The 55,984-nt window shown below is 60.2% G+C and carries 56 protein-coding genes and 1 pseudogene (1 of these 57 only partly in view); 22 read left to right on the top strand and 35 right to left on the bottom strand.

What is annotated here, in order from left to right; all coding sequences use genetic code 11:
* The coding region (locus Q7W83_RS27390) for an AlgP family protein (RefSeq protein WP_150631427.1) at positions 1-1,151 on the bottom strand (1,151 nt) is incomplete at its 3' end.
* A gap of 192 nt (positions 1,152-1,343) precedes the next feature.
* Here Q7W83_RS27390 and Q7W83_RS27395 point away from each other — a divergent pair.
* Positions 1,344-2,009 carry an FKBP-type peptidyl-prolyl cis-trans isomerase gene (locus Q7W83_RS27395; protein WP_150631426.1) on the top strand — a complete coding sequence of 222 codons (666 nt, stop codon included), beginning with the start codon at positions 1,344-1,346 and terminating at the stop codon, positions 2,007-2,009.
* A gap of 60 nt (positions 2,010-2,069) precedes the next feature.
* Here the strand turns inward: Q7W83_RS27395 and rsd are convergent, their stop codons facing one another.
* The 8 genes and pseudogenes from rsd to Q7W83_RS27435 form a co-directional block, all read right to left on the bottom strand.
* A complete protein-coding gene (rsd, locus tag Q7W83_RS27400; RefSeq protein ID WP_150631439.1) occupies positions 2,070-2,528 on the bottom strand; it encodes a sigma D regulator in 459 nt (152 codons plus the stop codon).
* Between the two features lie 178 nt (positions 2,529-2,706).
* Positions 2,707-3,258 (bottom strand): disulfide bond formation protein B, encoded by a 552-nt coding sequence (locus tag Q7W83_RS27405; RefSeq protein ID WP_150631425.1) that lies wholly within the window; start codon positions 3,256-3,258, stop codon positions 2,707-2,709.
* Positions 3,259-3,487: 229 nt separating this feature from the next.
* Positions 3,488-4,726 carry a heme biosynthesis protein HemY gene (locus tag Q7W83_RS27410; RefSeq protein ID WP_150631424.1) on the bottom strand — a complete coding sequence of 413 codons (1,239 nt, stop codon included), beginning with the start codon at positions 4,724-4,726 and terminating at the stop codon, positions 3,488-3,490.
* Positions 4,723-5,877: a uroporphyrinogen-III C-methyltransferase gene (locus Q7W83_RS27415; protein ID WP_150631423.1), complete on the bottom strand. Its 1,155-nt coding sequence runs from the start codon at positions 5,875-5,877 to the stop codon at positions 4,723-4,725. Before Q7W83_RS27415 ends, Q7W83_RS27410 begins: the two co-directional genes overlap by 4 nt.
* A 16-nt stretch (positions 5,878-5,893) precedes the next feature.
* On the bottom strand, positions 5,894-6,661 hold the full coding sequence (locus Q7W83_RS27420; protein WP_473658119.1) for a uroporphyrinogen-III synthase: 768 nt from the start codon (positions 6,659-6,661) through the stop codon (positions 5,894-5,896).
* On the bottom strand, positions 6,658-7,599 hold the full coding sequence (gene hemC, locus Q7W83_RS27425; RefSeq protein ID WP_150631421.1) for a hydroxymethylbilane synthase: 942 nt from the start codon (positions 7,597-7,599) through the stop codon (positions 6,658-6,660). The genes Q7W83_RS27420 and hemC overlap by 4 nt, the downstream gene beginning before the upstream one ends.
* A gap of 138 nt (positions 7,600-7,737) precedes the next feature.
* Complete coding sequence (locus tag Q7W83_RS27430; protein WP_473658121.1) at positions 7,738-8,484, bottom strand: LytR/AlgR family response regulator transcription factor; 747 nt, start codon at positions 8,482-8,484, stop codon at positions 7,738-7,740.
* Positions 8,481-8,690, bottom strand: a pseudogene (locus Q7W83_RS27435) (sensor histidine kinase); the annotation flags it as partial. The pseudogene Q7W83_RS27435 and the gene Q7W83_RS27430, both read right to left, overlap by 4 nt.
* Before the next feature lie 242 nt (positions 8,691-8,932).
* On the opposite strand from Q7W83_RS27435, the gene argH reads away from it, so the two are divergent.
* Positions 8,933-10,327 (top strand): argininosuccinate lyase, encoded by a 1,395-nt coding sequence (gene argH / locus Q7W83_RS27440; RefSeq protein ID WP_150631419.1) that lies wholly within the window; start codon positions 8,933-8,935, stop codon positions 10,325-10,327.
* Between the two features lie 120 nt (positions 10,328-10,447).
* Here argH and Q7W83_RS27445 read toward each other — a convergent pair whose 3' ends face one another.
* On the bottom strand, positions 10,448-11,107 hold the full coding sequence (locus Q7W83_RS27445) for a glutathione S-transferase family protein (protein WP_150631418.1): 660 nt from the start codon (positions 11,105-11,107) through the stop codon (positions 10,448-10,450).
* 125 nt (positions 11,108-11,232) lie between these two features.
* On the opposite strand from Q7W83_RS27445, the gene Q7W83_RS27450 reads away from it, so the two are divergent.
* From Q7W83_RS27450 to Q7W83_RS27460, 3 genes are all read left to right on the top strand, one after another.
* A complete protein-coding gene (locus Q7W83_RS27450) occupies positions 11,233-11,517 on the top strand; it encodes a hypothetical protein (RefSeq protein WP_008024357.1) in 285 nt (94 codons plus the stop codon).
* A 226-nt stretch (positions 11,518-11,743) separates the two neighbouring features.
* A complete protein-coding gene (locus tag Q7W83_RS27455) occupies positions 11,744-11,989 on the top strand; it encodes a TIGR02647 family protein (RefSeq protein WP_135847736.1) in 246 nt (81 codons plus the stop codon).
* A gap of 193 nt (positions 11,990-12,182) precedes the next feature.
* Positions 12,183-15,029, top strand: coding sequence for a class I adenylate cyclase (locus Q7W83_RS27460; RefSeq protein ID WP_150638116.1), 2,847 nt, complete (start codon positions 12,183-12,185; stop codon positions 15,027-15,029).
* A gap of 6 nt (positions 15,030-15,035) precedes the next feature.
* Here the strand turns inward: Q7W83_RS27460 and rnk are convergent, their stop codons facing one another.
* The 3 genes from rnk to cyaY all read right to left on the bottom strand — a co-directional run bounded on the left by rnk (position 15,036) and on the right by cyaY (position 16,232).
* Positions 15,036-15,446: a nucleoside diphosphate kinase regulator gene (gene rnk, locus Q7W83_RS27465; RefSeq protein WP_150631415.1), complete on the bottom strand. Its 411-nt coding sequence runs from the start codon at positions 15,444-15,446 to the stop codon at positions 15,036-15,038.
* A gap of 221 nt (positions 15,447-15,667) precedes the next feature.
* Complete coding sequence (locus Q7W83_RS27470; protein ID WP_150631414.1) at positions 15,668-15,895, bottom strand: DUF1289 domain-containing protein; 228 nt, start codon at positions 15,893-15,895, stop codon at positions 15,668-15,670.
* Between the two features lie 4 nt (positions 15,896-15,899).
* Positions 15,900-16,232 carry an iron donor protein CyaY gene (gene cyaY / locus Q7W83_RS27475; protein ID WP_150631413.1) on the bottom strand — a complete coding sequence of 111 codons (333 nt, stop codon included), beginning with the start codon at positions 16,230-16,232 and terminating at the stop codon, positions 15,900-15,902.
* 329 nt (positions 16,233-16,561) lie between these two features.
* Between cyaY and lptM the strand changes: the two genes are divergently transcribed.
* The 6 genes from lptM to Q7W83_RS27505 are packed head-to-tail and all read left to right on the top strand — an operon-like array spanning position 16,562 to position 21,172.
* On the top strand, positions 16,562-16,735 hold the full coding sequence (gene lptM / locus Q7W83_RS27480; RefSeq protein ID WP_150631411.1) for an LPS translocon maturation chaperone LptM: 174 nt from the start codon (positions 16,562-16,564) through the stop codon (positions 16,733-16,735).
* 9 nt (positions 16,736-16,744) lie between these two features.
* Complete coding sequence (gene lysA / locus Q7W83_RS27485; RefSeq protein WP_150631410.1) at positions 16,745-17,992, top strand: diaminopimelate decarboxylase; 1,248 nt, start codon at positions 16,745-16,747, stop codon at positions 17,990-17,992.
* A gap of 4 nt (positions 17,993-17,996) precedes the next feature.
* Positions 17,997-18,827: a diaminopimelate epimerase gene (gene dapF / locus Q7W83_RS27490; RefSeq protein WP_473658126.1), complete on the top strand. Its 831-nt coding sequence runs from the start codon at positions 17,997-17,999 to the stop codon at positions 18,825-18,827.
* 13 nt (positions 18,828-18,840) lie between these two features.
* Positions 18,841-19,566, top strand: coding sequence for a DUF484 family protein (locus Q7W83_RS27495; protein ID WP_150631409.1), 726 nt, complete (start codon positions 18,841-18,843; stop codon positions 19,564-19,566).
* 2 nt (positions 19,567-19,568) lie between these two features.
* On the top strand, positions 19,569-20,468 hold the full coding sequence (gene xerC, locus Q7W83_RS27500; RefSeq protein WP_473658129.1) for a tyrosine recombinase XerC: 900 nt from the start codon (positions 19,569-19,571) through the stop codon (positions 20,466-20,468).
* Positions 20,465-21,172 carry an HAD family hydrolase gene (locus Q7W83_RS27505; RefSeq protein WP_473658131.1) on the top strand — a complete coding sequence of 236 codons (708 nt, stop codon included), beginning with the start codon at positions 20,465-20,467 and terminating at the stop codon, positions 21,170-21,172. Before xerC ends, Q7W83_RS27505 begins: the two co-directional genes overlap by 4 nt.
* Before the next feature lie 187 nt (positions 21,173-21,359).
* Here Q7W83_RS27505 and sutA read toward each other — a convergent pair whose 3' ends face one another.
* The 4 genes from sutA to glnK all read right to left on the bottom strand — a co-directional run bounded on the left by sutA (position 21,360) and on the right by glnK (position 24,135).
* Positions 21,360-21,683: a transcriptional regulator SutA gene (gene sutA / locus Q7W83_RS27510; protein WP_046045079.1), complete on the bottom strand. Its 324-nt coding sequence runs from the start codon at positions 21,681-21,683 to the stop codon at positions 21,360-21,362.
* A gap of 101 nt (positions 21,684-21,784) precedes the next feature.
* Positions 21,785-22,210, bottom strand: coding sequence for a secondary thiamine-phosphate synthase enzyme YjbQ (locus Q7W83_RS27515; protein WP_150631406.1), 426 nt, complete (start codon positions 22,208-22,210; stop codon positions 21,785-21,787).
* Positions 22,211-22,423: 213 nt separating this feature from the next.
* The gene (locus tag Q7W83_RS27520; RefSeq protein ID WP_150631405.1) at positions 22,424-23,761 is read right to left on the bottom strand and encodes an ammonium transporter; all 1,338 of its coding nucleotides are present in this window, start codon (positions 23,759-23,761) and stop codon (positions 22,424-22,426) included.
* A gap of 35 nt (positions 23,762-23,796) precedes the next feature.
* Positions 23,797-24,135, bottom strand: a complete 339-nt coding sequence (gene glnK, locus Q7W83_RS27525) for a P-II family nitrogen regulator (RefSeq protein ID WP_002555808.1) — start codon at positions 24,133-24,135, stop codon at positions 23,797-23,799.
* A gap of 418 nt (positions 24,136-24,553) precedes the next feature.
* Here glnK and Q7W83_RS27530 point away from each other — a divergent pair, with 418 nt between their 5' ends.
* Together Q7W83_RS27530 and Q7W83_RS27535 are read left to right on the top strand one after the other, a co-directional pair.
* A complete protein-coding gene (locus tag Q7W83_RS27530) occupies positions 24,554-24,814 on the top strand; it encodes an accessory factor UbiK family protein (RefSeq protein ID WP_150631404.1) in 261 nt (86 codons plus the stop codon).
* Positions 24,815-25,254: 440 nt separating this feature from the next.
* Positions 25,255-25,776, top strand: coding sequence for a BRO-N domain-containing protein (locus Q7W83_RS27535; protein ID WP_473658395.1), 522 nt, complete (start codon positions 25,255-25,257; stop codon positions 25,774-25,776).
* Positions 25,777-25,828: 52 nt separating this feature from the next.
* Here Q7W83_RS27535 and Q7W83_RS27540 read toward each other — a convergent pair whose 3' ends face one another.
* Both Q7W83_RS27540 and Q7W83_RS27545 read right to left on the bottom strand, forming a co-directional pair.
* Positions 25,829-26,134, bottom strand: a complete 306-nt coding sequence (locus tag Q7W83_RS27540) for a HigA family addiction module antitoxin (protein WP_030129123.1) — start codon at positions 26,132-26,134, stop codon at positions 25,829-25,831.
* A gap of 8 nt (positions 26,135-26,142) precedes the next feature.
* Positions 26,143-26,421: a type II toxin-antitoxin system RelE/ParE family toxin gene (locus tag Q7W83_RS27545; RefSeq protein ID WP_150631401.1), complete on the bottom strand. Its 279-nt coding sequence runs from the start codon at positions 26,419-26,421 to the stop codon at positions 26,143-26,145.
* A gap of 770 nt (positions 26,422-27,191) precedes the next feature.
* Between Q7W83_RS27545 and Q7W83_RS27550 the strand changes: the two genes are divergently transcribed.
* Positions 27,192-28,685 carry a YifB family Mg chelatase-like AAA ATPase gene (locus Q7W83_RS27550; RefSeq protein WP_150638126.1) on the top strand — a complete coding sequence of 498 codons (1,494 nt, stop codon included), beginning with the start codon at positions 27,192-27,194 and terminating at the stop codon, positions 28,683-28,685.
* A gap of 5 nt (positions 28,686-28,690) precedes the next feature.
* Here the strand turns inward: Q7W83_RS27550 and Q7W83_RS27555 are convergent, their stop codons facing one another.
* The 3 genes from Q7W83_RS27555 to Q7W83_RS27565 all read right to left on the bottom strand — a co-directional run bounded on the left by Q7W83_RS27555 (position 28,691) and on the right by Q7W83_RS27565 (position 33,241).
* Entirely contained in the window at positions 28,691-29,905 is a 1,215-nt protein-coding gene (locus Q7W83_RS27555; protein WP_473658137.1) for an aldose 1-epimerase family protein, read from the bottom strand.
* A gap of 257 nt (positions 29,906-30,162) precedes the next feature.
* Positions 30,163-32,139 (bottom strand): methyl-accepting chemotaxis protein, encoded by a 1,977-nt coding sequence (locus Q7W83_RS27560; protein ID WP_150631367.1) that lies wholly within the window; start codon positions 32,137-32,139, stop codon positions 30,163-30,165.
* A 181-nt stretch (positions 32,140-32,320) separates the two neighbouring features.
* Positions 32,321-33,241, bottom strand: a complete 921-nt coding sequence (locus Q7W83_RS27565; protein ID WP_150631366.1) for a LysR substrate-binding domain-containing protein — start codon at positions 33,239-33,241, stop codon at positions 32,321-32,323.
* 158 nt (positions 33,242-33,399) lie between these two features.
* On the opposite strand from Q7W83_RS27565, the gene Q7W83_RS27570 reads away from it, so the two are divergent.
* Complete coding sequence (locus tag Q7W83_RS27570; RefSeq protein ID WP_473658140.1) at positions 33,400-34,794, top strand: NorM family multidrug efflux MATE transporter; 1,395 nt, start codon at positions 33,400-33,402, stop codon at positions 34,792-34,794.
* A gap of 108 nt (positions 34,795-34,902) precedes the next feature.
* On the opposite strand, the gene Q7W83_RS27575 is transcribed toward Q7W83_RS27570, so the two are convergent.
* Positions 34,903-36,576 carry a putative bifunctional diguanylate cyclase/phosphodiesterase gene (locus Q7W83_RS27575; protein ID WP_150631363.1) on the bottom strand — a complete coding sequence of 558 codons (1,674 nt, stop codon included), beginning with the start codon at positions 36,574-36,576 and terminating at the stop codon, positions 34,903-34,905.
* Positions 36,577-36,840: 264 nt separating this feature from the next.
* Here Q7W83_RS27575 and rep point away from each other — a divergent pair, with 264 nt between their 5' ends.
* Both rep and Q7W83_RS27585 read left to right on the top strand, forming a co-directional pair.
* On the top strand, positions 36,841-38,850 hold the full coding sequence (rep, locus tag Q7W83_RS27580; RefSeq protein WP_150631362.1) for a DNA helicase Rep: 2,010 nt from the start codon (positions 36,841-36,843) through the stop codon (positions 38,848-38,850).
* A gap of 70 nt (positions 38,851-38,920) precedes the next feature.
* Positions 38,921-39,493: a xanthine phosphoribosyltransferase gene (locus Q7W83_RS27585; protein ID WP_150631361.1), complete on the top strand. Its 573-nt coding sequence runs from the start codon at positions 38,921-38,923 to the stop codon at positions 39,491-39,493.
* A gap of 129 nt (positions 39,494-39,622) precedes the next feature.
* Here Q7W83_RS27585 and Q7W83_RS27590 read toward each other — a convergent pair whose 3' ends face one another.
* From Q7W83_RS27590 to dadA, 6 genes are all read right to left on the bottom strand, one after another.
* Positions 39,623-41,545, bottom strand: a complete 1,923-nt coding sequence (locus tag Q7W83_RS27590) for an acetyl-CoA hydrolase/transferase C-terminal domain-containing protein (protein ID WP_150653920.1) — start codon at positions 41,543-41,545, stop codon at positions 39,623-39,625.
* Between the two features lie 139 nt (positions 41,546-41,684).
* Positions 41,685-42,095, bottom strand: a complete 411-nt coding sequence (locus Q7W83_RS27595) for a c-type cytochrome (RefSeq protein ID WP_150631432.1) — start codon at positions 42,093-42,095, stop codon at positions 41,685-41,687.
* Between the two features lie 182 nt (positions 42,096-42,277).
* Positions 42,278-42,826 carry a cupin domain-containing protein gene (locus Q7W83_RS27600; RefSeq protein WP_150631359.1) on the bottom strand — a complete coding sequence of 183 codons (549 nt, stop codon included), beginning with the start codon at positions 42,824-42,826 and terminating at the stop codon, positions 42,278-42,280.
* A gap of 128 nt (positions 42,827-42,954) precedes the next feature.
* Entirely contained in the window at positions 42,955-44,028 is a 1,074-nt protein-coding gene (alr, locus tag Q7W83_RS27605; RefSeq protein WP_473658144.1) for an alanine racemase, read from the bottom strand.
* A gap of 97 nt (positions 44,029-44,125) precedes the next feature.
* Entirely contained in the window at positions 44,126-44,479 is a 354-nt protein-coding gene (locus Q7W83_RS27610; RefSeq protein ID WP_150638138.1) for a RidA family protein, read from the bottom strand.
* The gene (gene dadA, locus Q7W83_RS27615) at positions 44,451-45,755 is read right to left on the bottom strand and encodes a D-amino acid dehydrogenase (RefSeq protein WP_150631356.1); all 1,305 of its coding nucleotides are present in this window, start codon (positions 45,753-45,755) and stop codon (positions 44,451-44,453) included. The genes Q7W83_RS27610 and dadA overlap by 29 nt, the downstream gene beginning before the upstream one ends.
* Before the next feature lie 156 nt (positions 45,756-45,911).
* On the opposite strand from dadA, the gene Q7W83_RS27620 reads away from it, so the two are divergent.
* Positions 45,912-46,400, top strand: coding sequence for an Lrp/AsnC ligand binding domain-containing protein (locus tag Q7W83_RS27620; protein WP_003177284.1), 489 nt, complete (start codon positions 45,912-45,914; stop codon positions 46,398-46,400).
* Between the two features lie 138 nt (positions 46,401-46,538).
* Here the strand turns inward: Q7W83_RS27620 and Q7W83_RS27625 are convergent, their stop codons facing one another.
* Positions 46,539-46,892, bottom strand: coding sequence for a YkgJ family cysteine cluster protein (locus tag Q7W83_RS27625; RefSeq protein ID WP_007947437.1), 354 nt, complete (start codon positions 46,890-46,892; stop codon positions 46,539-46,541).
* Positions 46,893-47,039: 147 nt separating this feature from the next.
* On the opposite strand from Q7W83_RS27625, the gene Q7W83_RS27630 reads away from it, so the two are divergent.
* A complete protein-coding gene (locus Q7W83_RS27630) occupies positions 47,040-48,332 on the top strand; it encodes an NAD(P)/FAD-dependent oxidoreductase (RefSeq protein ID WP_150631355.1) in 1,293 nt (430 codons plus the stop codon).
* A 129-nt stretch (positions 48,333-48,461) separates the two neighbouring features.
* On the opposite strand, the gene Q7W83_RS27635 is transcribed toward Q7W83_RS27630, so the two are convergent.
* Entirely contained in the window at positions 48,462-48,707 is a 246-nt protein-coding gene (locus tag Q7W83_RS27635; protein ID WP_150631354.1) for a DUF1127 domain-containing protein, read from the bottom strand.
* Between the two features lie 179 nt (positions 48,708-48,886).
* On the opposite strand from Q7W83_RS27635, the gene Q7W83_RS27640 reads away from it, so the two are divergent.
* On the top strand, positions 48,887-50,320 hold the full coding sequence (locus tag Q7W83_RS27640; RefSeq protein WP_150631353.1) for an aminotransferase-like domain-containing protein: 1,434 nt from the start codon (positions 48,887-48,889) through the stop codon (positions 50,318-50,320).
* A gap of 60 nt (positions 50,321-50,380) precedes the next feature.
* Entirely contained in the window at positions 50,381-51,949 is a 1,569-nt protein-coding gene (locus Q7W83_RS27645; RefSeq protein ID WP_150653918.1) for a phospholipase D family protein, read from the top strand.
* A gap of 109 nt (positions 51,950-52,058) precedes the next feature.
* Here Q7W83_RS27645 and Q7W83_RS27650 read toward each other — a convergent pair whose 3' ends face one another.
* Together Q7W83_RS27650 and Q7W83_RS27655 are read right to left on the bottom strand one after the other, a co-directional pair.
* Positions 52,059-53,204, bottom strand: coding sequence for an MFS transporter (locus Q7W83_RS27650; RefSeq protein WP_150653917.1), 1,146 nt, complete (start codon positions 53,202-53,204; stop codon positions 52,059-52,061).
* Positions 53,205-53,389: 185 nt separating this feature from the next.
* Entirely contained in the window at positions 53,390-54,883 is a 1,494-nt protein-coding gene (locus tag Q7W83_RS27655) for an aldehyde dehydrogenase (protein ID WP_150631349.1), read from the bottom strand.
* Between the two features lie 237 nt (positions 54,884-55,120).
* Here Q7W83_RS27655 and Q7W83_RS27660 point away from each other — a divergent pair, with 237 nt between their 5' ends.
* A complete protein-coding gene (locus Q7W83_RS27660) occupies positions 55,121-55,483 on the top strand; it encodes a cupin domain-containing protein (RefSeq protein WP_150631348.1) in 363 nt (120 codons plus the stop codon).
* Positions 55,484-55,658: 175 nt separating this feature from the next.
* Here Q7W83_RS27660 and rpmG read toward each other — a convergent pair whose 3' ends face one another.
* Together rpmG and rpmB are read right to left on the bottom strand one after the other, a co-directional pair.
* Complete coding sequence (gene rpmG / locus Q7W83_RS27665) at positions 55,659-55,814, bottom strand: 50S ribosomal protein L33 (RefSeq protein WP_007894709.1); 156 nt, start codon at positions 55,812-55,814, stop codon at positions 55,659-55,661.
* Between the two features lie 11 nt (positions 55,815-55,825).
* On the bottom strand, positions 55,826-55,984 hold the 3' portion of the coding sequence (gene rpmB, locus Q7W83_RS27670; protein ID WP_007894701.1) for a 50S ribosomal protein L28. The gene runs 75 nt beyond the window's last position; the window shows 159 of its 234 coding nt (coding positions 76-234); the start codon falls outside the window, past its right edge; its stop codon occupies positions 55,826-55,828.

Genomic DNA, 55,984 nt, shown 5'->3' on the forward strand with positions numbered 1-55,984 from the left:
TAGGACGCGCTGGTTGGGGTGGTGCTCGACGGTGCTACTGGCGTTGGCGCAGTGGTGGCTGTCGAGGTGGAGGCTGCTGGTGCAGGAGCGGCCGAAGCGGATGGCGTCGGCGCTGGCGTCGCTGGCTTGGCAGCAGGAGCCGGGGTTGGCTTGGCAACGGCGGCCGGTTTTTTCACGGCTGGTTTTGCAGCCGGCTTGGCAGCGGCTGGTTTTGCGGCTGTCGCCGGTTTGGTGACTGGCTTGGCAGCAGCAGTTTTTGCAGCTGGTTTTGCGGCCGATTTAGCAGCGGGTTTCGCGGCAGGCTTGGCAGCGGTTTTTGCCGCGACTGGTTTTGCGGCAGGCTTGGCAGCAGGTTTCGCAGCGGCGGTTTTAGCGGCTGGTTTGGCCGCTGCAGTTTTCGCCGCAGCAGGTTTGGCAGCAGCGGATTTTGCAGCCGGTTTAGCCGCCGCGGTTTTCGCCGCAGCAGGTTTGGCAGCGGCGGTTTTTGCAGCCGGTTTAGCCGCCACAGTTTTCGCCGCAGCAGGTTTCGCAGCTGCGGTTCTTGCAGCCGGTTTAGCGGCTGCAGTTTTGGCAGCGGCTGTTTTCGCAGCCGGTTTCGCAGCACTGGCCGCAACCGGTTTTTTCGCAGCAGGTTTAGCTGCAGGTTTCGCCGCGGCTTTCACAGGTGCCTTGGCGGCAGGCTTGGCCGGTGCTTTTGCAGCAGCCGGTTTGGCAGCGACTTTCTTGGCAGGGGCTGCAGCAGACTTGGCCGAACGCAGGGACAACGCCTTGCCGACAGCCTCTTGTACGCGACCGACGCCCTGGGCCAGTTTCAGGCTTTCTTGAGCATCGCGCTTGAGTTGCAGAATGTAGGCCCGAGTGTCGGACTGACGATCCTTGAGGGCATCGAGTACGTCTTCGAGTTGCTGCACGCCGTCCTTCGCCTTGGCTTGTGCCTTGGCTTTGCCGGCTGCCGCAGCGTCCTGCAATTTGGTGCGGGATTTGTGCAATTTTTCCTGCGCTTTTCCGCGCTGTTTTTCCAGTTTGGCGAGCAGTTTTTCAGCATCAGCCAAGGCTTGGGAACAAGCGGTTTCCAAATGCTCAAGCAGGCTGCCCGAGAGTTGTTGGAGTAAGTGCAACGGGGTATTTACAGGCTTCTTGGTGGCCGACATGGTTTACCTCCTGGCTGACGTGGGTGCGGCTCATACTAGACCTCTGCAGGGACCGCCGCTAGGGCATGTTGACAGTATCGAAAGCGCTGCGTTGCAATGGATTGAAAATCTCCTGCGCTTGCGCAAAACAAGTTCACTGTCGAACGCATTCACACTGGCATAATCTGCCGCATCTCAGGTCGGAGAGTGCCCATGTCGCGCTACTTTTTTTTATCGCTGTGCGTGTTTTTTTCCATCGCCCAAGCCGCCGAAAAAACCAAGGAAAACGAAGCTCACGATCTCGCTTACAGCCTCGGCGCGAGTCTCGGCGAACGCTTGCGTCTGGAGGTTCCCGACCTGCAACTGCAGGCGCTTGTCGAAGGCTTGCAGCAAGCCTATCAAGGCAAACCCCTGGCCCTGAAAGATGAGCAGATCGAACAGATTCTTACCGAGCACGAAGCGCAGGCAGCCTTGCAGCCCACTCTGCCGCAGAGCGAAGCCGCCCTCGAAAAAGAGCACCGGTTTCTCGCCGAAGAAAAAACCCGACCCGGCGTTCGTGAATTGGCCGACGGAATACTGCTGACGGAGCTGACACCCGGCACCGGCGCGAAAGCCGGCCCGAATGGCAAAGTCCAGGTGCTGTACATCGGACGCCTTCCCGACGGCACGGTATTCGATCAGAACACTCAGCCGCAGTGGTTCAGTCTCGACAGCGTGATCAGCGGATGGCGCAGCGCGCTGCAAAACATGCCGGTCGGTGCGAAATGGCGACTGGTGATTCCTTCGGCCCAGGCCTATGGCGCCGACGGGGCCGGCGACTTGATCGAGCCGTTCACGCCGCTGGTATTCGAAGTCGAATTGCGCGGCGCCACAAGCTGAATGACACAAACGAAAAACGGCGCGCATAGCGCACCGTTTTGAGGTGTGACTGGAAAGGGATCAGGCCTGAACCGAATCCTCTTCCTTATGAGCGGTGTGCAGCACTTCGATCAGGCAATCTTCCAGTTCGAAGCGCTCGTGCAACAGGCCACCCAGCTCCTTGAATTTCTCTGCAACGCACTTGCCTGCATCACACAGGTCGTTGAACGCGAGCAGCTTTTCGGTGATGACGTCGATGCGCGGGTAGATCGTCTCGGCGAGCTCCAAACCACGCTTGTCGTTGAAAGCCTTGGCTTCCCCCGTCAGCTGTTCGTAGATCTCGAAGTGCCCGGCAGATACATAATCGACCAGCACGCCGCAGAATTCCTGCAATGGTTTGCGGTTTTCACCCAGAGCCTCAGGCTTGGCGCCGAGATCATCATAGGCCCGAACCAGTTCGTGACGCTCCTGCAACCAGCGATCGATCAGCAGATGCACTCCACCCCAGCGTTCCTGAGCATTCTGACAACTTTCGAGCATGGTGATCTCTCTTCCCTTGTGGGTCATGCTGCCCTACACCTGTCGCACACTTGAAGATCAAGAATCGGCCAGGCAGAGCGTCATTCGAGCAACATAATTCCAATGACACGTGCGGGCCAGATTATGCCCGCGCGACTGTGGCTTCAAGGTACGCAGGAGATAAAGTTCATACAAGTGTTTAATCGCCCGCCAGCACCCGGTGCGACGACGTGCCGCTGAGCGGTCGCTGACAGGCTATCCAGACAACGCGCAGCACCTGATAAACACTCAGGGTCGTCATGGCGATGAAGAAGAGCAGACTCCACTCGGGGATGCTCAGGTCGAACAGCGTCCAGGAAATCTGTGCGCATTCGGCCGCACCTTTGAACATCTGCTGCACCACATAAACCAAGGGAGTGCTTGCGGACGGATCCGCCAGATTGAGCGAACACGCTGACAGCTGTTGCACCGGATCGCCTTGCAACAACACCTGACGCCACGCTGTCACCGTACCTGCCAGACTGCACAGCAGACCGAGCAGCCAATACAGGAACGAACCGAAGCGGCCGGGACCATGAACCGAAGCCATCAGGCAGACGCCCGTGAGCATCGCAAGGCAAATCCGCTGTAAACGGCACAGCCCGCAGGGCTTGAGACCGACTGCATATTCCAGATAGTAGGAAACGCCCAAAGCCAGGGTGCCGGCAATGAAAACCATGAAGAACAAGGAGCGTGAGCGGGCCAACGACATGGCTTTTCCGTACCAGTAGAGACAAGTGGTTACGGTAGAGGAAAGCGCGCCAGCCTTTCAAGGTAAGCCAGCACGGACACTTCAACAGAGGTGTAGGGAATTCCCGACAGAAGCGAGAGGATCAGGTGTAGTCCTCTGTAGGACTATGCCGTCGAGGCAGTACGAGAGTAAGAAAACGTCGTTGCAACACCTACTTTGTGGCGAGGGCGTTTGCTCCCTCGCCACACAATCAAGCGTGAACCGGCACCGGCAACGGCGCTGCCAGCAAGCGTTCGTCCAGCAGGCCAAGACCTTCCTGAAACAGTTGATTGCTGCGCTCGGTGTCGCCCAATTGCGCCAACAGTCGAGCCAGCTCGGCACAGGCTTCCGGGTTGCGCTGCACACGCAGGCTGCTTTCCAGATAGTCCCGAGCCTTGCCCCACAAACTGCTTTGCAGGCACAGGCGACCGAGGGTCAGCAGCAGGCTCGGGTCAGCCGGATGATCCTTGAGCCAGCCCTCGGCGGTCTGCAATTGACGAGCAGAATCACTGCCGCGAACCAGCCCGTAAAGGCGTGCCAGATGGCTGTCGTAGTTGCGCTTGAGCGCCGTTCGCAGGACCTCTTCGGCCTCAACCTGCGCACCCAGTTGACGAAGTTGCTCGGCATAGGCCAATACCAGCTGCGGTTCCTGGCGCTGAGCCGACGTCAGTTGTTGCCAGGCGCGGTTGAGCGATTGCAAACCCACCGTTCCATCTTCTTCCTGACGCGCTGCCAGGGACAGGTTTTCACCCCACGCCCGGCGCTCGAGTTCGGCCAGCTCGGCCGCTGGCAAGACCTTGTCCTTGCGCAGCTCCGGCAACAGGCGAATCACCGCTGACCAGTCACCGCGCTGTTGATGCAAGCGCTGCAACTGGCGCAAGGTCTGTACGTTATGAGGATGACGCTCATGCATCGCCTGCAACGTCGCCAGGGCGCCGTCGGTGTCGCCACGGTCGGTCTGCAATTGGGCGTGACTCAGGGCAATCGCCAACTCGGCCTGAGGCTGTCGCTCCAGCGCGCGCTCCAGCAGGTTGTCACTTTCCTCGTAATGACCTTGTTCGTTCGCCGCGCGGGCAGCGCCGAGGTAGTAAAGCAGCGGCTGGCGCTCGGCTTCGGCGGCGCGATGCAGATGACGCTGCGCGCTGGCCCAGCGACCTTCAGCCAGGTCCAACTGACCGTGTTCGATTGCCACTTGCACCCGACGACTGCGATTGCGCCGTGACCAGGGATTGACCACGCCGCTGGAGGTCATCACCAATTCGATCAACGCCTTGATACCCCAGAACACCAGCCATAGCACCGCCACCAGCGCCAGGGTGGCCCACAGGCTCGATTCGAAACGGAAGCTCTTGTAGGCGATCAGCACGTAGCCGGAATGCTCGGCAATCGCCAGCCCCAGCGCGGCAGCAACGGCGATGGCCAGAAACACGATCACATAGAGGCGTTTCATGGCGTGGCCTCCTGCGCGGTGCTTGCGGCAGGTTTGGCCATGGGTTTGATCGAGTCCTCGGCGTTGACATTACGTCGCTCGAGATAGCCCTGAACTGCGCTCAGCGTGCCGGTCAGATCCGGCGTGACCACGGTGACTGGCTGCTTGCTCAACTCACCCACCTGCTCGAGCATCACTTTGCTCTGCGGGTTGTCCGGGTTGAAATTACCCTTGAGCACGTCCCGCGCCTCGGCCAACGCCTGGGTGTAAACCGCAGCCTGACCATTGAGCGCAGCCCACTGCGCCTGCTCCAGCGCCAGGCTCAGGGCCAGGCGCACTTGGCTCAGGCTCTGCCCTGCCAGCAGCGGACGGACATTTTTATCGGCATTGAAATCGATGCGGATGTAACGCGAGATCTGATCCCACCACTGCGCCCAACGACTGGCGCCGTCTCCATCGGCGGTCAGGCCCAACAGCGAATCGCCCCGGTCCTTGTACTCGGGAGCCAACTCGGTGAGATTGACCACCTGATCGCGCAATGCACCCAGTCGCAGGAACAGACCGGTGCGATCCGGCTGTTCGGTACTGCGCAAGGCGACCAGGGTTTTCGCCACTTGCTCGCGAGCGGCAAAGGAACCCGGATCGTTCTGTTCACGAAGAATTTCGTCGGCGCCCTGCACCAGCGCCTGGGCGCTGCTGATGTCCTGCAACGCCGAAAGACGCAGGCTAGCCAGGCGCAGCAGGTGCTCGGCCTCGGCCAGACGCCAATCCTTGCGGCTGGCACCGAGGACAGTTTCCAGGCGTTGGTTCAAGCGCTGCTGATCGCCTTGCAGTTGAATCACCAGACGGCTGCGAGCGTCCAGCTCTTCGGCGGCAGGCATTTGCTCAAGCCGCGCACTCAGGCGCTGTTCGTTGAGCTTCAGGCTTTGCGCCTGATCGTTCAACGCCTGCACCTGACTCAACTGCTGCTGCGTATTGGCTTGCAGGTGACGCACCTGCCAGACGCCCCAACCGCCCACCGCCACACCGGCGGCGCCCAGCAGCAACGCGACGATCGCCAGCCCATTGCCTCGGCGCTGCACTGCAGCGGGTGGTGCACTTTCAACCGGTGCTTCAGCCGGCGCATCAAGCACTGGCTTCACGTCATCTTTAGGCAAGGCTGTTTCGTTCACGTATCCATCCTTTGCATCAGAGAACGGGTTCGGGATGCTCCCGTAACGCCGTCAGCAAAGCCGCGGCACTGGCGCCACGACAATCCACAACTGTTTGGGCCCCGGCGGCTCGTGCCAGCTCAGCGACCCTGGGGCTTGGTACAAACAACGGCAACCGCGCCAATTGCGGCCAGGCATCGCCGGCCAATTGATACAAGTGCTCAAAACCCTGTCCACTGCTGACCACCAGCCCGTTCAAGCGTTCCACCTTGATCCGCTCTGGCAATGCTGCCGGCGGATACTGTGGGAGCTCGCGGCGATACAACTCCAGATACTCGACACTAGCACCAAGCTCGCGCAAACGCTCAGCGAGCAACTCGCGCCCGCCCTCTCCCCGCATGATCAATACCCGTGGATCGGGCCGTGCGACCGCCTCGCGCAACGACGCAAGCCCCAGCAAGGCTTCGCTGTCATCACCCTCGCCGGGGAAACTCACGTCCAACCCGTGTTCATCAAGGATCTGTGCCGTCGCTGCGCCCACGCTGAACCACTTCAGGCTCGGTGGTTGCGACCAGTACTGGTCGACCAGTTCCACCGCGATTCTGGCGGCAGGCTTGCTGACCACGATCACCGCGCAATAACACTCCAGATCCTGAATCACCTGGCGCATTGTGGCAGAGACAGGAATCGGTTCAATTTCCAAAAGCGGCAAACGGCTGCTGAAAATCCCCGCTTCGGCCAACACAGCGCTCAGCGCCGCCGACTCATCCGCCGGACGCGTCAGCAGCAGGCGCCAGCTCGTCACTCGTGACCTGCCTCACCGTAGACCGCTTTCAGAATGTCGTTGGCACCCTGGCTCAGAAGGTCTTCGGCCACTTGCACACCCAGCGCCTCGGCATCGCCGCGCGGCGCACGGGCTTCGGCGCTCAGCAGCAGGCCGCCGCTCGGATCACCCACCAGACCACGCAACCAGATCTGCTCGCCTTCCAGCACGGCGTAGCAGGCGATCGGCACCTGGCAACCGCCATTCAGATGTTTGTTGAGAGCACGTTCGGCAGTGACACGGGTGGCGGTGTCCTGATGGTGCAGCGGCGCGAGCAAGGCGTGAATTTCGCGGTCGGCGGAGCGGCATTCGATGCCCACGGCGCCTTGGCCACCGGCCGGCAGGCTGTCATCGACGCTGATGGCAGAGGTGATGCGATCTTCGAAGCCAAGGCGAATCAGGCCGGCCGCCGCGAGGATGATGGCGTCGTACTCGCCGGCATCAAGCTTGGCCAGGCGCGTGTTGACATTACCGCGCAGGAAGCGGATTTCCAGGTCCGGACGACGGGTCAGCAACTGCGCCTGACGGCGCAGGCTGGAGGTGCCGACGATGCTGCCTGACGGCAATTCGTCCAGGCTGGCATAGGTATTGGAGACGAAGGCATCGCGCGGGTCTTCCCGCTCGCAGATGCAGAACAGACCGAGGCCTTGCGGAAAGTCCATCGGTACGTCTTTCATGGAGTGCACGGCGATGTCGGCTTCATTTTCCAGCAGCGCGGTTTCCAGCTCCTTGACGAACAGCCCCTTGCCGCCGATTTTCGACAGCGGCGAGTCGAGCAGCTTGTCACCGCGACTGACCATGGGCACCAACGTCACGAGCAGACCCGGATGGGCCTCTTCCAGACGGGCTTTGACGTATTCGGCCTGCCACAGGGCGAGAGCACTTTTGCGGGTGGCGATGCGGATTTCGCGAGAGGACATGGATCAATCCGTACTGAATAGATACGGCAGATAATAACAGCTCAGCCAAATCCGCTTTGACTTGAATCAGGAATTGCCTGGCCTCCCTGGCCCCGGACGTCCGGCAATCGGGTGAGAAACTCGCCTGCGGGTGGCGAGTTAAAGCTGTTGCATCATCTTGCGCACACCCGCCACATGGCGTCGGCTGACGATCAGGGCGTCACCGTTCAGGCCTTTGAGGAACAACTGAAAATGCCCCAGTGGCGTGCGTTGCAGGCGTTCGATGCGTTCGCGGGCAACCAGAGCGTTGCGGTGGATGCGCACGAATCGGTCACCGAATTCATCTTCAAGGGCCTTGAGCGGCTCATCCAGCAGCACTTCGCCGCCTTCGTGGCGCAAGGTCACGTATTTGTGATCCGCAATGAAGTAGACCACCTGCCCCAACGGGATCAGTTCAATACCTTTACGAGTGCGGGCGCTGATATGGCTGCGCGGGCCGCTGCCGGTTTCGGCGGCGGGACGGGTCAACGCCGCGAGCTGGACGCGATTGGGGCGCTCGGCTTTCTTCAACGCTTCATGCAATTGTTCTGTACGCACAGGTTTCACCAGATAGCCTACGGCGCTAGCCTGCAAGGCTTCCACGGCAAATTCATCGGGCCCTGTGCAAAACACCACGGCTGGCGGCGTTTCGCATTCGCACAATCGCGCGGCCACTTGCAGGCCATCGAGGCCCGGCATGCGGATATCGAGCAGCACGATATCCGGTTTGTGGCTGTCGATCAGTGCCAACGCTTCTTCGCCGTTCGTGGCGCTCGGCTCCAGGACACTGTATCCCTCGAGTTCACCGACCATTCGGCTCAGGCGCTCGCGGGCAAGGGGTTCGTCATCAACGATCAGGACATTCATATTGCGCTGGATTCCTGCGTGAGTCTCGCACAAGGATAGCGTAGACAGGTGAAGTGACGTCCGTCACCGCGATCCACGCTAAGACTAGCGCGAGGGCCAAAAAGTGCCGCCCGTCCGACCGCTAAATTTTTATTTGCCGGGCAATTGGCGGTTGGCGAGGCGTCGCCGTAGGGTTTGCTGATACACAATATGAACACCCCCTCTTCTTACTAGTCCGCTGCAGCGCCGAGAAGTGCGCTGATCCTACTGTCCAACTGTAGACGGTTGCCGGGACGTTATTGCTCAATTGAAAAATATCGTTGCGCAATTTCCACAATGCCTGCTTCGAGTATGGGCCGACGTATGAGAAAAAAACGTGTCGACCAGTGTCAGCGACAGGATTGGCAACCCTGTTATTATCCGCGCCAGCTTTCAACGCCATCTTTCTTCAGCCGATACGAGCGAATTCATGAGCACTGACAAGACCAATCAGTCCTGGGGCGGCCGCTTCAGTGAACCCGTCGACGCCTTCGTCGCCCGCTTCACCGCCTCCGTCACTTTCGACCAGCGCCTGTATCGCCACGACATCATGGGCTCGATTGCCCACGCTACCATGCTGGCCAAGGTCGGCGTGCTGACCGATGCCGAGCGCGACAGCATCACCGATGGCCTGAAGACCATCCAGGGTGAAATCGAGGCCGGCCAGTTCGACTGGCGCATCGACCTCGAAGACGTGCACATGAACATCGAGGCGCGCCTGACCGACCGCATCGGCGTGACCGGTAAAAAGCTGCACACGGGTCGCAGCCGTAACGACCAGGTGGCCACCGACATTCGCCTGTGGCTGCGTGACGAAATCGACCTGATCCTGGCGGAAATCACTCGCCTGCAACAAGGCCTGCTGGAACAGGCCGAGCGCGAAGCCGGCAGCATCATGCCCGGCTTCACTCACCTGCAAACCGCGCAGCCAGTGACCTTCGGGCACCACATGCTGGCCTGGTTCGAAATGCTCAGTCGCGATTACGAGCGCCTGGTCGACTGCCGCAAGCGCACCAACCGCATGCCATTGGGCAGTGCCGCGCTGGCGGGCACCACGTACCCGATCGACCGCGAATACACCGCGCAACTGCTGGGCTTCGACGCCGTGGGCGGCAACTCGCTGGACAATGTGTCCGATCGTGACTTCGCCATCGAGTTCTGCTCGGCTGCGAGCATCGCGATGATGCACTTGTCGCGTTTCTCCGAAGAGCTGGTGCTGTGGACCAGCGCCCAGTTCCAGTTCATCGATCTGCCGGACCGATTCTGCACCGGCAGCTCGATCATGCCGCAAAAGAAAAACCCGGACGTGCCGGAGCTGGTTCGCGGCAAGACCGGCCGCGTCTTCGGCGCGCTGATGGGCCTGCTGACCCTGATGAAAGGCCAGCCTTTGGCCTACAACAAGGACAACCAGGAAGACAAGGAACCGCTGTTCGACGCTGCCGACACCCTGCGCGACTCGCTGCGGGCCTTTGCCGACATGATCCCGGCGATCAAACCGAAACACGCGATGATGCGCGAAGCGGCCCTGCGCGGTTTCTCCACCGCCACCGACCTGGCGGACTACCTGGTGCGCCGTGGCCTGCCGTTCCGTGACTGCCACGAAATCGTTGGCCATGCCGTGAAGTACGGCGTGGAAAGCGGTAAAGACCTGGCGGAAATGAGCCTGGAAGAACTGCGCAAGTTCAGCGACCAGATCGATCAGGACGTGTTCGCCGTGCTGACCCTCGAAGGTTCGGTGAACGCCCGCGACCATATCGGCGGGACAGCTCCGGCGCAGGTCAAGCAAGCGGTGGCTCGCGGTCAGGCGTTACTCGCCAGCCGCTAAAAGCTTCGCGGACAAACCTCGCTCCTACAAGGATCTCTGACAGGCCAAAATCTGTGGCATACAGAGAAACCCGTGGGAGCGAGCCTGCTCGCGAAGGCTAACTTCAGAGCACTGCAACACCTACTTCTTGGACGCGACCATCGCCAGGAACGCTGGCATCGCCGCGTCCTTGTCCGCCGCAATCCGCTGCACGTTGGGGTTCTGCTCCAGACGCTCGAGCAGCGCCTTGGCCGCCGGCATGTCGGCCAACAGATCAATACCAAACAGCTTGTGCGCCACCGCACAGGCCAGCGGCACGCTGTACAGGAAATACAAATCCGCAATGCTCAGGCTGTCGCCTGCGACATAAGGGGCAAACTTGCCGTGCCGTTCAAGCGAGGCAAAACCCAGCAGCAACTCGGTTTTAGTCTTGTCCTTGATCGCGTCCGGCACCGGCGCGCCGAAAAATGCCTCGCCGTAACAGGCGCGACCCGGCAGCTCGATGTACAGCTCGATTTCCTTGGCCAGCGCCAGGACCTGTGCGCGCTCGAAGGGATCGCTCGGCAACAGCGGCGTGCCCTTCTGGCTCTGTTCGATGTACTCGAGAATCACCGCGGTTTCGTTGACAAACCCTTGCTCGACGCGCAGCACCGGCACTTTGCCGCGCGGGCTGATCGCCAATGCCTCGGGGCTTTTGCCCGCGTAAAACGGGACTTCCTCGAATGGCAGTCCTTTCTCCAGCAGCGCCAGTTTCACCATGTTGTAGTAGTTGCTGACGGGAAATCCATAAAGCTTGAGCATCACAAAGCCTCCAGGCCGTGCGGGGTTGGCAGTGCCTGCTTTATAGAACGCCAAGGCGTTTCTCGCCAGCAGCATCATGGCGCTGAATGCAGGTAAACTGCCCGCCTTAACTTGAGGAGCCTGCCATGAGCGAGCCAACCGACATCGACAGCGACGAAGAAGAATTCACTGAAAACACCCTCATCGAAGCGATCGAAAACCAGATCGAAAGCGACAACCCGCCAGCGGCCAAGGCGACCTTCAACAAGCTGACCCTGGTGGGTTATGAGCGTGAGGAAATCCTCAACCTGATGGCTCACGTATTAGCGGTAGAAATCGACGCGATCCTCGAAGAAGACCGCGCGTTCAACACCGAATGGTACGAAGCGGCGCTGCGCGCACTGCCGGAATTGCCGCCGGAAAAGAAGTAAGCGAAGACCTTCCGGGAGCGGCTTGCCCGCTCCCACACAAATTGTCACCCATCATTCCTGCCTTCCCCCAGACCCTGACTACACTGGTACGCACCCCGCTGCCGCACCACCCGCCGGGGAATGCTTCCCGAGGTGAAAAAACCCTGTCGCGAGCACTGGACATGCCGCCCGAGTGGGATCACCTTAGGGGCGCTGTCGTCCAATTCCTAGAAAGTCTGGAGTCCTTATGTCGCTTACCCCTGAGTTGGTTGCCGAACTGGAAATCCTCGCACTCTTCAACCTGGACAGTTCCCAGGAAGGTTTGAAAATTCATCAGACCGCTGCCCCGAAAGCCATTGCTGCCGCTCAACGCCTGTACGAAAAAGAACTGATCGACCAGCCCGATGGCGGTTATCTGACCAGCCTGGGTCGTGATGCCGCGCAAAGTGTGCAAACCGTTCTCACCATTCTGAGCGTCCAGGAAACAGCCTGAGCCACCGTATCGCCCACGGAAACCCCTGCTATGGGATTTCCGCGGGCACTCTCTGATACAAACTGTCGCCCAACGATAGAAATCTGACGCCAAAAAAACAAAATCAGCCTGATAGTCCCGGAGCCGAGGCGCTAAACTGCCCCTCATCCTGAGACCCTCCACGTCCGAGCCCTGCGAGCCGGTTTGAGCTGACATGACCCGCACCCATGAAATACGCCCCGATCTGGACGAGGGAATTGACCGCAAGGTTCTCGGCCAGCTGCGCGCACGCTTTCTAAAGCTCAACGAGGGCCGCATGGCGCGGGCCATGGAAGGGCTGTCGACCCGCCAGCAAGGGGTGCTGACCCTGCTGCCGCTGTTTTTCCACGTCAATCATCCGCTGTTGCCGGGTTACGTTTCCGGAAGCACGCCCGCCGGACTGTCTAACTTCGAGCCTGACGCCAACGCCCTGGCCGAAGCCCAACGCCTGACCCGTTCGTTTTCCTACAAGCCGCGCCACGGCAGCAATCCACCCCGACCGATTCACGGCCTGTTCCTGATGGGCAGCCTCGGCACCCTCGCCCAGGCCGATCAAAGCGACATGGACGTGTGGGTCTGTCACGCGCCGGACTTGAGCGAAAGCGAACTCAACGAGCTGCGCAAAAAATGCCAGTTGCTCGAAACCTGGGCCGCGAGCCAAGGCGCCGAGGCGCATTTTTTCCTGATCGACCCTGCCCGCTTCGTGCTCGGCGAACGCGACACGCAATTGAGTTCGGAAGACTGCGGCACCACCCAGCATTACCTGCTGCTGGACGAGTTCTACCGCACCGCGATCTGGCTGGCCGGCCGCACGCCGATCTGGTGGCTGGTGCCCGTATATGAAGAGGCCGCCTACGACCGCTACACCCACACGCTGCTGTCCAAGCGCTTCATCCGTGCCGACGAAACCCTGGACCTGGGGCATCTGGCGTACATCCCGCCCGGCGAATTCATCGGCGCCGGGCTCTGGCAGTTGTTCAAAGGGATCGAGTCACCCTACAAGTCGGTGCTCAAGCTGTTGCTGACCGAGGTCTACGCCAGCGAACACCCCAGGGTTCAATGCCTGAGCCTGCGTTTCAAGCAAGCGGTGTTCGCCAACCGGCTCGACCTCGATGAGCTCGACCCGTACATCGTGGTCTACCGGCGCATCGAGGAATACCTCACCGCCCGAGGCGAACCGGAGCGCCTGGAGCTGGTGCGGCGCGCGCTGTACCTGAAGGTCAATCGCAAACTCACCGGCAGCAGCAGTCGCACCCAGAGTTGGCAGCGCTCGCTGCTGGAACGCCTGGCCCGGGAATGGCATTGGGATCAACGTCAACTGGCGCTGCTGGATAGCCGCAGTCAGTGGAAAGTCCGCCAGGTCAGTTCCGAACGCAGGGCGTTGGTCAACGAACTGAATTACAGCTACCGCTTCCTCACCGAGTTCGCCCGCAGCGAACAGACCGTCAGCCTGATCAACAAGCGCGACCTCAATGTGCTGGGGCGACGTCTGTACGCAGCGTTCGAGCGCAAGGCCGACAAAGTCGAGTTCATCAACCCGGGCATCGCCCCGGATCTGGCCGAAGACACCCTGACCCTGGTGCATGCGCCTGACAAGAAAGAATCGGGGCAAACCCAGTGGGGCTTATACAACGGCAGCCTCACCGCTCTCGAGTGGGAGCATTTCGCACCGATCAAACGCAGCCGCCAACTACTGCAACTGTTGACCTGGTGCCACCGCAACGGCGTGATCGACAGCAGCACGCGCCTGGCGCTGCACCCGGGCGACAGTGACCTGAGCGAGTTCGAACTGTTCAACCTGCTCGGCAGCCTGCAACAGAGCATCGCCCTGCCCTTGCCCACGGTCGCCGAAGAACCGCTGCTGCGCGCCAGCGTACCGAGCGAGGTGCTGATTCTGGTGAATGTCGGCGTCGATCCGCTCAAGCATCACCGTGACCTGAATATTCTGATGACCACCGAGCGCACGGACTCCCTGAGTTACGCCGGTGTCCGAGAGAACCTGGTGCTGACCCTCGATCAGGTCACGCTCAACAGCTGGAACGAGGTGTCGGTCAATCGCTTCGACGGCCCTCACGCCCTGCTCAATTGTCTGCGCGATTACCTCAACAACCTGCCAAGCGGCCCACAGCAACCCAAATTACGCGTGCGTTGCTTCTGCCATAACCGCGCGCAGTTCATCGCGCAACGGGTCGAGGAAGTGATCGACACCGCGCAGAACCTGCTGCTGAGCAAGCTCAATCACCGCTACCTGATTCAGGTCCAGCAGCATTACCACGTGCTGGAATTGGTGCCGGGGCAGGTCAATCACGTCGCCCTCGCCACCCTGCCGGCGCTGTTCGACTACCTCGGCGAAGAGCTGGCGAGCTACAGCCCGCTGCACTTGGACCCGATGGCGCTGGAGGATCAGGACCTGGCGCTGATTCTGCCCATGGGTCAGCCAGAGTGCGTTCAGGTGTTCTACCGAATTCACGAAGACCAGGCCGATCTGTACGTGTTGGATGAGTTCAATGCCTTGTGGCAGCAGCGCTTGCCATACCACGACGAACAAAGCCTGCTGGTGCCGTTGCAACGCTTCCTGTTATCGATCCAGTACCGGCGCGATGCCTTGCTGCCGATGGACGCCGCCCAACCTCTGAGCCTGGACACGCTGTATTACCAATTGCTGCCGTCGGGCCCCGGACGAGCGCGCCGGGTCGAAGCCCGAATCGCGCCGCAAACCCCGGTCAACAAGCCGTTCTATGATGTGCAGGCGATCGTCGGCAAAGCCGCGCCGGGCGAAGTGCAAGTCACGTTGTATTGCAATCAGCGGGAATTTTCAGAGCTGGAGCATGGCGACCAACTGTTCAGTGTGGTCGCCCGGGAAATCGTCGAGCAGCGCCGTGAAACCGAACGCTATCGCTGCTACATCACCGACCTCGACCTGTCGGGGCTGCTCGGTGATGGTCAGAGCTCAAGCAATTTGTATTTGCGCTACAAGGCCGATCTGGAGCGCGCATTGAATGACGCGCTCGAGGTGGTCTGAGGAAAGTTATTCCGGGAAGGAGCCGCCATTGGCTGGCTGCGATTCGACTTCAAGCAGGGTCAGTTTCAGGGTCTTGCCACCGGGTGCGGGCCAGTCGATGTGCTGGCCAACCTTCAGGCCCAGCAGTGCGCTGCCGACAGGCGCCAGAATGGAGATCTTGCCTTCGTCAGCGTTGGCATCCTTTGGATAGACCAACGTCAGGTGATAGTCCTTGCCGCTGCTTTCTTCACGGCAATGCACACGGGAATTCATGGTCACGACATCGGCGGGCACTTCATCGTGACCGACCAGCGTATCGGCGCGATCCAGTTCGGTTTGCAGCGCGATAACGCCCGGCAGCGAGTCATCCAGGCTGTCGATCAGGCGTTCCAGACGTTGAACGTCCAGACGAGTAAGGGTGATGGAAGGTGCGGTCATGATAGAGGCAGACTCCTTTCTTCTGCACAGAAAAAGCAAAACCCCGCCAGAAAAAGGCGGGGTTTTCACGAACCTCGATGGGTTGAGGCGTTTCTGGACACTATCACAGCTCAAAAAATATACAAGCCGCAAGCGGACGGCGTGCAATCCCTGTAGCACCTGGCGACAGGATCTTGAACGTTGCAGCGACCTTAAGGCCGCCATCGCTGGCAAGCCAGCCCCTACAGAGGATCGGCGCAGGCTTTGCGATTGGAGGCTTGGGCGCAAATCGTGCGCCGCCGATCATCATCGGCCGAGCGCCATTCGCGGATGTCTTCGACATGGCGAAAACACCCCAGGCAGACCTTCTGCTCGTCCAGCCGACACACACCGCTGCACGGCGAAGGCACCGCCGGGCTGACATTGCTGTAGAGCGGTTTTGGCGGTCGAACGGGTGCAGGCTGGGTCACGATCTCACAGGCCTTCGAAGTCTAATTCAACGCCAGCCTGTTGCTGGACGATGCGCTCAAGCATCTCGCCGAGCTGCTCTTCGCTCTTGTCGCACATCCAGCGTTCGCTCTCTTCGTCGTAGTCGAAGTGGAAGCCACCCGACACCGCCGCCAGCCACAGCTGACGCAGTGGCTCCTGACGGCTGAAGATCAACTGGCTGCCGTTTTCGAACTTGACGGTGAGCACACCGGCCGAGCTCTCCAGATCGATATCCAGGTCACTCTCGTCGAAAATATCTTCCAGCGATTGCTGGGTGGCATCGACCAGATCGTGGAAACGGGCTTCGGTCAAACTCATTGCGGCAACCTCAAAAAGTGTCTGTTCACGCTCAAGCGCCGCAAGATACGGGCGAGCCCCGGTGATTGCAAAGGATAACGACCAAGCACCGATATAGGTACATCAAACACCGCCCCTGTGCGAGCGGGCTTGCTCGCGAAGGGGCCAGCACATTCAACATCTTTATTGACTGAACCGCCGCTTTCGCGGGCAAGCCCGCTCCCACAGGGATTGCATCCGGCTGGTCGGCATCGAGCCAAGCCCCGCCGGACGGGAGCCCGGTCGCATAGGCAAGCTGCCGGGTGGCCGGTATACTCCGGCGCAATTAACGCATTCTCAAGGATTTCGCCATGAAGCGCCTGATCTCTTCCCTTGCTGCGCTCGCCGCGGTTGCCTGCCTTGTGTCGGCCTGTGGTCAAAAAGGCCCGCTGTACCTGCCTGACGATTCCCAGGACCCTGCCGAGCAGGCCCAGTCCTCGCAAAAGCAGCCGTCGAAAGCTCACAAGCACGACGTCTACCAATAAGGGAACGCCATGGACGCTTTTAACTACCGTGACGGCGAGCTGTTCGCGGAAGGGGTTGCCCTGTCCGCCATCGCCGAACGCTTTGGCACACCGACTTACGTCTACTCCCGCGCCCACATCGAAGCCCAGTACCTGGCGTTTGCCGATGCACTGGCTGGCATGCCGCACCTGGTCTGCTACGCGGTCAAGGCCAACTCCAACCTCGGTGTATTGAATGTCCTGGCGCGATTGGGCGCTGGTTTTGACATCGTTTCCCGTGGCGAGCTGGAACGCGTACTGGCCGCTGGCGGCAGCGCCGACAAGATCGTGTTCTCCGGCGTCGGCAAGACCCGTGACGACATGCGTCGCGCCCTGGAAGTCGGCGTGCATTGCTTCAACGTCGAATCCACCGACGAGCTGGAGCGCCTGCAAGTGGTCGCCGCCGAACTGGGCGTTCGCGCACCGATCTCGTTGCGCGTGAACCCGGACGTCGATGCCGGCACCCACCCGTACATTTCCACCGGTCTCAAAGAGAACAAGTTCGGCATCGCCATTGCCGACGCCGAAGACGTGTACATCCGCGCCGCGCAGCTGCCGAACCTGGAAGTGGTCGGCGTCGATTGCCATATCGGTTCGCAACTGACCACCCTGCCGCCGTTCATCGACGCCCTCGACCGCCTGCTGGGTCTGGTCGACCGCCTCGGCGATTGCGGCATCTACCTGCGCCACATCGATCTCGGTGGTGGTTTGGGCGTACGTTATCGCGATGAAGAGCCGCCGCTGGCCGCCGACTACATCAGAGCCGTGCGCGAGCGTCTCGACGGTCGCGACCTGGCGCTGGTGTTCGAGCCGGGCCGGTTCATCGTCGCCAACGCCGGCGTGCTGCTGACTCAGGTCGAGTACCTCAAGCACACCGAACACAAAGACTTCGCCATCGTCGACGCAGCCATGAACGACCTGATCCGCCCGGCGCTGTATCAAGCCTGGATGGACGTCACCGCCGTGCGCCCTCGCGCAACCGCCGCTCGTGCCTACGACATTGTCGGACCGATCTGCGAGACCGGCGACTTCCTGGCCAAGGATCGTCAGTTGGCGCTGGAAGAAGGCGACCTGCTGGCCGTGCATTCGGCCGGCGCCTACGGGTTTGTCATGAGTTCCAACTACAACACCCGCGGCCGTACCGCCGAAGTGTTGGTGGACGGTGATCAGGCATTTGAAGTGCGTCGCCGTGAGACGGTAGCCGAGTTGTTTGCTGGCGAAAGCCTGCTGCCGGAGTAAAACCATGCTGCTGCGTTTTACCAAAATGCACGGCCTGGGCAATGACTTCATGGTCCTCGACCTGGTCAGCCAGCACGCGCACATCCTGCCCAAACATGCCAAGCAATGGGGCGATCGGCACACCGGCATCGGTTTCGACCAGTTGCTGATCGTCGAAGCGCCGAGCAACCCGGACGTGGATTTCCGTTATCGGATCTTCAATTCCGACGGCTCCGAAGTGGAACAGTGCGGCAACGGTGCCCGCTGTTTCGCCCGTTTTGTGCTCGACAAGCGCCTGACCGCAAAACGGCAGATTCGCGTCGAAACCAAAAGTGGCATTATCGAGCTGGATATCCGCAGCGACGGCCAGATCAGCGTCGACATGGGCGCGCCGCGCCAGGTGCCGGCCGACATACCGTTCGTTGCCGACAGTCAGGCGCTGAGCTACTCGCTCGACGTCGACGGCGCAGCAGTTGAACTGGCCGCCGTGTCGATGGGCAACCCGCATGCGGTGTTGCGCGTCACGGATATCAACAACGCACCGGTGCATGAACTGGGGCCGAAAATCGAACATCACCCGCGCTTCCCGGCACGGGTCAATGTCGGTTTTCTCCAGGTCATCGACCGGAACCGCGCGCAGCTGCGCGTCTGGGAACGTGGCGCCGGGGAAACCCAGGCCTGCGGCACCGGCGCTTGTGCGGCTGCAGTGGCCGCGATCAGCCAGGGGTGGATGGATTCGCCGCTATTGATCGACCTGCCCGGCGGGCGTCTGTCCATTGAATGGGCAGGCCCAGGCCAACCGGTGTTGATGACCGGCCCGGCAGTCCGTGTTTACGAAGGACAAGTACGTCTTTGAGTGAGTCAAACCCATGACCGACAAGCCCCAGGTTCCCGCCCGACAGCCCGACGAATCCCCTTCCGAAAGCCTTGAGGCGGCGGCGATTGCCGCGTACCTGGAGGCTCATCCGGACTTCTTCGTCGAGCACGAAGACCTTCTTCCGGCGATGCGCATCCCGCACCAGCGTGGCGACACCATCTCGCTGGTCGAGCGCCAGATGACCATCCTGCGCGACCGCAACATCGAATTGCGTCATCGCCTCTCGCACTTGATGGACGTAGCCCGCGACAACGACCGCCTCTTCGACAAGACCCGCCGCCTGATTCTCGCGCTGATGGACGCCACCAGCCTGGAAGACGTGGTCATCAGCGTCGAAGACAGCTTGCGCCAGGACTTCCAGGTGCCTTTTGTCAGCCTGATCCTGCTGGGCGACAACCCGATGCCGGTCGGCCGCTGGGTGACCCACGCCGATGCGCAAACGGCCATTGGCGGTTTGCTCTCGGAAGACAAAAGCGTCAGCGGCAGCCTGCGCGAGCATGAACTGGACTTCCTGTTCGGCGAAGAGCAGCGCAAGCAGATCGGTTCGACCGCCGTCGTCGCCATCAGCCATCAAGGCATTCACGGCGTGCTGGCCATCGCCAGCCGAGATCCACAGCACTACAAGAGCTCGGTCGGCACGCTGTTCCTCAGCTACATCGCCGAAGTCATGGGCCGCGTGCTGCCACGGGTCAACAACTCCCTTCGCTCGGTACGCTGATCGTGGAACGGCAACTGGACGCTTACTGCGAACACCTGCGCAGTGAGCGGCAGGTGTCGCCCCACACGCTGGACGCCTACCGCCGCGACCTCGACAAAGTGCTGGGCTTCTGTGTCAAACAGAACATCGGCAGCTGGGCCGCGCTGGATATCCAGCGCCTGCGCAGCCTGATCGCTCGCCTGCATTCCCAGGGTCAATCGTCGCGCAGCCTGGCGCGCCTGCTCTCGGCGGTGCGTGGGCTCTATCACTACCTGAATCGCGAAGGTCTTTGCGACCACGACCCGGCCAATGGTCTGGCGCCGCCGAAAGGCGAGCGCCGACTGCCGAAAACCCTCGACACTGACCGTGCGCTGCAACTGCTTGAAGGTGCGGTGGAGGATGATTTTCTGGCACGGCGGGATCAGGCGATTCTGGAGCTGTTCTATTCCTCGGGTTTGCGGCTGTCGGAGCTGACCGGGCTCAATCTCGATCAGCTCGATATGGCCGACGGCATGGTTCAGGTGCTCGGCAAGGGCAGCAAGACCCGCCTGTTACCGGTGGGCAAAAAGGCTCGCGAAGCACTGGAGTTATGGCTGCCACTGCGGGCCATGACCCATCCGGCGGATGACGCAGTGTTCGTCAGCCAGCAAGGCCGGCGCCTTGGCCCTCGGGCGATTCAGGTGCGAGTCAAGGCCGCTGGCGCGCGCGAACTGGGGCAAAACCTGCATCCGCACATGTTGCGGCACTCCTTCGCCAGCCACTTGCTGGAATCCTCGCAGGACTTGCGCGCGGTGCAGGAGCTGCTCGGCCACTCGGACATCAAGACCACCCAGATCTACACCCACCTGGACTTCCAGCATCTGGCGACGGTTTACGACAGCGCCCATCCACGGGCCAAACGCATTAAGGGCGATGATTCATGACAATCCAATTGATCACCTTCGACCTCGACGACACCCTGTGGGACACCGCCCCGGTAATCGTCAGCGCCGAAGCCGTATTGCGTGAATGGCTGACTGAACACGCACCGAACCTGGGCGCGGTGCCGGTGGAGCATTTGTGGGGGATTCGCGAGCGCATTCTGGGCAGCGAACCGAGCCTCAAGCATCGAATCAGCGCGCTGCGTCGCCGCGTGCTTTTTCATGCTCTGGAAGAGGCCGGTTACGGCCATGATCAGGCCTCAGACCTGGCCGATCAGAGTTTCGAAGTGTTTCTGCATGCGCGGCATCAGATCGAAGTGTTTCCGGAAGTCGAACCGACGCTGGAGAGGCTGGCCAAACACTACGCACTCGGCGTCGTCACCAACGGTAATGCCGATGTGCGCCGTTTGGGGCTGGCCGACTACTTCAAGTTTGCGTTGTGCGCCGAAGACATCGGCATCGCCAAACCGGACGCACGCCTGTTTCATGAAGCCTTGAAGCGTGGCGACGCAACGGCCGCGACGGCGGTGCATATCGGCGACCACCCGGGCGATGACATTGCCGGGGCGCAACAGGCGGGGTTGCGGGCGATCTGGTTTAACCCGCAAGGCAAGTTGTGGGAGGCGCAGAAGGCGCCGGATGCCGAGATTCGCAGCCTGACCGAGTTGCCGGCGTTGCTGGCGCGGTGGAATTCGGTATCCGCCTGACACATAACCTGTGGGAGCGGGCTTGCCCGCGATAGCGGCGTGTCAGGCAACATCACTTTCGAATGTAATTGCCCCATCGCGGGCAAGCCCGCTCCCACAGGGGATCACAGCAGTCTTGGGATTTTTGTACCGCCCATGAAAAAGCCCGCAGCGACGGCGGGCTTTTTCTGCAAGCAAGGGCAGACGCTTAGATAGGCCGGCTGCCGTACTTGTTGTCAGGCTTCTTGGGAGGATCGGCGACCACATTGGCCTCCACTTCCTGCACCTTGCCGCCCTTGGCCAGGAACTCTTCCATGGCCCGCGCCAGAGCATCACGCTCCTTGTTTTTTGCTTCGACGCTCGGCAGCTCATCGACCGACACCGCTGCCTTGGCTTTGCCTTTGGCGGTCGGAACGGGCGCTTCACCGCCATCGTCGTCAGCAACGTCTTCCGCTGCTGTTTCCAGACCTTCTTCGGTTTCGTCGTCGTCGCCTACTTCGAGGTCGTCGTTTTCCAGATCATCGTCGCTCATGTTCTACCTCATGACTTGCGAAAAGCAGATTAGTTATAGCCCAGCTTCACCGTCTGTCGACAGCCGCCGGAAAAATTCAATAACCACTGATGACCAGCGGCTCATGCCCCTTCACCGTGCACGGTGGCGAGGACTTTACGGGCACCGCCAAAATCACGGTGCTCGCCCAGATAAACGCCTTGCCAGGTTCCCAGCGCCAGTCGGCCCGCCGAAATCGGCAAACTGAGCTGACAGCCAAGCACGCTGGCCTTGAAGTGCGCCGGGAGGTCGTCCAGGCCTTCGTCGTTATGCTCATAGCCGTCTGCTCCTTGTGGGATCAGACGATTGAAAAATCGTTCGAAGTCGCGACGTACCGCCGGATCGGCGTTCTCGTTGATGGTCAACGACGCCGAGGTATGCTGCAGCCACAAATGCAACAGACCGACCCGACACGCCTTGAGTTCAGGCAGGCCGGCGAGTAACTCGTCCGTTACCAGATGAAAGCCCCGGGGCCTTGCCCGCAGGGTAATCAGAGTCTGTTGCCACATACAGTTCTCCGCACGTTCGGGGCGCATTCTAGCGCGCTCTGGGAAAAAACAAAGGCCCTAATATTCCTTCAATCATGTAAGCCATTGGCCGCAGAAAAACGCCTGCCGTAAACACCCCTAAACGTGTACGAAAAAACCTTTCAGCAGCGCCTGCACGGACAAACTCCAGACAAAAAAATGCCCGGCAAGCCGGGCAAGTTTTTTATGCGCGTCTTACAAGTTGTAGCCGCGTTCGTTGTGAAGTGCCAGATCGATACCGACAGCCTCTTCTTCTTCGGTGATACGCAGCCCCATGACAGCGTCCAGCACCTTGAGAATGATGTAGGTAACGATTGCGGTGTAGATCACCGTGAAGCCCACGCCTTTGCACTGAATCCAGACTTGTGCGGCGATGTCGGTGACGGTGCCGAAGCCACCCAGCGACGGAGCGGCGAATACGCCGGTCAGAATCGCGCCGAGGATACCGCCGATACCGTGCACGCCGAAGGCGTCCAGGGAATCGTCATAGCCGAGTTTGCGTTTCAGGGTGGTGGCGCAGAAGAAGCACACCACGCCCGCAGCCAGACCGATCACCAGAGCGCCCATCGGGCCCACGGTGCCAGCGGCCGGAGTGATGGCAACCAGACCGGCGACCACACCCGAAGCGATACCCAGTGCACTTGGCTTGCCGTGGGTGATCCACTCGGCAAACATCCAGCCCAGGGCGGCGGCGGCGGTTGCGATCTGCGTCACCAGCATCGCCATACCGGCAGTGCCGTTGGCCGCTGCGGCAGAGCCGGCGTTGAAGCCGAACCAGCCGACCCACAGCATGGCCGCACCCATCAGGGTGTAACCGAGGTTATGCGGGGCCATCGGGGTGGTCGGGAAGCCTTTACGCTTGCCGAGCACGATGCACGCCACCAGACCGGCCACACCGGCGTTGATGTGCACCACGGTGCCGCCGGCGAAGTCGAGTACGCCCCAGTCCCACATCAGGCCGCCGTTGCCGGACCAGACCATGTGCGCGATCGGCGCATAAACCAGAGTGAACCAGATGCCCATGAAAATCAGCATCGCGGAGAATTTCATCCGCTCGGCGAAAGCACCGACGATCAGCGCCGGGGTGATGATGGCGAAAGTCATCTGGAAGGTGATGAACACCGCCTCAGGGAACAGCGCCGCCGGACCGGTCAGGCTGGCTGGCGTGACACCGGCGAGGAAAGCCTTGCCCATGCCGCCGAAGAACGAGTTGAAGTTGACGACGCCCTGCTCCATGCCGGTGGTGTCGAACGCAATGCTGTAGCCATAAATAACCCACAGAATGCTGATCAGACCGGTAATGGCGAAGCACTGCATCATCACGGAAAGAATGTTTTTGGAGCGAACCATGCCGCCGTAGAACAGCGCGAGGCCGGGAATGGTCATGAACAGCACGAGGGCTGTCGAGGTCATCATCCAGGCGGTATCGCCGGAGTTGAGGACTGGGGCCGCCACTTCGTCTGCCGCCATAGCCAGGCTGGGCATTACGAGGGACAACAGGGCTCCTAGCCCTGCGAATTTACGCAGAGTCATATTGTTTTCTCCTGGGGCGTTGGGTTTGTGGCGGCTTAGATTGCGTCGGTATCGGTTTCGCCGGTACGGATGCGAATCGCCTGTTCCAGATTGACCACGAAGATCTTGCCGTCACCGATCTTGCCGGTGTTGGCAGCCTTGGTTATCGCCTCGATAACCCGGTCAAGATCCTTGTCGTCAATGGCGACATCGATCTTCACCTTGGGCAGGAAATCGACCACGTATTCCGCGCCGCGATACAGCTCGGTGTGACCCTTCTGCCGACCGAAGCCTTTGACTTCAGTAACGGTAATGCCCTGCACGCCGATCTCGGACAGCGATTCGCGCACGTCGTCCAACTTGAACGGCTTGATGATGGCAGTGACTAGCTTCATGAAAACTCTCTCCCGAATTGGTGGACTTGCCCCAGGAAAACAAACCCGGCTCAAGTCTAAGCGCAGTGCCTGGCTTTGTAACGCATCGTCGGCCTTACCTGCCCGTCCGACGCCAGCTAACCGCTCCGTACGAAACACTTCCCCGTTCCGCTTGGCGCACTGCATTCGTCACAGCGACTGCATCAGTGCATGGGTCACTACCGTCTAAGCAGAAAGCTTGCCATCTCCACAAAACCCTCAGTTTTCAAGCGGTTGCCCGTATTTGCCCACCACATCGCGGCAACACCTGACGCGTTACGCACAACAACGGTGCGGCGCCGTCCGTCCGCATGCGCGAAAAGCGTGCATCCCGGGCGTCGGGATTGACTATAGACACTGCGTGATACACTGCCCGCCATTGTTTCCAGGACCTTTTCCCATGCTCGCGCCCAAAGACTTCCTCGACGCCCTGACCGGCACCGCCTCCCGCCTCTTCAGCGGCGAAACCCCGCTGCCGAAAAGCGAAATCGAAAGCCAGTTCAAGGCGTTGTTGCAGAGCGGCTTCAGCAAACTGGACCTGGTGAGCCGGGAAGAATTTGATAGTCAGATGGTTGTGCTGGCGCGCACTCGTGCGCGGCTGGAGAGTCTTGAGACGAAGGTCGCGGAGCTGGAAGCGAAGCTCAATCCGCCGACCGAGTAACGCCGCATATCCCACTTTGAAACCCAATCTACTGTGGGAGCGAGCCTGCTCGCGATTGAAGGTCGGAACGACCTTCAGATTTACCTGTAGGAACGGCCGCAGGCCGCGATCTTTCGATCTTCAGCCCCGCAAAAAACCGGGCATCTTCCTACAACAAAACCACCGCCGTCCGATTGCGCCGCAAAGCCCCGGTTCCTAAGCTCACCCAATGCTGAATGTTCAGCACTGGGTTTGGCGACCCGGAACCAAGCAATGCAGCAAACATCGTTCGATTTCAGGTATTTTTTTCCCGATTCGAAATATGGCGGCTGTGTGTGGGAGACCTTAGGGTCTGCCGGAATTCGCTTGGCCGGTTCGCCAACCCGCACGCAGCTGCCACCCTTATTGTTTGGCGACGATAAGTGGCAGTCATCTACCAAGCGAAATTGGGGTACTGCTCGATGGACGAAAATTATCTAATCCCTCACATCTTCACCCGCCACAAACTCCACCTCCACGCCCTCCTCCTCGAAAACCAACCCTGGTTCTGCGCCCGCGACCTCGGCCGCCTCCTGCGCCTCTACATCGAAGAACGCACCGTCCGCAAACTCGACCCCGACCAACACCAAACCGCACGAATGCTCATCCACGGCACCCTCGAAAACACCCTGCTGATCAGCGAATCCGGCGTCTACGCCCTGCTCGTCTACCACTACTGCCCCGAATACCGAGGACTGCGCGAATGGCTGACCCACGACGTAGTGCCAGCCCTCAGAGATGCCCAACAACCGGCAGCAAGCGAACGCCCGGTCCTGAGCCTGTTGAACTGGCCGGAGATGTCACTGAGTTTGCTGCACTGGAATAACCAGCCGTGGATTCGGTTGCAGGATGTTCCGCAGATGCTGGCAGATGGTGAACGGACGCAGCGCTCGATCAATACACCATGGTGGAAGCGTGCTTCCCGAATACTCCAGGCATTCTGAACGACAAAAAAAACCCCACGTTATAGCGTGGGGTTCGTTCAGGAATTGAGGATCAGGCGCAGTGCGGAAGCCGCTCAACCTGATCCCGGATCGCTGCTCCTCGCTCAATCTCGGCTTTGCGCAAATCGTAAGTCGATTGCAGGTTCAGCCAAAATTCCGGGGTCGTGTCCAGACAGATAGATAGCCTTAGAGCCATATCAGCGCTGACACCCCGACGCTGGAGCACGATGTCGTTCACCGTAGGTGTCGAAACGCTCAATGCTCTAGCCAAGGCTGCCGCCGTAAGGCTCAGAGGCTCCAGGTATTCCTCTTTGAGGATCTCGCCGGGGTGAACCGGGCGCATACCATTCTTAGTCATTACTCACCTCAGTGATAATCGACGATTTCGACATTCTCTGGCCCGTTAAGACCCCAAACAAAGCAAATTCGCCATTGAGCGTTGATACGGATGCTGTGCTGACCTTTTCGGTTTCCCCCCAATGCCTCCAAGCGATTTCCCGGCGGGGATCGAAGGTCAATCAGTACGGCAGCAGCATCAAGCATCGTCAGCTTTCGTTCCACGACACTCAGAATGGCTGACCACATACGGGTCTTACCGTTGCGAAACAGGTACTCGGTCTCAGAACACTTAAAGCTAACGATCATAAATTAAAGCTTAACGTTATGCATTAATCTTAAGTGTATAACCTGAATTCACTTATGCAAATGCGCCAATGCGACTCTTGGCCATCCCTTCAAAGCTTTAGGAAAAGGACTACCAAGGGCCTTCAGAACTCCTTCCAAACCAAGACGCTTCCTACAAAAAGGAGCACCAATTCTCATTGCATCACTACCGCGCTCACCTCTTAAGCTGATCAACCTGTAAAACCATCTGCAAATCCAGAAGAGATCGCTATGAAACCCGGAAAACGAAAAGACAAACTGCGACTCATCGCTGGATATCATGCGGAGGCACTCCGGCTGGCCGGGAACGTATCTGCCACTCAACGCCGCTTTTTTGAGGTTGCTGCGGCTCGCGGTAAAGAGTTGGAACCAAGCGGCTGGCTCGCCGGTTACAGAGCACCCGCTACGGCTAATTCGACAACAAAAGGTGAACAACCTCAGCACCGTGAGTGTATTCACTAAGGACGCAGGCCCTAGCCTCCCCGAAACCACACAAAAAACCGCTTCCTCAAGGCGGTTTTTTATCGCCTTCGATTCAGCTTTCGCCGCAGTCCTTCATAGATCCAGGCAACGTGCTACAACAACCTCATCCCGCGACTGATTACGTCGTAGATCCCCACTCCCTTACGCTTCACCCATCAGAAAGACACTCGCAACATCCTGCGAATATTTGGCACCTGCGCCATCACGCGCCCCCGACTACCCTTCAAAAACCGCAGGAAGCGGTTCCCGTAAAAGTTCAAGGAACGACCATGTCCCTCTCCATCGTCCACAGCCGCGCCCAGATTGGCGTGGATGCGCCCGCCGTTACCGTAGAAGTCCATCTGGCCAACGGTCTGCCGTCATTGACGATGGTCGGCTTGCCCGAAGCCGCTGTGAAGGAAAGCAAGGATCGGGTACGCAGTGCGATCATCAACTCAGGCCTGCAATTCCCGGCGCGGCGTATCACGCTCAATCTCGCCCCCGCTGATTTGCCGAAGGACGGCGGACGATTCGATCTGGCGATTGCTTTGGGGATTCTCTCTGCCAGCGTGCAGGTGCCGACGTTGACACTGGATGACATTGAATGCCTTGGAGAGTTGGCGTTGTCCGGCGCGGTACGTGCCGTGAGAGGCGTGTTGCCGGCAGCGCTGGCAGCGCGCAAGGCCGGGCGCTCGTTGATGGTGCCGCGAGCGAACGCCGAGGAAGCGTGCCTGGCGTCAGGGTTGAAGGTGTTTGCCGTGGATCACCTGCTGGAAGCCGTTGCGCATTTCAATGGGCATACACCGGTCGAGCCCTACGTTTCCAATGGCCTGCTCTACGCCAGCAAACCCTATCCAGACTTGAATGAAGTACAGGGCCAACTGTCGGCCAAGCGCGCTCTGCTGATCGCGGCGGCGGGCGCTCATAACCTGCTGTTCAGCGGACCACCGGGTACGGGAAAAACGCTTTTGGCGAGTCGTTTGCCAGGACTGCTTCCGCCATTGGCAGAAAATGAAGCACTGGAAGTCGCCGCCATTCAGTCCGTCACCAGTTGCGTGCCCTTGAGTCACTGGCCGCAACGACCCTTCCGCCAACCCCACCATTCAGCCTCGGGCCCGGCGTTGGTGGGCGGTGGCTCAAAACCACAACCCGGCGAAATCACCCTCGCCCATCATGGTGTGCTGTTCCTCGACGAACTTCCGGAATTCGATCGCAAGGTGTTGGAGGTTTTAAGAGAACCACTGGAATCCGGCCACATCGTGATTTCCCGCGCCAAGGATCGCGTGAGGTTTCCCGCGCGCTTTCAATTGGTCGCCGCGATGAACCCGTGTCCCTGTGGATATCTTGGCGAACCCAGTGGCAAATGCAGCTGTACCCCGGACATGGTCCAGCGTTACCGCAACAAACTGTCGGGGCCACTGCTGGATCGCATCGACCTGCACCTGACCGTCGCCCGGGAACCCACGGCGTTGAATCCTGCGCTAAAACCCGGCGATGACACCGCCACTGCTGCAGCGCTGGTCGCCGAAGCCCGGGAGCGGCAACACAAACGCCAAGGTTGTGCCAATGCATTCCTTGATTTGCCGGGACTGCGCCGTCACTGCAAGTTATCCACAACCGACGAAGCCTGGCTGGAAACCGCCTGCGAGCGTTTGACCTTGTCACTCAGGTCGGCCCACCGACTGCTCAAGGTCGCGCGCACATTGGCGGACCTCGAACAGGTCAATGGCATCACTCGTGAGCATCTGGCGGAAGCGTTGCAGTACCGGCCAACCGCCAGCTGATGAAGTCACTCCTTGGTGAGATCCACCAACGGCGTCTGCCGCACCTCGGTTTCACGCCCGCCCTGAATATCACTCACCCGTTTCAGCGCCTTGTCCACAGCACCCTTGTCCGCCAACAGGCTGTAGCTGATCTGAAACTGCTTGTGCTCCTTCGGTGCAATCGTCGGCACCAGCCCCAGCGGCCGCTGATAGCGCCGGTTATAGGAGAAGCTGGTCCCCGGCTCGAGACCGGTGACGTAGCCCTGGCCTTGGGTATCGGTGTTTTTCCACAGCGAAAACACGGGCAGCGTTTGAGTGTTGAAGCCGACCGAAATGCCCAGGTTAGCGGCCTTGTTGTGCAGGACCGTCAGCGTATCGCCCTTGGCGTCGGCATATGGCACGACGTTGTAAACCGTTTCGTCGTAGTCCTTGGTCGGTGCGCGGTAGGTCTGCCAGTCCGGCAGGTCGTCTTTGGCCTTGTCATTGAACGGCGAGACCTGCTTCACCGGTGCGGCGAAGCGGGCGCCCTGCTCAAGGAACGGGGTGCTGAAGTTACTGTGGTACAGCGCCTGGTATTCCTTCGGATAGTCGCCGTTATTGGTCAGAGTATCGTTGAGGCTGAAGCTCACACTGCCCGGTTCAGTGACCAGTTCGGTTGTGACAGAAAAGTCGACTTTCTTGAACGCCTGCTCTTTCAGCTCGCCGCGCAGGCTGATGGCATACGGCGGTTTTTCGTCGATGCGCAGGGTGACGGTGCTGGCCGGGATGTTGGCAGCGCGGCCGTGCAGAGTCAGCAACTCGCCGTTGTCCATACCGGGGTGGCCGACCCACTCGTAGCCGCAGCGGGTGACCAACTCGTTGAAACCTTCCAGCCAGCCCAGTCCACCACGACCGTTGAGTTCGATGAAGGATGGATTGACCACTTCCTTGACCGGCGAATCCCAGCCCATGCGCACATTGCCGACCGAGGCTTGCAGGACGTTCATCCCGCGAGTAGGCACCACCGAGAGTTTCATCGTGCCGTTATCGATGTCGACGATGCTGACACCCTCCTGCCGACCGCCGTGCAGAGTTCGCAGGGTTACGGAAAAGGGTTTGTCGGTTTTCACCCCGAGTTGCTGGCTGGTGATTTGCCAGTTCTGGGCAGCCTTTTCGGTGTCGAGAAGAACGTAGTCCCAGGCCATTGCGTGGGAGGCAGCAGAGAATGCGCTGAGCGCGATGATGAGTTTGAGCGGAGTCATGGCAGGAGCCTTTCTTGGAGTTGTGCCATTTTTATAGACTTGCTGAAACGATTCATCAAGTTAAAAGATGGGAGACAAACGCCAAGAAGACAATCGAGGGGTATTGATCCGCGAATGTGCGGCAAATCGAAAATGGGGTCGATCCCTTGGCGAGCAGGCTCGCTCCCACATTGGATCTGAGGCGAACACAATATTTGTGAACACCGCAGTTCTAATGTGGGAGCGAGCCTGCTCGCGATGACTACTTCAGAGACGCCTCACCGAAACCGGTCAACCTCAGAACGCAAGTCCGCCGCCAGGCTTTCAAGCTCCTTGGCAGTAACCGCCAGGTTCGACACCACTTCCCGTTGCTCGCTGTTCGCCAGCGCAATGCTTTGCAGGTTGCTGCTGAGCAGGGTCGCGGTGCTGCTCTGCTCCTGGGTCGCCGTGGTGATCGCCGCGAATTGTTCACCGGCGGAACGGCTTTGCTCATCGATCCGCGCCAGTGCTGAAGCGACATTGGCGTTGCGCGACAAGCCTTCCTGCATCAGAACGTTGCCCTGCTCCATGGTGCTGATGGCGTTGCCGGTTTCCTGCTGAATGCTTTGGATCATCCCGGAAATTTCGTCAGTGGCCTGGCGGGTGCGTGAAGCCAGGTTGCGCACTTCATCGGCCACCACCGCAAAACCGCGACCTTGTTCACCGGCACGCGCCGCTTCGATGGCGGCGTTGAGCGCCAGCAGGTTGGTTTGCTCGGCAATCGAGGTGATCACGCCGACAATGCCCCCGATTTCCTGCGAACGCTGACCCAAGGTGTTGATCACCGTGGCGGTGCTGTTCAGCGCGCCAGCGATTTGCTCCAGGGACGAGGACGCTTCATCCATCGATGTACGACCGATCTGGGTTTGCTGTGCGTTTTCCTGCGCCAGACGCTGAGTGCTGCCCATGTTGTCGGCAATGTTCAACGAGGTGGCGCTGAATTCTTCCACGGCGCCGGCCATACTGGTGATCTCGCCGGACTGCTGCTCCATGCCTTCATAGGCACCACCCGACAAACCGGACAACGCCTGGGCACGGCTGTTGACCTCTTGCGAGGCCTTGCGGATGTGCTCGACCATGGTCGACAGCGCTTGGCTCATCTGGTTGAAGGCGCGGGCCAACTGACCGATTTCGTCGTTGCTCGACACACTCAGGCGCACGCTCAGATCACCCGCACCCAAAGCTTCGGCCTGACGTACCAGATCACCCAGCGGCGCCAGCTTGCTGCGCAGCAGCCAGACAGCCGAGCCCACGGCGATCAACATCGCCAGCAGGCTGCCAATTGCCAATTGAATGCCGACAGCCCAGGTGACAGCACGGATTTCGCTTTTCGGCATGCTCGCCACGACTGACCACGGCCCGCCTTCAAATGGCACGGCAATGCTGTAGAAGTCTTCGGATTTGTCGCTCCAGAACTCACCTTTACCCGGCGTCTTGGCCAGACTGTTTATCGTCTTGACCGCTTGATCCGGTGCTTGCACGCCTGCAATCGGCACCAGCCATTTGTTCTGCTCATCGAGCAATGCCAGAGAACCGGTCTGCCCGATGCGGAAGCGTGTGAGGTTGGCAAATTGCGCGTTCTGCGCGTCGGTGTAATCGAACCCTACGTACAGCACGGCAATAACCTTACCGCTGCTGTCGCGTACGGGGGTGTATTGCGACATGTAGAAGCGTTCGAACAGCAAGGCTCGACCCACGTAATTCTGCCCCGCCAACAGGCGGGTGTAAGCCGGGTTCGCGTGATCGAGCAACGTGCCGATGGCGCGGCTGCCGTCCTGTTTAGTGACGTTCGTACTGACCCGAATGAACTCATCGCCGCTGCGCACGAACACCGTCGCAACGCCCGCGGTCATTTGCTTGAACTCGTCCACTTCCTTGAAGTTGTTGTTCAGCACCTCGCTGCCCAAGTGCAGGCCGGGGGTCTGCGTGCCCGCCACGGTCACCGGTTCGTCCGGATGTACGCTCAACCCTGCGCTGAAGCGCTTCTCGAACAGCCCCGCCAGGCGTTGGGTACTTTCACGCAATGTGCCGTGAAACGTACTCAACTGGTCGGCCAGCAACCTCGCCTCGCTGGCCAGGTGTTCTTCGCGGGTAGCGAGGTTGGCCGTGTCCAGCGAACGCAAGGCGAACAGGGTGCTGCCGCTGATGACAATCGCCAGAATAACGGCGAGCGCAAGACCAAGCTGTGAGGCAATCCGGGCACGAGGTTGAGACATGACAGCTCCTGGCCGAGCGATCTGATCCTCCTTGATCGGCTACTCAGCAAAATTTCTAATAATGGGAATTGCGTCGAACCTGCACGAAGGTTCCATCTGCAGATTTTCGGCGGCAAACCTGAATACTTGAGTGAAAAGCCGGGATATGGCTCAAGGCCGCTATTTCGAGGGCTCTATCGATTCAGCTCAAGTGCTCGACGTCCGGCAATTTCATGGCCTGCGCTTCGCTTTGCAGAAAATCGCTGAGGCGGCGCAAACGTTCACCTCCGGGGCGGGTTTTCGGCCAGACGAGGTAATAATGCTCACCGCTGGCGACGGCAGTCGGCCACGGCAAACTCAGACGGCCCTGCGCCACATCCTCGGCCACCATCAAAAGATCGCCCATGGACACGCCATAACCCCGGGCGGCGGCAATCATCCCCAGCTCCAGCGTATCGAACACCTGTCCGCCCTTGAGCGACACCTGATCGGTCAATCCCATGCGCTCAAGCCAGTTGCGCCAGTCACGTCGGTCCGGCGTCGGGTGCAGCAATTCGGCATTGGCCAGGCGCGCGACGTCCCACGGTTGATCCTTCAGAAGATTCGGCGCGCCGACCGGAATCAGTTCCTCCGGGAACAGCAGACTCGCCTCCCAGTCCGGCGGAAAATGCCCGTTGCTGAGGATCACGGCGCAGTCGAACGGTTCATGGTTGAAGTCCACCGAGTCGATGTCCATCCAGGCGCTGGTCAGTTGCACCTCGTTACCCGGTTGCAGGTGGCGGAAACGGCTGAGCCGCGCCAGCAGCCAGCGCATGGTCAGGGTCGACGGCGCCTTCATGCGCAGGATGTCATCTTCGGCGCGCAAGGTATTGCAGGCGCGCTCAAGGGCGGTGAATCCTTCGCGAATGCCCGGCAGGATCAGCCGCGCCGACTCGGTCAGTTGCAAATTGCGCCCGCTGCGGTGAAACAGCCGGCAGGCAAAATGCTCTTCAAGCGTACGAATGTGCCGACTGACCGCGCTCTGCGTAATCGACAACTCTTCAGCGGCACGGGTAAACGAGCTATGCCGCGCCGCCGCTTCAAATGCGCGAAGGGCATAAAGAGGAGGAAGACGACGGGACATACGGAAAGCTCCTATGGCGTAATTTCGTCAACTTATCAGAAACTCCCCTGGATGAGTTTTAATCATGCCACCCATCCTTTTTATCCCTTTGTGCAAACCCTGCAGAGCGCCGAGAATCGACGCTTTCCTGTTCTCTTCGACCCTAGAGCGTGATGACCATGCAGCATCCAGCGCGTATTGAACTCTGGGCCATCCTGCGGCTGGCGGGGCCGTTGATTGCCTCGCAGTTGGCGCACATGCTGATGGTCCTCACCGACACCTTGATGATGGCGCGCCTGAGCCCCGAAGCGCTGGCCGGCGGCGGGCTCGGCGCGGCGACCTATTCGTTTGTGTCGATCTTTTGCATTGGCGTGATTGCGGCGGTCGGCACTCTGGTGGCGATCCGTCAGGGCGCGGGCGATATCGCCGGTGCGGCGCGGCTGACCCAGGCCGGTTTGTGGCTGGCGTGGTTGATGGCGTTGGTCGCCGGTTTGCTGCTGTGGAATCTCAAACCGGTGCTGTTGCTGTTCGGCCAGACTGAAACCAACGTTCAGGCAGCCGGGCAGTTCCTGTTGATCCTGCCGTTCGCCCTGCCCGGCTACCTGAGTTTCATGGCCCTGCGCGGTTTCACCAGCGCGATCGGCCGGGCGACGCCGGTGATGGTCATCAGCCTCGGCGGCACGGTGGCCAACTTCGTGCTCAATTATGCGTTGATCACCGGGATGTTCGGCCTGCCGAAAATGGGCCTGGTGGGCATCGGTCTGGTCACGGCGATTGTCGCCAACCTGATGGCCGTGGCGTTGGCGCTGCACATTCGGCGGCATCCGGCGTACGACGCGTATCCGTTGTGCCAGGGTTTGTCGCGGCCTAACCGGCAGTATCTGAAAGAGTTGTGGCGCCTGGGCCTGCCGATTGGCGGCACCTACGCAGTGGAAGTCGGGCTGTTTGCCTTCGCCGCGTTGTGCATGGGCACCATGGGCAGCACGCAACTGGGCGCGCACCAGATCGCGCTGCAGATCGTCTCAGTGGCGTTCATGATTCCGGCGGGGCTTTCCTATGCGATCACCATGCGCATCGGCCAGCATTACGGCGCCGGGCAGCTGCTGGACGCGCGACTGGCCGGACGGGTCGGGATCGCGTTCGGCGCGGCAGCGATGCTCGGCTTCGCGATGGTCTTCTGGCTGCTACCCCATCAGTTGATCGGCCTGTTCCTGGACCACAACGACCCGGCCTTCCGCCCGGTCATCGAACTGGCTGTGAGCCTGCTGGCGGTGGCGGCGTGGTTCGAGCTGTTCGACGGTACGCAAACCATCGCCATGGGCTGCATTCGCGGGCTCAAGGATGCCAAGACCACGTTCCTGGTCGGGCTGGGTTGCTATTGGCTGATTGGCGCCCCTGCCGCCTGGTGGATGGCCTTCCATCTGAACTGGGGACCGACGGGCGTCTGGTGGGGGTTGGCGCTGGGGCTGGCGTGCGCAGCGGTGAGCCTGACACTGGCGTTTGAGTGGAAGATGAAGCGGATGATTCGGCGGGAGCCGTCGTCGCAGCGTTTCGAAGTCGCCCAGCCGGACTGAGATCCCGTGTAGGAGCGAGCCTGCTCGTGATGAGGCCATGTCAGTCAACATTAATGTCGACTGATAATCCGCTATCGCGAGCAGGCTCGCTCCCACATTCGTTCGTCGTCAGCTCCCGACCTCTAAGATCGGCTGCTGACTGCTGCCAAAGCTCAAATACTCAACCAGCTCCGTCAACGGCAACGGCTTGCTGATCAGATAGCCTTGCACCTGATCGCAACCAAATCCGCGCAACAGATCCAGCTGCTCCGGCGTTTCCACGCCCTCGGCGACCACTTCCAGATTGAGGTTGTGCGCCAGGTTGATCATCGCGTGCACCAGTTTGCGATTCTCTTCGCGCCCTTCCATTCCGCCGACGAAACTCTTGTCGACCTTCAGCAAGGCAATCGGCAGGCTGTTGAGGTGCACGAAGGACGAAAACCCGGTGCCGAAGTCGTCGAGAGAGAAGCGCACGCCCAGACGCCCAAGGGCATCCATGGTCTGCTTCACCAGATCACTGCGGCGCATGACGGCGGTTTCGGTCAGTTCGAATTCCAGCCATTGCGCCTCGACGCCACGTTCCGCAATCAGCCGGCTCAGGGTCGAAAGCAACTGGCTGTCCTGAAACTGCCGGAACGACAGGTTGATCGCCATGTGCAACGCCGGCAAACCCAGCTCGCGCAGCGCCTGCATGTCGCGCAGTGCACGGGAAATCACCCAGTAACCGAGCGGCACGATCAAACCGCTTTGCTCGGCCAGTGGCACAAACTCGCTTGGCGGCAGCAAGCCACGTTCTGCGTGGCGCCAGCGCACCAGGGCTTCGAGGCCGACAATCTTGCCGTCTTCCAGGTTCAGGCGTGGCTGGTAATGCAGTTCCAGCTCATCGCGACGCAACGCCCGGCGCAACTCGCTTTCGAGGTCGGCCATGCTGCGGGCATTGCGGTTGATGCGTTCGTTGAAGATGTGAAAGGTGCAGCCTTGGGTGCTCTTGGCCTGCTGCATGGCGATGTGCGCGTGCCACATCAGCGGGTCGGCGCCGGCTTGGGCGCGGGCGTGGGCAATGCCCAGGCTGGAACCGATCAACAGGCTTTCGCCGTCGACCCAATAAGGCTCGGCCAACGCCTCGGTGATGCGTTCGGCCATCCACTCGGCACGTTGCGGCGCGCGGCGGGTGTCGATCAGCAGGGCGAACTCATCGCTGCCCAGCCGCGCCAGTTGATCGCCGGCCTCGAGCTGGCTTTTCAGGCGCGCGACCACTTGCAGGATCAACCGATCGCCGGCCTGATGGCCGAGGGCGTCGTTGGCGTGGCGGAAGTTGTCGAGGTCGAGGTGACCGAGGGCCAGGCCGCGCCCCTCGTTTTCTGCCAGGCGCGCAGCCAGCAAGGTCTGGAAACCCTGGCGGTTGGCGATGCCGGTCAGCGGGTCTTGCTCGGCCAGGCGCTGCAGGGTGTTTTCCAGTACGCCGCGCTCGCGCACATGGCGCAGGCAACGGCGCAACATGCCAGGGTCGAGATGATCGCGCACCAGCCAGTCGCTCACGCCATCGGGCGGCAACAGCGGCTCTTGTTCGAGCAGCAACACCGTTGGCAAATTGCAACGGCCGGGCGCCGGCTGAAGGGCCGGGATCGTCAACAACACCGCGCTGCGGTTGTCATCGAACAGAGTGCTGACCGATTCCCAGCTTGGAGCGCTGATGAGCACGGCCGAGCTCCCCATCGGAGCCAGACACTCGCGCAACAACGCTGCCCACGCTGGCTCTTCAGCCAGTAGCAGCAAACGCAAGGGTTCGACAGGCGTAGACAAGCTAGCTCCCTAGACTCTGCAATGATGTAGGCGGCGGGCATTATGCCGTGCCGATAACCAATGACCAAATGACATCAGTTATCAAACGAGGCTTTTGTATCCGGAATTACGAACATTAGACGCAAACTCATCGCGCATCCTGCGTGAAAGTAACAAAACCGGCAAATATAGATAGCGTATTGCGTCACAAGTCGGAGAGAGCAGCACAATTCGCTGAGCCTGTTAAAATGCCGGCCCATTTCGCAAACGACTCCCTGATTTCGTATGTCCCGACTCAATCCCCGGCAGCAAGAAGCCGTGAGCTACGTCGGCGGCCCTCTTTTGGTGCTCGCCGGTGCAGGCTCCGGCAAGACCAGCGTGATCACGCGCAAGATCGCGCACTTGATCCAGAACTGCGGCATCCGCGCCCAGTACATCGTCGCCATGACCTTTACCAACAAGGCCGCGCGCGAGATGAAGGAACGGGTCGGCACCCTGCTCAAAGGCGGCGAAGGTCGTGGCCTGACGGTGTGCACTTTCCACAATCTGGGTCTGAACATCATCCGCAAGGAACACGCGCGGCTGGGCTACAAACCGGGCTTCTCGATTTTCGACGAGACCGATGTCAAAGCCCTGATGACCGACATCATGCAAAAGGAATACGCCGGCGACGACGGCGTCGACGAGATCAAGAACATGATCGGCTCGTGGAAAAACGACCTGATCCTGCCGGCCGAAGCTCTGGAAAACGCACGCAACCCCAAGGAACAGACCGCCGCCATCGTCTACACCCACTACCAGCGCACGCTCAAGGCGTTCAACGCGGTGGACTTCGACGACCTGATCCTGCTGCCGGTGAAGCTGTTCCAGGAACACGCCGACATCCTCGAAAAGTGGCAGAACAAAGTCCGCTACCTGCTGGTGGACGAATACCAGGACACCAACGCCAGCCAGTATTTGCTGGTGAAGTTGCTGATCGGCACGCGCAACCAGTTCACCGTGGTGGGCGACGACGACCAGTCGATCTACGCCTGGCGCGGCGCCCGCCCGGAAAACCTGATGCTGCTCAAGGACGATTACCCGTCCCTGAAAGTCGTCATGCTGGAGCAGAACTATCGCTCCACCAGCCGCATCCTGCGCTGCGCCAACGTGCTGATCTCGAACAACCCGCATGAGTTCGAAAAACAGCTGTGGAGCGAGATGGGCCACGGCGACGAAATCCGCGTGATTCGCTGCCGCAACGAGGACGCCGAAGCCGAGCGCGTGGCCGTGGAGTTGCTGACCCTGCATTTGCGTACCGACCGGCCCTACAGCGATTTCGCAATTCTGTATCGCGGTAACTACCAGGCCAAGCTGATCGAGCTGAAGCTGCAGCACCACCAGATTCCGTATCGATTGTCGGGCGGCAACAGCTTTTTCGGACGTCAGGAAGTCAAAGACCTGATGGCCTACTTCCGCCTGATCGTGAACCCGGATGACGACAATGCCTTCCTGCGGGTAATCAACGTCCCACGCCGGGAGATCGGTTCGACCACCCTGGAAAAGCTCGGCAACTACGCCACCGAACGCAAGATCTCGATGTACGCCGCCACCGACGAAATCGGTCTGGGCGAACACCTGGATGCGCGCTTCACCGATCGCCTGTCGCGCTTCAAGCGTTTCATGGACAAGGTTCGCGAACAGTGCGCCGGCGAAGATCCGATCTCGGCGCTGCGCAGCATGGTCATGGACATCGACTACGAGAACTGGCTGCGCACCAACAGCTCCAGCGACAAGGCCGCCGACTACCGCATGGGTAACGTCTGGTTCCTGATCGAGGCGTTGAAAAACACCCTGGAGAAAGACGAAGAAGGCGAGATGACCGTCGAGGACGCCATCGGCAAACTCGTCCTGCGCGACATGCTGGAACGTCAGCAGGAAGAGGAAGATGGCGCCGAAGGCGTGCAGATGATGACCTTGCATGCCTCCAAGGGTCTGGAATTCCCCTACGTGTTCATCATGGGCATGGAAGAGGAAATCCTCCCGCACCGTTCCAGCATCGAAGCCGACACCATCGAAGAAGAACGCCGCCTGGCCTACGTCGGAATTACCCGCGCGCGTCAGACACTGGCCTTCACCTTCGCCGCCAAGCGTAAGCAATACGGCGAGATCATCGACTGCGCACCGAGCCGCTTCCTCGATGAACTGCCGCCGGACGACCTGGCTTGGGAAGGCACCGATGACACGCCGGTTGAAGTCAAAGCCGTTCGCGGCAACACCGCACTGGCGGATATACGGGCGATGCTAAAGCGCTAGAATTGAGCACTTTTCAACCAAACACTTTTTGACAAGCTAGGCGCACACGGCGCCAGTAGAGGATCGCTTCATGGAAGCACTGCACCAGAAAATTCGCGAACAAGGCATCGTGCTTTCCGATCAGGTCCTGAAGGTCGACGCCTTTTTGAACCACCAGATCGACCCGGCGCTGATGAAATTGATCGGCGACGAGTTCGCTGCGCTGTTCAAGGACTCGGGCATCACCAAGATCGTCACCATCGAAGCTTCGGGCATCGCCCCAGCGATCATGACCGGTCTGAACCTCGGCGTGCCGGTGATCTTTGCGCGCAAGCATCAGTCCCTGACCCTGACCGAAAACCTGCTGTCGGCGACCGTTTACTCGTTCACCAAGCAGACCGAGAGCACGGTGGCGATCTCCCCGCGCCACCTGACCAGCAGCGACCGCGTGCTGATCATCGATGACTTTTTGGCCAACGGTAAGGCGTCCCAAGCACTGATCTCGATCATCAAGCAGGCCGGCGCGACCGTGGCCGGTTTGGGGATCGTGATCGAGAAGTCGTTCCAGGGTGGGCGTGCGGAACTGGATGCGCAGGGTTATCGGGTTGAGTCGCTGGCTCGGGTGCAGTCGCTGAAGGATGGCGTTGTAACCTTCATCAAGTAATCCGCAACACCGCATTCCCCCTGTGGGAGCCAGCCTGCTGGCGATGGCGTCGTGTCAGTCAAAATCTTCATGACTGACAGACAGCCATCGCCAGCAGGCTGGCTCCCACAGTTGGTTATGCGTTAGGCGTTATTGCGCGGTGGCTTTCAGGCCGGCGAGCAACAACCGCTGAAATAAATCCTCTTTCAGGCCTTCCGGATTGCTCAGCTGCATCCGCTCCAGATGCTCGGGAAACGCCGAAGCCTCTGGCGCATCCAGCGCAGCCTTGCCCAACTCCAGAATCTCCGTCAGCTTGAACTTGCTCTTCAGCCAGTTCAGCGCCCGCAACAGGTCCCGCTCTTCAGCCGTGAAATCACTCCCCAGCGGATACTCCGGAAACAACTGCGGATGCCCGGCCTGAATCGCCTGCAAGCGTTCCGGGCGGTTGTCGGCAAAGCGCGGATCGAGGCGGAAATTCTTCGGTAGTTTCCCGGCGCTCTGCGCCTGTTCGATCAACCCCGACTGGAAACGCGAATCGCTGATGTTGAGCAACGCCTCGATCACCGCCGCGTCCGTCTTGCCGCGTAAATCAGCGACGCCGTATTCGGTGACGACGATGTCGCGCAGATGCCGCGGGATCGTGCAATGGCCGTACTGCCAGACGATGTTGGAACTGACCTCCCCGCCCGCCTCGCGCCAGCTGCGCAGCAGCAGAATCGAACGCGCGCCCTCCAGCGCATGGCCCTGGGCGACGAAGTTGTACTGCCCGCCGACACCGCTGAGCACCCGCCCGTCTTCGAGCTGATCGGCCACGCCGGCGCCAAGCAACGTCATGGTAAACACGGTGTTGATGAATCGCGCATCCAGGCGTTGCAAGCGTTTGAGTTCTTCCTGGCCGTAGAGCTCGTTGATGTAGCTGATGTGGGTCATGTTGAATTCGAGCCGCTTGCTCTGCGGCAGCTCGCGCAGGCGTTCATAAAAGCTGCGCGGCCCGAGGAAAAATCCGCCGTGCACCGAAATGCCGTCAGTCTGCGCGGCCTCGTCCAGCGTGCCGGCATTCGCCTGCTGCTGAGTGGCCACATCCGGGTAGACCTTGCGCCGCAGGATCCCGGCATCGGCCAGCACCAACAAGCCGTTGACGAACATTTCACTGCAACCGTACAGGCCTTTGGCGAAGGGTTCGATGCCGCCCTCGCGGTCGATCAACTGCGCCCATTGGCTGAGATTGATCTCCGCCAGTAAGGCCTTGTAACCGGCATTGTCGGCCTGCCGCGCCAGCAACGCCGCCGTCAGCGCATCGCCCATGGCACCGATGCCGATCTGCAAGGTGCCGCCATCACGAACCAGGGCGCTGGCGTGTAATCCGATGAAATGGTCCTGGAAACCCACCGGCATGTTCGGCGTCGAGAACAGCGTGGTGTTGTCTTTCTCGTCGACCAGCAGGTCGAAAGTGTCGATGCCGATTTCGGCATCACCGGGCATGTACGGCAAGTCGTTGTGCACCTGGCCCACGAGCAAGACTGTCTGCCCCGCTGCCCTGCGCTTGGCGATCATCGGGAACAGGTCGAGGGTGATGTCCGGGTTGCAGCTCAGGCTCAGGCGATCCGGGTGTTCGGAGTGGCTGGCCACCAGTTGCGCGACCAGGTTCAAACCGGCCGCGTAGATGTCCCGCGCGGCGTGGCTGTAGTTGCTGCTGACGTAATCCTGCTGAGCCGATTCGCTGTGAAGCAGGCTGCCGGGTTGCATGAAAAACTGCTGAACATGGATGTTGGGCGGCAGGTTGTCCTTGTGCAGACCCGCGAGGAAATCCAGCTCCGGGTAGTCGCCGAACACTCGCTCGATGAAGGGCTCAAGGAAGCGCTTCTGCAAACCGTCGCCCAATGCAGGACGGCCCAGGCACAGCGCGGTATAGATCGTCAGCTGCCGTTCGGGCAGTTGCGCCACGCGTTGATACAGCGCGTTGACGAAGTGGTTGGGTTTGCCCAGACCGAGGGGCAGGCCCATGTGGATATGCGCCGGCAACCGTGCCAGCACCTCATCGACCGCTTGCTCGATAGAACACAGCTGCACCATCTGATCCTCCCGTACTTTCCGTGAATTGGGGTTGGACCGAGCTTGCCGGGTCTTTGCTGCAATGAACAGTCTCGGACGTTAAATCGCGGGCACAAAAAAGCCGCTCGAAAGCGGCTTTTTCGCGAAAGATGCAGGCGCTTTACAGGCCGGACATCTCTTTGATTGCGCCTTTCAGCTCGTCGTCGGAGCAGTCGGCGCAGGTGCCCTTAGGCGGCATCGAGTTGATACCGGTAATGGCTTTGGCCAGGATGCCGTCGAGGCCGCCCTGGTGATCGGCGCGTTCTTTCCAGGCAGCCTTGTCACCGATTTTCGGCGCGCCCAGCAGGCCGGTTCCGTGGCACGCATTGCAATGTTTAGCAACAACGTCTTTCGGTGCCTTGGCACCACCGCCGCCAGAAGCGGCAGCCACTTCCATACCCTTGCACTCTTGACCTGTCACACAGACCTGGCCGACTGGCTCAAGGCGTTTGGCAATATCGTCGTTGGTCGCAGCTTGAGCGCTGACAGCCCATAGGGCCAATACGGTTGCTGGTGCAGCCAGCATTTTCATAATTAGGTTCACGCGTTCACCCTCAATGGTGGCTAGTCACGCCTACGGCCACGGTTCGCAGGCGGGCGCAAGTATAGCGGTAAGCCCGCCGCACTGAAACAACCCCAAAGTCGAAGGGGTCTTGTTGCGCCGCGGAAAAAACCTTCGGGTGCCGCTGCCGTGCTGGCAGGACGCCTCTTCTCTTAGAAATTCGCGGGTGTGGCTGCGCTGATTAGTCGCGCCGGCGCATCGAACGGATTACGGAAACGGTGCGGCTTGGTACTTTCAAAGTAGTAGCTATCGCCCGCTTCGAGCACAAATGTTTCAAGCCCGACCACCAGTTCAAGCCGACCCTCCACCAAAATCCCGGTTTCCTCACCTTCGTGGGTGAGCATCTCGTCACCGGTATCGGCGCCAGGCGGATAGATTTCATTGAGGAAAGCGATAGCGCGGCTCGGGTGCGCCCGGCCGACCAGCTTCATGGTCACGGCACCATCGGAAATATCGATCAGCTCGTTGGCCTTGTAGACGATCTGAGTCGGTCTTTCCTCCAGGATTTCTTCGGAAAAAAACTCGACCATGGACATGGGAATCCCGCCCAGAACCTTGCGCAGCGAACTGATCGAGGGACTGACGCTATTCTTCTCGATCATCGAAATGGTGCTGTTGGTGACGCCCGCGCGTTTGGCGAGTTCACGCTGCGAAAGACCTTTGAGCTTACGGATGGATTGCAGTCGTTCACCGACGTCCAATGCTGGAGCCTCCAGGGATTCAGGTTGTAGGAATATTGAGCGTTATCATGGCGACAGCGTTCAGTATTTACAACACTTTGGCCTGAATCCTGTTCGGCGAGGCGACTTCTGGTGCGCAGCGTTTTGGCCTAGGCCCCGGAATAGAGCAGCGGCACCCGGCGCAGGTTGCAGAAGAGCTGGTAAGGAATCGTGTCCGCGGCCGTCGCAACGTCGCTGGCGAGGATGTTTTTACCCCACAATTCCACGGTCGACCCCAGACCTGCTTGCGGCACGTCAGTCAAATCGATGCAAAGCATGTCCATCGACACCCGGCCGATCAACTGGCTGCGCTGACCGGCGACCAACACCGGCGTACCGGTCGGTGCGTGACGCGGATAGCCATCGGCATAACCCATGGCCACCACGCCAACGCGCATCGGCTTCTGGGTGATGAATTTGGCGCCGTAACCGATCGGCTCACCGGCCGGCAGCTCACGCACGCAAATCACTTTCGATTCCAGGGTCATCACCGGTTGCAAGCGCGACGCCGTGGCATTGGCGTCCTCGAACGGCGTGGCGCCGTAGAGCATGATGCCCGGACGAACCCAGTCGCTCGGAATCTGCGGCCAACCGAGCACTGCCGGCGAGTTGCGCAGACTGACCTCGGCCGCCAAACCCTGACGCGCCGCTTCAAACACTGCCACCTGCTCGGCGCTGGCCTGGCTGTGCAGCTCATCGGCGCGGGCGAAATGGCTCATCAGCACCACTTTCGCCACCTTGCCGCTGGCCAGCAGCCGGTGATAGCCCGCCTGGTAATCCTTTGGATGCAGACCGACCCGGTGCATGCCCGAATCAAGTTTGAGCCAGACCGTGATCGGCTTGCTCAGCGCGGCTTTTTCGATGGCTTCGAGTTGCCACAGCGAATGCACCACGCACCAGAAATCGTGCTCGACGATCAGCGCCAGTTCATCGGCTTCGAAAAAGCCTTCCAGCAACAACACCGGCGCCCGAATGCCCGCGGCGCGCAGCTCCAACGCTTCTTCAATGCAGGCCACGGCAAACCCGTCCGCGTCGGCTTCCAGCGCCTGGGCGCAACGTACCGCGCCATGGCCGTAGGCATCGGCCTTGATCACCGCGAGGGCCTTGGCCCCGGTGAGTTCACGGGCGATCTGGAAATTGTGGCGCAGGGCTTGAAGGTCGATCAGGGCACGGGCTGGACGCATGGCGGCAGGGCTTCTAGGCGGTCATGGGAATAAAAACCGGCGCTGGCTGACGACGTTAACCGCCAACAGCACCGGGAGAGGGATCTTTCTGACGGGCTTACGGCAGAGCGGCTACAACCGAGAGCTCGATCAGGATTTCCGGTTCGCACAACTTCGATTCAACCGTCGCACGGGCCGGGGCGACGCCTTTGGGCAGCCACTTGTCCCACACCGCGTTCATGCCTTCGAAGTGCGCGTCGATGTCCTTCAGGTAAATCGTTACCGACAGCAAATGGTGCTTGTCGGTACCCGCCAGATCGAGCAAACGCTCGATATTGGCGAGGGTTTCGCGAGTCTGCTGTTCAATCCCGGCGTTCATGTCATCGCCGACCTGCCCTGCCAGATACACCGTACCGTTGTGAGCGACGATCTGACTCATACGCTCATTGGTGAGCTGGCGCTGGATTGCCATGTTTTGCGGACTCCTGGATTTTGCTGCCATAACGGGAAATATCGAGGCCTTCGGCGCTGATCTGCGGCGTTTTCTTCGCCATCAGGTCGGCCAGCAAACGGCCGGAACCGCACGCCATAGTCCAGCCGAGCGTACCGTGCCCGGTGTTCAGGAACAGGTTGCTGAACGGCGTTGCGCCAACGATTGGCGTACCGTCCGGGGTGGTCGGACGCAGACCGGTCCAGAAACTCGCCTGGGCCAGATCGCCGCCCTGAGGATAAAGGTCGTTGACGATCATCTCCAGGGTTTCGCGCCGACGCGGGTTCAACGACAAGTCAAAACCGGCTATCTCAGCCATGCCGCCAACGCGGATGCGGTTGTCGAAACGGGTGATCGCGACCTTGTAGGTCTCGTCGAGAATGGTCGACGTCGGGGCCATCGCCGGGTTGGTGATCGGCACGGTCAGGGAGTAGCCCTTGAGCGGATACACCGGAGCCTTGATGCCCAGCGGCTTGAGCAGTTGCGGCGAGTAGCTGCCGAGTGCCAACACGTAGCGGTCCGCGGTTTCCAGCTTGCCGTCGATCCACACACCGTTGATGCGATCACCGGCATAGTCGAGGCGCTGAATGTCCTGGCCAAAGCGGAATTCCACACCCAGCTTCACAGCCATTTCGGCCAGTCGAACGGTGAACATCTGGCAATCGCCGGTCTGGTCGTTCGGCAGGCGCAGGGCACCGGCAAGGATGTCGGTAACGTTGGCTAGCGCCGGTTCAACGCGGGCAATGCCGGCGCGATCGAGCAATTCGAACGGCACACCGGACTCTTTCAGCACGGCGATGTCTTTCGCGGCGCCGTCGAGCTGAGCCTGGGTGCGGAACAGTTGCGTGGTACCAAGGCTGCGACCTTCGTAGGCAATGCCGGTTTCAGCGCGCAATTCGTCGAGGCAGTCGCGGCTGTATTCGGACAGACGGACCATGCGCTCCTTGTTCACCGCGTAACGGCTGGCGGTGCAGTTGCGCAGCATCTGCGCCATCCACAGGTATTGGTCGATGTCGGCGGTGGCCTTGATCGCCAGCGGTGCGTGGCGCTGCAACAGCCACTTGATGGCCTTGAGCGGCACACCCGGTGCGGCCCACGGCGAGGCATACCCCGGCGATACCTGCCCGGCGTTGGCGAAACTGGTCTCCATGGCCGCAGCCGGCTGACGGTCCACCACCACCACTTCGAACCCGGCACGCGCCAGATAATAAGCACTGGTGGTACCGATGACGCCGCTACCCAAGACCATAACGCGCATTTTCATATCCCTCATCGCGGCGTGCCGCTGACGTTTGTAGTTCAGACCGTAGATGTGGGCAGTTTAAAAAAGATTAGCCAGTGCATTTCACTATATAAGCACCTATATTTGGCGACAATTCTCGGCAAAAACGCTTTTCACGGAGGCGCATCCCCTATGCGTACCAACACTCAGACCAAACGTGAGCTGGACAAGATCGACCGCAACATCCTGCGGATCCTGCAAGCGGACGGGCGTATCTCATTCACCGAGCTCGGGGAAAAGGTCGGGCTCTCGACCACGCCCTGCACCGAGCGGGTCCGGCGCCTGGAGCGCGAAGGGATCATCATGGGCTACAACGCCCGGCTCAACCCGCAGCACCTCAAGGGTAGTCTGCTGGTGTTCGTCGAGATCAGCCTCGACTACAAATCCGGCGATACTTTCGAAGAGTTCCGACGCGCGGTGCTGAAACTGCCCCATGTGCTGGAATGCCATTTGGTGTCAGGGGATTTCGACTACCTGGTAAAGGCGCGGATTTCCGAGATGGCCTCGTACCGCAAGCTGCTGGGCGACATTCTGCTCAAGCTGCCGCATGTGCGGGAATCCAAGAGCTATATCGTGATGGAAGAGGTGAAGGAGAGTTTGAGTTTGCCGATTCCGGATTGAGATTTGCGGTACCTGTTCGGCCCCATCGCTAGCAGGCTAGCTCCCACAGTTGATCTTCAGCGGACACAAGTTTGGTGTGCGACACGGACCCATTGTGGGAGCTAGCCTGCTAGCTATTACAGGCGACTCGGTCTTCCCTCAGACGAGGACCTGCCGGGTCGACGCCATGTACTCATGAATCTGCTTCTCCACCCGAGGATGAATCAACTCCACCGGCCCCCGCCCATTCGGGCAAGGCAGCGTCTTGGTCGTACCAAACAACCGACAAATCAGCGGCCGCTCGTCATACACCGTACAGCCGTTTGGCCCAAGGTGCACACAGTTGAGTTCGTCCATCGCCGCATCCTGCTCGGCGCGGGTCTTGCGCGGCAGGCGGGACATTTCTTCGGGCGAAGTGGTCACCGGTCCACAGCAGTCATGGCAGCCGGGCACGCACTCGAACGAGGGAATCTGTTGGCGAAGCGTGCGAATTTTCTGACTGTTGCAGCTCATCGAAACGGTGACCCAAAGCGGAATAGAGCGGGATTCTGACGCAAAAGTGTCGATCCAGACAGCTACAACCGACCAGTGTTGCCCGCGCCGGAAGGTCCGGCTTATGCTCCGTCAAATTTTCTAAACACAAAAATCAGGATGACGCGCATGAATGCCCGTGCTCAGCACACTGCCTCGTATTACGCCGCCAGCAGCCTGCCGCAGCCCGATCATCCGGTGTTGCAAGGCGAACTGATGGCCGACGTGTGCGTGGTCGGCGGCGGGTTTTCCGGGCTGAACACCGCCCTTGAGCTGGCAGAACGCGGCCTCAGCGTGGTGCTACTCGAAGCGCACAAGATTGGCTGGGGCGCCAGCGGCCGCAACGGCGGGCAGCTGATTCGTGGCGTCGGCCATGGGCTCGATCAATTCACCCACGTGATCGGCGCGGACGGTGTGCGTCAGATGAAACTCATGGGCCTGGAAGCGGTGGAAATCGTCCGACAGCGGGTCGAGCGTTTTCAGATCCCTTGCGACCTGACGTGGGGGTACTGCGATCTCGCCAACAAACCCCGCGACCTGGAAGGCTTCGCCGAAGACGCCGAAGAACTGCGCAGCCTCGGCTACCGCTACGAAACCCGTTTGCTGCAAGCCCATGAAATGCACTCGGTGGTGGGTTCCGACCGCTACGTTGGCGGCTTGATCGACATGGGCTCAGGGCATCTGCACCCTCTCAACCTGGCCTTGGGCGAAGCGGCTGCCGCGCAGGAATTGGGCGCGCAGTTGTTCGAACAATCGGCGGTAACCCGCATCGATTACGGCCCTGAGGTCAAAGTTCACACAGCCCGCGGGTCGGTGCGCGCGAAGTCGCTCGTGCTGGGATGCAACGCCTACCTCAACCAGCTCAACCCCGAACTCAGCGGCAAGGTGTTGCCCGCCGGCAGCTACATCATCGCCACCGAACCCTTGAGCGAAGAACAGGCGCACAAACTGCTGCCACAGAACATGGCGGTGTGTGATCAGCGGGTGGCGCTGGATTACTACCGGCTCTCGGCGGATCGTCGCTTGCTGTTCGGCGGTGCCTGCCATTATTCAGGTCGCGACCCCAAGGATATCGCCGCGTACATGCGGCCGAAGATGCTGGAGGTTTTCCCGCAACTGGGCGGGGTAAAAATCGATTATCAATGGGGCGGGATGATCGGTATCGGCGCCAACCGCCTGCCGCAGATCGGCCGGCTCAAAGATCAACCGAACGTGTATTACGCCCAGGCTTACTCAGGTCACGGGGTGAATGCCACCCACCTGGCGGGCAAGCTGCTGGCCGAGGCGATCAGTGGCCAGCAGGGTGGCGGGTTCGATCTGTTTGCGAAGGTGCAGCACATCACCTTCCCCGGCGGGAAGCATTTGCGCTCGCCGTTGTTGGCGTTGGGGATGTTGTGGCATCGGATGAAGGAATTGATCTAAAGGTTACTCATGTTCTTTCGGCCCTCATCGCGATCAAGCCCGCTCTCACAGCGGTCGCGGGTGCTCACAAAAACTATGCTCACCGCAAACCCTGTGGCAGCGGGCTTGCCCGCAAAGATACCGCAAATCTCAAATCCGCCAGAAAGGCTTCAACCCCTCCTCCCTGGCCTGCTCAAGACTCAACCCGACATCCTTCAACTGCTCAGGCGTCAGCTCCAGCAACGCCTTGCGCGTGTGCAGACGATGCCAGAACAGACCCCAACGACTCAGGCTGGACGGCGCGTTGCGCATGATCACTTCCCGCGCACCGTTGATTTGCCCTGCCGCCAGTTCCTGACTGCGTAACGTCAGCCGCACATCGCTCAAGCCGTTCATTTTGATTGCTCCTGTTTACTTGGGTAGCCAGAGCTTTCATGATGCGTGGACGGCAAAAAGCATTACAGATTCAACTTGGAAGTATTAACTCCATACAGATTTCGCGTTTTAGCCTCTGAATCTCAATTTTTTGCCTGATCTGTACTGGTTAACCGAATCATCCACATCGAGACTGCGCCATGACCCTTTACGTCAACCTCGCCGAATTGCTGGGCACGCGGATCGAACAGGGCTTCTATCGCCCCGGTGACCGGCTGCCGTCGGTGCGGGCGTTGAGCGTCGAACACGGGGTCAGCCTGAGCACGGTGCAGCAGGCCTATCGGGTGCTGGAAGACAGCGGCCTGGCGATGCCGAAACCCAAGTCCGGCTATTTCGTCCCGGTGAGTCGCGACCTGCCGGAGTTGCCAGCGATTGGCCGGCCGGCCCAACGGCCGGTAGATATCTCGCAGTGGGATCAGGTGCTGGAACTGATACGTGCGGTGCCACGCAAGGATGTGGTGCAACTGGGTCGCGGCATGCCGGACATCACCACGCCGACCATGAAACCGTTGCTGCGCAACCTCGCGCGTATCAGCCGACGGCAGGACATGCCCGGTCTGTATTACGACAACATCCACGGCACCCTCGAACTGCGTGAGCAAATCGCCCGCCTGATGCTCGATTCCGGGTGCCAGTTGACCGCCAACGACCTGGTGATCACCACCGGCTGCCACGAAGCGCTGTCCACCAGCATTCGCTCCATCTGCGAGCCGGGTGACATCGTCGCCGTGGATTCGCCAAGCTTTCACGGCGCCATGCAGACACTCAAGGGCCTGAACATGAAGGCCCTGGAAATCCCCACCGACCCACTGACCGGGATCAGCCTCGATGCGCTGGAACTGGCCTTGGAACAATGGCCGATCAAGGCCATACAGTTGACCCCAAACTGCAACAACCCGCTGGGCTACATCATGCCGGAGTCGCGTAAACGCGCGTTGTTGACGCTCGCCCAGCGTTTCGACGTGGCGATCATCGAAGACGATGTGTATGGCGAACTGGCCTACAACTACCCGCGACCGCGCACGATCAAATCCTTCGACGAAGACGGCCGCGTCCTGCTCTGCAGTTCGTTCTCCAAAACGCTGGCGCCCGGCCTGCGTATCGGTTGGGTTGCACCGGGCCGCTATCTGGAACGGGTGCTGCACATGAAATACATCAGCACCGGCAGTACCGCGCCGCAACCGCAGATTGCCATCGCCGAATTCCTCAAGGCCGGTCATTTCGAGCCTCATTTGCGGCGGGTGCGCACACAATATCAACGCAATCGCGACATGATGATTGATTGGGTCACCCGCTATTTCCCCGCTGGCACTCGCGCCAGTCGCCCGCAAGGCAGTTTCATGCTCTGGGTCGAACTGCCCGATGGCTTCGACACCCTGAAACTGAACCGTGCCTTGCACGACCAAGGCGTACAGATTGCCGTCGGCAGCATCTTTTCTGCCTCGGGCAAATACCGTAACTGTCTGCGAATGAACTACGCTGCCAAACCAACGGCACAGATCGAAGAGGCGGTGCGCAAGGTCGGCGCCGCGGCAATCAAACTGCTGGCGGAAAATGACACCTTCACTGACTGACTTTTAACGGGATTTCAGCGTCCATATGCCGACACCCGCCGCCAATCGGAACGATCCCACGTGAGAGTCAGACAGCCCCTGCTCGCTCTTCTGCTACTCGCCTCGTTCCTGGGCGGTTGCGCCAGCTTCGACGTTCAACGCGAACCGAGCCAGGCGTTGCCCGCCAGCGACTCGGCATTCGGTCGATCAATCCAGGCCCAGGCCGCGCCCCACGAGGGCAAGTCCGGTTTTCGCCTGCTGTCAAATAGCGGCGAAGCCTTCATGGCCCGTGCCGAGTTGATCCGCAACGCCCAAAGCAGCCTCGACTTGCAGTATTACATCGTCCACGACGGCATCAGCACGCGCATGCTGGTGGAGGAACTGCTCAAGGCCGCCGACCGTGGCGTGCGCGTGAGAATCCTGCTCGACGACACCACCAGCGACGGCCTCGACTGGATCATCGCCACCCTGGCGGCGCACCCGAAAATTCAGATCCGCCTGTTCAACCCGCTGCACCTGGGCCGGGCCACAGGCGTGACTCGCACCATGGGCCGGCTGTTGAACCTGTCGCTGCAACACCGGCGCATGCACAACAAATTGTGGCTGGCGGACAACAGCGCAGCCATTGTCGGCGGCCGTAATCTGGGGGACGAATATTTCGATGCCGAGCCCAACCTGAACTTCACCGACATCGACATGCTGGGCGTCGGCCCGGTCGCCGAGCAGCTTGGCCACAGCTTCGACCAGTACTGGAACAGTGCGCTGAGCAAGCCGATCGATGAATTCCTGTCGAGCAAACCGACGCAAAAGGACCTGCAAAATACCCGCACGCGCCTGGAAGAGTCATTGGAAGAGACGCGCAAGCAGAATCACGCGCTGTATCAGCAGCTGATGACTTACACCACCAACCCGCGCATGGACATCTGGCGCCGGGAGCTGATCTGGGCCTGGAACCAGGCGTTGTGGGACGCACCGAGCAAGGTCTTGTCGGATGGCGAGCCTGACCCGCACTTGCTGCTGACCACGCAGTTGGCGCCTGAGCTGACCGGGGTCAGCAAAGAATTGATCATGATCTCGGCTTACTTTGTACCTGGCCAGCCAGGGCTGGTTTACCTCACTGGCCGCGCCGATGCCGGGGTCTCTGTCAGCCTGCTGACCAACTCGCTGGAAGCCACCGACGTCCCCGCGGTGCACGGCGGTTACGCGCCCTATCGCCGGGCACTGCTGGAACATGGCGTGAAGTTGTACGAATTGCGTCGCCAGCCCGGCGAAGGCGGCGGCAGCGGGCCGCATCTTTTCTACAGCAAGTCGTTCCGGGGCTCCGATTCCAGCCTGCACAGCAAAGCGATGATCTTCGACCAGCAGAAATCCTTCATCGGCTCGTTCAACTTCGACCCGCGCTCAGTGCTGTGGAACACCGAAGTCGGGGTGCTGGTGGACAGCCCCGAACTCGCCGCGCATGTGCGCAAAGCGGCCATGGAGGGTATGGCGCCGCCCGTGAGCTATCAGGTGAAACTGGAAAATGACCGGATCGTCTGGGTGACCGAGGATGACGGCAAACTGCACACGCTGACCAAGGAACCGGGCAGCTGGTGGCGCCAGTTCAATGCATGGATGAGTACTGCTATCGGCCTGGAGCGAATGCTCTGACAGACAACAACCCCCTGTGGGAGCGAGCCTGCTCGCGAAGGCGTCGTGCCAGCCACCACAGATGCTGAATGACACACCGCTATCGCGAGCAGGCTCGCTCCCACAGGTTTTAGGCAGGCTCGGCAACCGTGCCGAACGCACCTTGGCGCATCAACAGAATCACCAAACCAAACGCCCCTGCCGCCATCAGCAACGGCAACGCATGCCCGCTGATCCACTGGCTTCCCGCGCCGGCGGCCAGCGGTCCGACCAGACAACCGATCCCCCACAGTTGCGCAATATGCGCATTGGCCCGCACCAGCGCATCGTCGCGGTAACGTTCGCCGATGAGGATCAGTGACAAGGTGAACAAGCCCCCCGCACTGGCGCCGAACAGCACCCATAACGGCCAGATCAGCAACGTGTCGATCAGCAACGGAATCGCCAGGCTCGACAGCATCAGCACCACAGCACAACCGGTAAACAGCGTACGTCGCGACAAACGATCCGCCAGCGCGCCAATCGGCAGTTGCAGCAAGGCATCACCGACTACCACCGTACTGACCATCGCCAACGCGATTTCCGTGGTAAAGCCCTGGCGCAAGCAATAGACCGGCAGCAAGGTCAGGATCATTGCCTCGAACGCCGCGAACAGCGCCACGCCCCAGGCAATCGCCGGCAAGCCTCGGCAGAAGCCCCACAAGTCGCTGAAGGTCACGCTGCAGGCTTCACTGGTCGGTGCACCGCTGCGGCCGAGCAACAGGAACGGTGCCGCCGTGAGCAAGCCGACGCCGACCCAGAATCCATAATCGTGATCTGTGCCCAAAACGCCTAGCAGCAAAGGCCCGGCCAACTGACTCAGCGCATAGCTGCTGCCATACAGCGCCACCAGACGTCCGCGCCATTGCTCGACCACCAACTGGTTGATCCAGCTTTCACCGAGGATGAAGACGAGCGTCAGGATGACCCCAATCATCAGCCGCAGCACTAGCCACACCGGATAGCTCGGCAGCAGGGCCAGCAAACCGATGGATACCGCACCGGCCCACAGGCACAAACGCATCAGATTGGCCGTGCCGAGTCGCGCCGCCAGATGGCTGGAGATTTTCGCCCCCAGCAGCACGCCAATCGCCGGCATCGCGGCCATTACACCGATGGCAAACGAGCCATAACCCCAGCCTTCCAGGCGAAAAGACACCAGCGGCATACTGACGCCCAGGGCCAGACCGACACTCAAGACAGACGCCAACACGGCGAAATAAGTCGCCCAACGCATGTTCCACGCTCCTGTGGATATCTTTATGTACAACACAAAACACTGTGGGAGCGAGCCTGCTCGCGATGACGGAGCAACATTCAACATTTTCGTCGACTGTTACACCGCTATCGCGAGCAGGCTCGCTCCCACAAGGGATCTGCGTCGTTCGGGAGGCCTGTTACTTATAGGCCTCCCTTAACGGCTTACAACTTGATCCAGGTCGCCTTCAGCTCGGTGTACTTGTCGAACGCGTGCAGCGATTTGTCACGGCCGTTGCCCGACTGCTTGAAGCCGCCGAACGGTGCGGTCATGTCGCCGCCATCGTACTGATTCACCCACACGCTACCGGCACGCAGCGCACGGGCCGTCAGGTGAGCTTTCGAGATGTCCTTGGTCCACACCGCGGCGGCCAAGCCGTAAGGCGTGTCGTTGGCAATCGCGACGGCTTCTTCGGCGGTATCGAAAGCAATGACCGACAGGACCGGGCCAAAGATTTCTTCCTGAGCGATTTTCATCGCGTTGCTGACACCATCGAAAATCGTCGGTTCAACGTAAGTGCCACCGGTTTCCTGCAGCGTGCGCTTGCCGCCAGCGACCAGTTTGGCGCCATCGGCGTGACCGGATTCGATGTAGGACAGCACGGTATTCATCTGCTGGGTGTCCACCAGCGCGCCGACGTTGGTCGCCGGGTCCAGCGGGTTGCCTGGCTTCCAGGTTTTAAGGGCTTCGATCACCAGCGGCAGGAATGTGTCCTTGATCGAACGTTCGACCAGCAGACGCGAACCGGCGGTGCAGACTTCGCCCTGGTTGAAGGCGATAGCGCCGGCTGCTGCTTCAGCGGCAGCTTGCAGGTCTGGCGCGTCGGCGAACACGATGTTCGGGCTCTTGCCGCCGGCTTCGAGCCAGACGCGCTTCATGTTCGATTCGCCGGAGTAGATCAGCAGTTGCTTGGCGATCTTGGTCGAACCGGTGAACACCAGGGTGTCGACATCGTTGTGCAGGGCCAGGGCCTTGCCGACGGTGTGACCGTAGCCCGGCAGCACGTTCAGCACGCCTTTCGGGATGCCGGCTTCAACGGCCAGCGCAGCGATACGGATGGCGGTCAGCGGCGATTTTTCCGACGGCTTGAGGATCACCGAGTTACCGGTGGACAGCGCCGGGCCGAGTTTCCAGCAGGCCATCATCAGCGGGAAGTTCCACGGCACGATCGCGCCGACGACGCCCACCGGCTCGCGGGTCACCAGACCCAGTTGATCGTGCGGGGTCGCGGCGACTTCGTCGTAGATTTTGTCGATGGCTTCGCCGCTCCAGCTCAGGGCTTGCGCCGCGCCAGGAACGTCGATGTACAGGGAATCGCTGATTGGCTTGCCCATGTCGAGGGTTTCAAGCAGGGCCAGCTCTTCGGCGTGCTGTTTCAGCAAACCGGCGAAACGGATCATGGTGGCTTTGCGTTTGGTCGGCGCCAGGCGCGACCAGACGCCGGAATTGAACGTAGCGCGAGCGTTTTCAACAGCGCGCTGGGCGTCGGCGGCGTCACAGCTGGCAATCTTGCCCAGCAGACGGCCATCGACCGGGCTGATGCACTCGAAGGTCTCGCTGGAGACGGCATCGGTGTATTCGCCATTGATGTAGGCACGGCCTTCGATCTTCAGATCGCGAGCCCGTTGTTCCCAATCGGCACGAGTCAGGGTGGTCATTCGAGTGTCCTCCTCTTATTGAATACGAGCGCCCCGCGTTCTTCGCGGACGTCCCCAGGAATTCTGCCCGGCCAGCCTGCATTTCGGCTCAAGGCAACCGCCACCCTAAACCAGTGGCCGGGGTTGTTTCAATATATTTGACATAAGGTCGGTAAACAGCCTTGCGGTGTTCATTTTAATAAACATAGACTTTGGGCTTTCCAGCCACTCGCGCCGCAATCACGGGGGATAACAACAATGAGCATCCAGAACATCGTCGACTTCAGCCAGGCCACCACCGAGCCCGAGCGTTACAGACCAGACCAGGCGAAAATCTTGAAAGGCGACCCCGAGCAGGTGGTTTACAACCACTACAACAGCCCGTGCGGTCAGTTGAATGCGGGCGTATGGGAAGGCGCGGTTGGCCAGTGGCTGGTGAACTTCACCGAACATGAATACTGCGAAATCGTTCAGGGTGTTTCAGTGCTGCGCGACAACGATGGCAACAGCAAGACTGTGCGCGCGGGTGATCGCTTTGTGATCCCGGCGGGGTTCAGAGGCACTTGGGAGGTGCTGGAGACTTGCCGCAAGATCTATGTGGCGTTTGAACAGAAGGCCTGAGGATTTGTGCTGTCGGGGCCGGCCTCATCGCGGGCAAGCCCGCTCCCACAGGGATCTGTGTCGATCACAAAACCTGCTCGCGATGAGGCCCTGACAGGCGCTGCATAACCCAACAGGCAACAAAAAAGGCCCGTATCTCGCGATACGGGCCTTTTTCGTAAGAGGGAAAAATCAATTACTTGATTTTGCCTTCTTTGTAGATCACGTGCTTACGAACAACCGGATCAAATTTCTTGATCTCGATTTTGTCCGGAGTAGTGCGCTTGTTCTTGTCGGTAGTGTAGAAGTGACCAGTACCGGCGCTCGAGATCAAACGAATCAATTCACGCATGATTATCTCCCTTAGATCTTGCCAGCTTTGCGGATTTCGGCCAGCACGACAGTGATGCCACGCTTGTCGATGATACGCATGCCTTTGGCAGATACGCGCAGACGCACGAAACGTTTCTCTTCTTCAACCCAGAAGCGGTGATGCTGCAGGTTCGGCAGGAAACGACGACG

This window comes from Pseudomonas sp. 300 (genome assembly GCF_055803035.1).

What these genes read in the sequence shown, in the direction of transcription:
- Q7W83_RS27655 (WP_150631349.1), bottom strand. Translation starts at nt 54,883, where the DNA reads ATGACCACCCTGACTCGTGCCGATTGGGAACAACGGGCTCGCGATCTG.
- Q7W83_RS27460 (WP_150638116.1), top strand. Translation starts at nt 12,183, where the DNA reads ATGACCCGCACCCATGAAATACGCCCCGATCTGGACGAGGGAATTGAC.
- Q7W83_RS27610 (WP_150638138.1), bottom strand. Translation starts at nt 44,479, where the DNA reads ATGGCAATCCAGCGCCAGCTCACCAATGAGCGTATGAGTCAGATCGTC.
- Q7W83_RS27505 (WP_473658131.1), top strand. Translation starts at nt 20,465, where the DNA reads ATGACAATCCAATTGATCACCTTCGACCTCGACGACACCCTGTGGGAC.
- Q7W83_RS27515 (WP_150631406.1), bottom strand. Translation starts at nt 22,210, where the DNA reads ATGTGGCAACAGACTCTGATTACCCTGCGGGCAAGGCCCCGGGGCTTT.
- lysA (WP_150631410.1), top strand. Translation starts at nt 16,745, where the DNA reads ATGGACGCTTTTAACTACCGTGACGGCGAGCTGTTCGCGGAAGGGGTT.
- rsd (WP_150631439.1), bottom strand. Translation starts at nt 2,528, where the DNA reads ATGCTCGAAAGTTGTCAGAATGCTCAGGAACGCTGGGGTGGAGTGCAT.
- Q7W83_RS27550 (WP_150638126.1), top strand. Translation starts at nt 27,192, where the DNA reads ATGTCCCTCTCCATCGTCCACAGCCGCGCCCAGATTGGCGTGGATGCG.
- alr (WP_473658144.1), bottom strand. Translation starts at nt 44,028, where the DNA reads ATGCGTCCAGCCCGTGCCCTGATCGACCTTCAAGCCCTGCGCCACAAT.
- sutA (WP_046045079.1), bottom strand. Translation starts at nt 21,683, where the DNA reads ATGAGCGACGATGATCTGGAAAACGACGACCTCGAAGTAGGCGACGAC.
- rnk (WP_150631415.1), bottom strand. Translation starts at nt 15,446, where the DNA reads ATGACCGCACCTTCCATCACCCTTACTCGTCTGGACGTTCAACGTCTG.
- Q7W83_RS27565 (WP_150631366.1), bottom strand. Translation starts at nt 33,241, where the DNA reads ATGTCCCGTCGTCTTCCTCCTCTTTATGCCCTTCGCGCATTTGAAGCG.
- lptM (WP_150631411.1), top strand. Translation starts at nt 16,562, where the DNA reads ATGAAGCGCCTGATCTCTTCCCTTGCTGCGCTCGCCGCGGTTGCCTGC.
- rpmG (WP_007894709.1), bottom strand. Translation starts at nt 55,814, where the DNA reads ATGCGTGAATTGATTCGTTTGATCTCGAGCGCCGGTACTGGTCACTTC.
- Q7W83_RS27540 (WP_030129123.1), bottom strand. Translation starts at nt 26,134, where the DNA reads ATGACTAAGAATGGTATGCGCCCGGTTCACCCCGGCGAGATCCTCAAA.
- Q7W83_RS27590 (WP_150653920.1), bottom strand. Translation starts at nt 41,545, where the DNA reads ATGGTGCAGCTGTGTTCTATCGAGCAAGCGGTCGATGAGGTGCTGGCA.
- glnK (WP_002555808.1), bottom strand. Translation starts at nt 24,135, where the DNA reads ATGAAGCTAGTCACTGCCATCATCAAGCCGTTCAAGTTGGACGACGTG.
- Q7W83_RS27620 (WP_003177284.1), top strand. Translation starts at nt 45,912, where the DNA reads ATGCGTACCAACACTCAGACCAAACGTGAGCTGGACAAGATCGACCGC.
- dapF (WP_473658126.1), top strand. Translation starts at nt 17,997, where the DNA reads ATGCTGCTGCGTTTTACCAAAATGCACGGCCTGGGCAATGACTTCATG.
- Q7W83_RS27570 (WP_473658140.1), top strand. Translation starts at nt 33,400, where the DNA reads ATGCAGCATCCAGCGCGTATTGAACTCTGGGCCATCCTGCGGCTGGCG.
- Q7W83_RS27495 (WP_150631409.1), top strand. Translation starts at nt 18,841, where the DNA reads ATGACCGACAAGCCCCAGGTTCCCGCCCGACAGCCCGACGAATCCCCT.
- Q7W83_RS27455 (WP_135847736.1), top strand. Translation starts at nt 11,744, where the DNA reads ATGTCGCTTACCCCTGAGTTGGTTGCCGAACTGGAAATCCTCGCACTC.
- Q7W83_RS27560 (WP_150631367.1), bottom strand. Translation starts at nt 32,139, where the DNA reads ATGTCTCAACCTCGTGCCCGGATTGCCTCACAGCTTGGTCTTGCGCTC.
- Q7W83_RS27640 (WP_150631353.1), top strand. Translation starts at nt 48,887, where the DNA reads ATGACCCTTTACGTCAACCTCGCCGAATTGCTGGGCACGCGGATCGAA.
- Q7W83_RS27405 (WP_150631425.1), bottom strand. Translation starts at nt 3,258, where the DNA reads ATGTCGTTGGCCCGCTCACGCTCCTTGTTCTTCATGGTTTTCATTGCC.
- Q7W83_RS27545 (WP_150631401.1), bottom strand. Translation starts at nt 26,421, where the DNA reads ATGATCGTTAGCTTTAAGTGTTCTGAGACCGAGTACCTGTTTCGCAAC.
- Q7W83_RS27650 (WP_150653917.1), bottom strand. Translation starts at nt 53,204, where the DNA reads ATGCGTTGGGCGACTTATTTCGCCGTGTTGGCGTCTGTCTTGAGTGTC.
- argH (WP_150631419.1), top strand. Translation starts at nt 8,933, where the DNA reads ATGAGCACTGACAAGACCAATCAGTCCTGGGGCGGCCGCTTCAGTGAA.
- Q7W83_RS27660 (WP_150631348.1), top strand. Translation starts at nt 55,121, where the DNA reads ATGAGCATCCAGAACATCGTCGACTTCAGCCAGGCCACCACCGAGCCC.
- Q7W83_RS27595 (WP_150631432.1), bottom strand. Translation starts at nt 42,095, where the DNA reads ATGAAAATGCTGGCTGCACCAGCAACCGTATTGGCCCTATGGGCTGTC.
- Q7W83_RS27625 (WP_007947437.1), bottom strand. Translation starts at nt 46,892, where the DNA reads ATGAGCTGCAACAGTCAGAAAATTCGCACGCTTCGCCAACAGATTCCC.
- Q7W83_RS27430 (WP_473658121.1), bottom strand. Translation starts at nt 8,484, where the DNA reads ATGAATGTCCTGATCGTTGATGACGAACCCCTTGCCCGCGAGCGCCTG.
- Q7W83_RS27555 (WP_473658137.1), bottom strand. Translation starts at nt 29,905, where the DNA reads ATGACTCCGCTCAAACTCATCATCGCGCTCAGCGCATTCTCTGCTGCC.
- Q7W83_RS27585 (WP_150631361.1), top strand. Translation starts at nt 38,921, where the DNA reads ATGGAAGCACTGCACCAGAAAATTCGCGAACAAGGCATCGTGCTTTCC.
- Q7W83_RS27395 (WP_150631426.1), top strand. Translation starts at nt 1,344, where the DNA reads ATGTCGCGCTACTTTTTTTTATCGCTGTGCGTGTTTTTTTCCATCGCC.
- cyaY (WP_150631413.1), bottom strand. Translation starts at nt 16,232, where the DNA reads ATGAGTTTGACCGAAGCCCGTTTCCACGATCTGGTCGATGCCACCCAG.
- dadA (WP_150631356.1), bottom strand. Translation starts at nt 45,755, where the DNA reads ATGCGCGTTATGGTCTTGGGTAGCGGCGTCATCGGTACCACCAGTGCT.
- rep (WP_150631362.1), top strand. Translation starts at nt 36,841, where the DNA reads ATGTCCCGACTCAATCCCCGGCAGCAAGAAGCCGTGAGCTACGTCGGC.
- Q7W83_RS27635 (WP_150631354.1), bottom strand. Translation starts at nt 48,707, where the DNA reads ATGAACGGCTTGAGCGATGTGCGGCTGACGTTACGCAGTCAGGAACTG.
- Q7W83_RS27410 (WP_150631424.1), bottom strand. Translation starts at nt 4,726, where the DNA reads ATGAAACGCCTCTATGTGATCGTGTTTCTGGCCATCGCCGTTGCTGCC.
- Q7W83_RS27450 (WP_008024357.1), top strand. Translation starts at nt 11,233, where the DNA reads ATGAGCGAGCCAACCGACATCGACAGCGACGAAGAAGAATTCACTGAA.
- Q7W83_RS27530 (WP_150631404.1), top strand. Translation starts at nt 24,554, where the DNA reads ATGCTCGCGCCCAAAGACTTCCTCGACGCCCTGACCGGCACCGCCTCC.
- Q7W83_RS27630 (WP_150631355.1), top strand. Translation starts at nt 47,040, where the DNA reads ATGAATGCCCGTGCTCAGCACACTGCCTCGTATTACGCCGCCAGCAGC.
- Q7W83_RS27520 (WP_150631405.1), bottom strand. Translation starts at nt 23,761, where the DNA reads ATGACTCTGCGTAAATTCGCAGGGCTAGGAGCCCTGTTGTCCCTCGTA.
- Q7W83_RS27535 (WP_473658395.1), top strand. Translation starts at nt 25,255, where the DNA reads ATGGACGAAAATTATCTAATCCCTCACATCTTCACCCGCCACAAACTC.
- Q7W83_RS27445 (WP_150631418.1), bottom strand. Translation starts at nt 11,107, where the DNA reads ATGCTCAAGCTTTATGGATTTCCCGTCAGCAACTACTACAACATGGTG.
- hemC (WP_150631421.1), bottom strand. Translation starts at nt 7,599, where the DNA reads ATGTCCTCTCGCGAAATCCGCATCGCCACCCGCAAAAGTGCTCTCGCC.